The organism is Microbacterium sp. bgisy207, from assembly GCF_965345035.1.
GTDB lineage: Bacteria > Actinomycetota > Actinomycetes > Actinomycetales > Microbacteriaceae > Microbacterium.
Genome location: NZ_CBDRMG010000012.1, coordinates 1 through 56455, shown reverse-complemented (window position 1 = coordinate 56455; position 56455 = coordinate 1). Strand labels below are relative to the sequence as shown.

53 protein-coding genes, 1 pseudogene and 1 riboswitch (1 of these 55 cut by a window edge) are annotated in these 56455 nt (G+C 67.8%); of the genes and pseudogenes, 30 read left to right on the top strand and 24 right to left on the bottom strand.

What is annotated here, in order from left to right; all coding sequences use genetic code 11:
- Together ACSGC5_RS12060 and ACSGC5_RS12055 are read left to right on the top strand one after the other, a co-directional pair.
- Positions 1-159 carry the end of a 4-oxalomesaconate tautomerase gene (locus ACSGC5_RS12060; RefSeq protein WP_434970862.1) on the top strand. 903 nt of this gene lie to the left of the window's left edge, so 159 of the gene's 1062 nt are visible here — the last part of the coding sequence; the start codon falls outside the window, past its left edge; its stop codon occupies positions 157-159.
- 48 nt (positions 160-207) lie between these two features.
- Positions 208-1224: a VOC family protein gene (locus ACSGC5_RS12055; RefSeq protein ID WP_434970861.1), complete on the top strand. Its 1017-nt coding sequence runs from the start codon at positions 208-210 to the stop codon at positions 1222-1224.
- Positions 1225-1245: 21 nt separating this feature from the next.
- Here the strand turns inward: ACSGC5_RS12055 and ACSGC5_RS12050 are convergent, their stop codons facing one another.
- Positions 1246-2361: a 5-methyltetrahydropteroyltriglutamate--homocysteine S-methyltransferase gene (locus ACSGC5_RS12050; protein ID WP_434970860.1), complete on the bottom strand. Its 1116-nt coding sequence runs from the start codon at positions 2359-2361 to the stop codon at positions 1246-1248.
- A gap of 105 nt (positions 2362-2466) precedes the next feature.
- On the opposite strand from ACSGC5_RS12050, the gene ACSGC5_RS12045 reads away from it, so the two are divergent.
- Genes ACSGC5_RS12045 through ACSGC5_RS12035 form a run of 3 tightly spaced genes read left to right on the top strand, consistent with a single transcriptional unit; the run spans position 2467 to position 5092 of the window.
- The gene (locus ACSGC5_RS12045; RefSeq protein ID WP_434970859.1) at positions 2467-3408 is read left to right on the top strand and encodes an ABC transporter ATP-binding protein; all 942 of its coding nucleotides are present in this window, start codon (positions 2467-2469) and stop codon (positions 3406-3408) included.
- Complete coding sequence (locus ACSGC5_RS12040; RefSeq protein ID WP_434970858.1) at positions 3405-4271, top strand: ABC transporter permease; 867 nt, start codon at positions 3405-3407, stop codon at positions 4269-4271. Before ACSGC5_RS12045 ends, ACSGC5_RS12040 begins: the two co-directional genes overlap by 4 nt.
- Positions 4268-5092 carry an ABC transporter permease gene (locus tag ACSGC5_RS12035; RefSeq protein WP_434970857.1) on the top strand — a complete coding sequence of 275 codons (825 nt, stop codon included), beginning with the start codon at positions 4268-4270 and terminating at the stop codon, positions 5090-5092. The genes ACSGC5_RS12040 and ACSGC5_RS12035 overlap by 4 nt, the downstream gene beginning before the upstream one ends.
- A 30-nt stretch (positions 5093-5122) precedes the next feature.
- Here the strand turns inward: ACSGC5_RS12035 and ACSGC5_RS12030 are convergent, their stop codons facing one another.
- The 7 genes from ACSGC5_RS12030 to ACSGC5_RS12000 form a co-directional block, all read right to left on the bottom strand.
- Positions 5123-6565 carry an MFS transporter gene (locus ACSGC5_RS12030; protein ID WP_434970856.1) on the bottom strand — a complete coding sequence of 481 codons (1443 nt, stop codon included), beginning with the start codon at positions 6563-6565 and terminating at the stop codon, positions 5123-5125.
- 52 nt (positions 6566-6617) lie between these two features.
- On the bottom strand, positions 6618-6977 hold the full coding sequence (locus tag ACSGC5_RS12025) for a Fe-S protein (protein ID WP_434970855.1): 360 nt from the start codon (positions 6975-6977) through the stop codon (positions 6618-6620).
- A 42-nt stretch (positions 6978-7019) separates the two neighbouring features.
- The gene (gene ribH / locus ACSGC5_RS12020; RefSeq protein ID WP_434970854.1) at positions 7020-7493 is read right to left on the bottom strand and encodes a 6,7-dimethyl-8-ribityllumazine synthase; all 474 of its coding nucleotides are present in this window, start codon (positions 7491-7493) and stop codon (positions 7020-7022) included.
- Positions 7490-8773: a GTP cyclohydrolase II gene (gene ribA / locus ACSGC5_RS12015; protein WP_434970853.1), complete on the bottom strand. Its 1284-nt coding sequence runs from the start codon at positions 8771-8773 to the stop codon at positions 7490-7492. Before ribA ends, ribH begins: the two co-directional genes overlap by 4 nt.
- Positions 8770-9414: a riboflavin synthase gene (locus tag ACSGC5_RS12010; RefSeq protein ID WP_434970852.1), complete on the bottom strand. Its 645-nt coding sequence runs from the start codon at positions 9412-9414 to the stop codon at positions 8770-8772. Before ACSGC5_RS12010 ends, ribA begins: the two co-directional genes overlap by 4 nt.
- A 13-nt stretch (positions 9415-9427) precedes the next feature.
- Complete coding sequence (gene ribD, locus ACSGC5_RS12005; protein ID WP_434970851.1) at positions 9428-10507, bottom strand: bifunctional diaminohydroxyphosphoribosylaminopyrimidine deaminase/5-amino-6-(5-phosphoribosylamino)uracil reductase RibD; 1080 nt, start codon at positions 10505-10507, stop codon at positions 9428-9430.
- An 86-nt stretch (positions 10508-10593) separates the two neighbouring features.
- Positions 10594-10753, bottom strand: a riboswitch (FMN riboswitch).
- Between the two features lie 53 nt (positions 10754-10806).
- Entirely contained in the window at positions 10807-11775 is a 969-nt protein-coding gene (locus tag ACSGC5_RS12000; protein ID WP_434970850.1) for a sugar-binding transcriptional regulator, read from the bottom strand.
- A gap of 102 nt (positions 11776-11877) precedes the next feature.
- Between ACSGC5_RS12000 and ACSGC5_RS11995 the strand changes: the two genes are divergently transcribed.
- Together ACSGC5_RS11995 and glpK are read left to right on the top strand one after the other, a co-directional pair.
- Positions 11878-13611, top strand: coding sequence for a glycerol-3-phosphate dehydrogenase/oxidase (locus tag ACSGC5_RS11995; RefSeq protein WP_434970849.1), 1734 nt, complete (start codon positions 11878-11880; stop codon positions 13609-13611).
- 49 nt (positions 13612-13660) lie between these two features.
- Positions 13661-15199, top strand: coding sequence for a glycerol kinase GlpK (gene glpK, locus ACSGC5_RS11990; protein ID WP_434970848.1), 1539 nt, complete (start codon positions 13661-13663; stop codon positions 15197-15199).
- Between the two features lie 394 nt (positions 15200-15593).
- On the opposite strand, the gene ACSGC5_RS11985 is transcribed toward glpK, so the two are convergent.
- Together ACSGC5_RS11985 and ACSGC5_RS11980 are read right to left on the bottom strand one after the other, a co-directional pair.
- Positions 15594-16469, bottom strand: coding sequence for an Fpg/Nei family DNA glycosylase (locus tag ACSGC5_RS11985; protein WP_434970847.1), 876 nt, complete (start codon positions 16467-16469; stop codon positions 15594-15596).
- 12 nt (positions 16470-16481) lie between these two features.
- Positions 16482-17069: a GNAT family N-acetyltransferase gene (locus ACSGC5_RS11980; protein ID WP_434970846.1), complete on the bottom strand. Its 588-nt coding sequence runs from the start codon at positions 17067-17069 to the stop codon at positions 16482-16484.
- Between the two features lie 125 nt (positions 17070-17194).
- On the opposite strand from ACSGC5_RS11980, the gene ACSGC5_RS11975 reads away from it, so the two are divergent.
- Positions 17195-17971, top strand: coding sequence for an SDR family oxidoreductase (locus tag ACSGC5_RS11975; RefSeq protein ID WP_434970845.1), 777 nt, complete (start codon positions 17195-17197; stop codon positions 17969-17971).
- 37 nt (positions 17972-18008) lie between these two features.
- On the opposite strand, the gene trpS is transcribed toward ACSGC5_RS11975, so the two are convergent.
- Both trpS and ACSGC5_RS11965 read right to left on the bottom strand, forming a co-directional pair.
- The gene (gene trpS, locus ACSGC5_RS11970) at positions 18009-19013 is read right to left on the bottom strand and encodes a tryptophan--tRNA ligase (RefSeq protein WP_434970844.1); all 1005 of its coding nucleotides are present in this window, start codon (positions 19011-19013) and stop codon (positions 18009-18011) included.
- Positions 19014-19056: 43 nt separating this feature from the next.
- Entirely contained in the window at positions 19057-19905 is an 849-nt protein-coding gene (locus ACSGC5_RS11965; RefSeq protein ID WP_434970843.1) for an exodeoxyribonuclease III, read from the bottom strand.
- A gap of 87 nt (positions 19906-19992) precedes the next feature.
- On the opposite strand from ACSGC5_RS11965, the gene ACSGC5_RS11960 reads away from it, so the two are divergent.
- Positions 19993-20649: a DUF1345 domain-containing protein gene (locus ACSGC5_RS11960; RefSeq protein ID WP_434970842.1), complete on the top strand. Its 657-nt coding sequence runs from the start codon at positions 19993-19995 to the stop codon at positions 20647-20649.
- A gap of 15 nt (positions 20650-20664) precedes the next feature.
- Here ACSGC5_RS11960 and ACSGC5_RS11955 read toward each other — a convergent pair whose 3' ends face one another.
- The 6 genes from ACSGC5_RS11955 to sdhC form a co-directional block, all read right to left on the bottom strand.
- Positions 20665-21894, bottom strand: coding sequence for a YihY/virulence factor BrkB family protein (locus ACSGC5_RS11955; RefSeq protein ID WP_434970841.1), 1230 nt, complete (start codon positions 21892-21894; stop codon positions 20665-20667).
- Between the two features lie 9 nt (positions 21895-21903).
- A complete protein-coding gene (locus ACSGC5_RS11950; RefSeq protein ID WP_434970840.1) occupies positions 21904-23118 on the bottom strand; it encodes an MFS transporter in 1215 nt (404 codons plus the stop codon).
- Between the two features lie 179 nt (positions 23119-23297).
- On the bottom strand, positions 23298-24092 hold the full coding sequence (locus ACSGC5_RS11945; RefSeq protein ID WP_434970839.1) for a succinate dehydrogenase iron-sulfur subunit: 795 nt from the start codon (positions 24090-24092) through the stop codon (positions 23298-23300).
- 2 nt (positions 24093-24094) lie between these two features.
- A complete protein-coding gene (sdhA, locus tag ACSGC5_RS11940; protein ID WP_434970838.1) occupies positions 24095-25900 on the bottom strand; it encodes a succinate dehydrogenase flavoprotein subunit in 1806 nt (601 codons plus the stop codon).
- Between the two features lie 47 nt (positions 25901-25947).
- Positions 25948-26406, bottom strand: coding sequence for a succinate dehydrogenase hydrophobic membrane anchor subunit (locus tag ACSGC5_RS11935; RefSeq protein ID WP_434970837.1), 459 nt, complete (start codon positions 26404-26406; stop codon positions 25948-25950).
- Positions 26406-26840 carry a succinate dehydrogenase, cytochrome b556 subunit gene (gene sdhC, locus ACSGC5_RS11930; protein ID WP_434970835.1) on the bottom strand — a complete coding sequence of 145 codons (435 nt, stop codon included), beginning with the start codon at positions 26838-26840 and terminating at the stop codon, positions 26406-26408. The genes ACSGC5_RS11935 and sdhC overlap by 1 nt, the downstream gene beginning before the upstream one ends.
- 232 nt (positions 26841-27072) lie before the next feature.
- Here sdhC and ACSGC5_RS11925 point away from each other — a divergent pair, with 232 nt between their 5' ends.
- From ACSGC5_RS11925 to ACSGC5_RS11880, 10 genes are all read left to right on the top strand, one after another.
- On the top strand, positions 27073-28188 hold the full coding sequence (locus ACSGC5_RS11925; protein ID WP_434970834.1) for a mannose-1-phosphate guanylyltransferase: 1116 nt from the start codon (positions 27073-27075) through the stop codon (positions 28186-28188).
- A gap of 159 nt (positions 28189-28347) precedes the next feature.
- Positions 28348-29457 carry a BMP family lipoprotein gene (locus ACSGC5_RS11920; protein WP_434970899.1) on the top strand — a complete coding sequence of 370 codons (1110 nt, stop codon included), beginning with the start codon at positions 28348-28350 and terminating at the stop codon, positions 29455-29457.
- A 125-nt stretch (positions 29458-29582) separates the two neighbouring features.
- A complete protein-coding gene (locus ACSGC5_RS11915) occupies positions 29583-31103 on the top strand; it encodes an ABC transporter ATP-binding protein (protein ID WP_434970833.1) in 1521 nt (506 codons plus the stop codon).
- Positions 31100-32395 (top strand): ABC transporter permease, encoded by a 1296-nt coding sequence (locus ACSGC5_RS11910; protein ID WP_434970832.1) that lies wholly within the window; start codon positions 31100-31102, stop codon positions 32393-32395. The genes ACSGC5_RS11915 and ACSGC5_RS11910 overlap by 4 nt, the downstream gene beginning before the upstream one ends.
- Complete coding sequence (locus ACSGC5_RS11905) at positions 32392-33693, top strand: ABC transporter permease (protein ID WP_434970831.1); 1302 nt, start codon at positions 32392-32394, stop codon at positions 33691-33693. Before ACSGC5_RS11910 ends, ACSGC5_RS11905 begins: the two co-directional genes overlap by 4 nt.
- A gap of 65 nt (positions 33694-33758) precedes the next feature.
- Complete coding sequence (locus tag ACSGC5_RS11900) at positions 33759-34160, top strand: cytidine deaminase (RefSeq protein ID WP_434970830.1); 402 nt, start codon at positions 33759-33761, stop codon at positions 34158-34160.
- Positions 34157-35455 (top strand): thymidine phosphorylase, encoded by a 1299-nt coding sequence (locus ACSGC5_RS11895; protein ID WP_434970829.1) that lies wholly within the window; start codon positions 34157-34159, stop codon positions 35453-35455. The genes ACSGC5_RS11900 and ACSGC5_RS11895 overlap by 4 nt, the downstream gene beginning before the upstream one ends.
- A gap of 44 nt (positions 35456-35499) precedes the next feature.
- Positions 35500-36615, top strand: coding sequence for an adenosine deaminase (locus tag ACSGC5_RS11890; protein WP_434970828.1), 1116 nt, complete (start codon positions 35500-35502; stop codon positions 36613-36615).
- 92 nt (positions 36616-36707) lie between these two features.
- Positions 36708-37244: a PadR family transcriptional regulator gene (locus ACSGC5_RS11885; RefSeq protein WP_434970827.1), complete on the top strand. Its 537-nt coding sequence runs from the start codon at positions 36708-36710 to the stop codon at positions 37242-37244.
- Positions 37244-38044 carry an alpha/beta fold hydrolase gene (locus ACSGC5_RS11880; protein WP_434970826.1) on the top strand — a complete coding sequence of 267 codons (801 nt, stop codon included), beginning with the start codon at positions 37244-37246 and terminating at the stop codon, positions 38042-38044. Before ACSGC5_RS11885 ends, ACSGC5_RS11880 begins: the two co-directional genes overlap by 1 nt.
- Before the next feature lie 39 nt (positions 38045-38083).
- On the opposite strand, the gene ACSGC5_RS11875 is transcribed toward ACSGC5_RS11880, so the two are convergent.
- Entirely contained in the window at positions 38084-38206 is a 123-nt protein-coding gene (locus tag ACSGC5_RS11875) for a hypothetical protein (protein ID WP_434970825.1), read from the bottom strand.
- A 169-nt stretch (positions 38207-38375) separates the two neighbouring features.
- Positions 38376-40283 carry a BglG family transcription antiterminator gene (locus ACSGC5_RS11870; RefSeq protein ID WP_434970898.1) on the bottom strand — a complete coding sequence of 636 codons (1908 nt, stop codon included), beginning with the start codon at positions 40281-40283 and terminating at the stop codon, positions 38376-38378.
- 242 nt (positions 40284-40525) lie between these two features.
- Here ACSGC5_RS11870 and ACSGC5_RS11865 point away from each other — a divergent pair, with 242 nt between their 5' ends.
- The 6 genes from ACSGC5_RS11865 to ACSGC5_RS11840 all read left to right on the top strand — a co-directional run bounded on the left by ACSGC5_RS11865 (position 40526) and on the right by ACSGC5_RS11840 (position 46184).
- The gene (locus ACSGC5_RS11865; RefSeq protein WP_434970824.1) at positions 40526-40843 is read left to right on the top strand and encodes a PTS sugar transporter subunit IIB; all 318 of its coding nucleotides are present in this window, start codon (positions 40526-40528) and stop codon (positions 40841-40843) included.
- 20 nt (positions 40844-40863) lie between these two features.
- The gene (locus ACSGC5_RS11860; protein WP_229382444.1) at positions 40864-41139 is read left to right on the top strand and encodes an HPr family phosphocarrier protein; all 276 of its coding nucleotides are present in this window, start codon (positions 40864-40866) and stop codon (positions 41137-41139) included.
- Positions 41140-41141: 2 nt separating this feature from the next.
- Positions 41142-42830, top strand: coding sequence for a phosphoenolpyruvate--protein phosphotransferase (gene ptsP, locus ACSGC5_RS11855; RefSeq protein WP_434970823.1), 1689 nt, complete (start codon positions 41142-41144; stop codon positions 42828-42830).
- Positions 42827-44506, top strand: a complete 1680-nt coding sequence (locus ACSGC5_RS11850; RefSeq protein ID WP_434970822.1) for a PTS mannitol transporter subunit IICB — start codon at positions 42827-42829, stop codon at positions 44504-44506. The genes ptsP and ACSGC5_RS11850 overlap by 4 nt, the downstream gene beginning before the upstream one ends.
- Before the next feature lie 77 nt (positions 44507-44583).
- Complete coding sequence (locus ACSGC5_RS11845) at positions 44584-45021, top strand: PTS sugar transporter subunit IIA (RefSeq protein ID WP_434970821.1); 438 nt, start codon at positions 44584-44586, stop codon at positions 45019-45021.
- Positions 45022-45035: 14 nt separating this feature from the next.
- Complete coding sequence (locus ACSGC5_RS11840; protein WP_434970820.1) at positions 45036-46184, top strand: mannitol-1-phosphate 5-dehydrogenase; 1149 nt, start codon at positions 45036-45038, stop codon at positions 46182-46184.
- A 106-nt stretch (positions 46185-46290) separates the two neighbouring features.
- On the opposite strand, the gene ACSGC5_RS11835 is transcribed toward ACSGC5_RS11840, so the two are convergent.
- Both ACSGC5_RS11835 and ACSGC5_RS11830 read right to left on the bottom strand, forming a co-directional pair.
- A complete protein-coding gene (locus tag ACSGC5_RS11835) occupies positions 46291-47955 on the bottom strand; it encodes a phospho-sugar mutase (protein WP_434970819.1) in 1665 nt (554 codons plus the stop codon).
- On the bottom strand, positions 47955-48788 hold the full coding sequence (locus ACSGC5_RS11830; protein ID WP_434970818.1) for a purine-nucleoside phosphorylase: 834 nt from the start codon (positions 48786-48788) through the stop codon (positions 47955-47957). Before ACSGC5_RS11830 ends, ACSGC5_RS11835 begins: the two co-directional genes overlap by 1 nt.
- Before the next feature lie 62 nt (positions 48789-48850).
- On the opposite strand from ACSGC5_RS11830, the gene ACSGC5_RS11825 reads away from it, so the two are divergent.
- Positions 48851-50299: an NAD(P)H-quinone dehydrogenase gene (locus ACSGC5_RS11825; RefSeq protein WP_434970817.1), complete on the top strand. Its 1449-nt coding sequence runs from the start codon at positions 48851-48853 to the stop codon at positions 50297-50299.
- A 98-nt stretch (positions 50300-50397) separates the two neighbouring features.
- Here the strand turns inward: ACSGC5_RS11825 and ACSGC5_RS11820 are convergent, their stop codons facing one another.
- Positions 50398-52164: an acetyl/propionyl/methylcrotonyl-CoA carboxylase subunit alpha gene (locus tag ACSGC5_RS11820; protein WP_434970816.1), complete on the bottom strand. Its 1767-nt coding sequence runs from the start codon at positions 52162-52164 to the stop codon at positions 50398-50400.
- Positions 52165-52242: 78 nt separating this feature from the next.
- The gene (locus ACSGC5_RS11815) at positions 52243-52911 is read right to left on the bottom strand and encodes a Maf family protein (RefSeq protein ID WP_434970815.1); all 669 of its coding nucleotides are present in this window, start codon (positions 52909-52911) and stop codon (positions 52243-52245) included.
- Positions 52912-52946: 35 nt separating this feature from the next.
- Here ACSGC5_RS11815 and ACSGC5_RS11810 point away from each other — a divergent pair, with 35 nt between their 5' ends.
- From ACSGC5_RS11810 to ACSGC5_RS11795, 4 genes and pseudogenes are all read left to right on the top strand, one after another.
- On the top strand, positions 52947-54239 hold the full coding sequence (locus ACSGC5_RS11810; protein WP_434970814.1) for a class I SAM-dependent RNA methyltransferase: 1293 nt from the start codon (positions 52947-52949) through the stop codon (positions 54237-54239).
- Between the two features lie 9 nt (positions 54240-54248).
- The gene (locus tag ACSGC5_RS11805; protein ID WP_434970813.1) at positions 54249-54923 is read left to right on the top strand and encodes a response regulator; all 675 of its coding nucleotides are present in this window, start codon (positions 54249-54251) and stop codon (positions 54921-54923) included.
- Positions 54920-56179 (top strand): sensor histidine kinase, encoded by a 1260-nt coding sequence (locus tag ACSGC5_RS11800; protein WP_434970812.1) that lies wholly within the window; start codon positions 54920-54922, stop codon positions 56177-56179. The genes ACSGC5_RS11805 and ACSGC5_RS11800 overlap by 4 nt, the downstream gene beginning before the upstream one ends.
- Positions 56176-56455 (top strand): annotated as a pseudogene (locus ACSGC5_RS11795) (hypothetical protein); the annotation flags it as partial. The gene ACSGC5_RS11800 and the pseudogene ACSGC5_RS11795, both read left to right, overlap by 4 nt.

The window sequence follows — 56455 nt, the reverse complement described above, 5'->3', positions numbered from 1 at the left end:
GATGCCGACCCCTGCCTCATCGAGCACCCCGGCGGGATCTTCCCCGCGAGGGTGAGCGTCGAGCATCGCGCAGACGGACAGTGGTATGGCACATCCATGTCCGCGCGTACCGCCCGCAAGATCTTCGACGGGTTCGTCTTTCCCAGACCCCGTCGGTGAAGGCACGACCCATCCGCCAGCACCATCCACCGTCAGAGAGGACGCACCATGGCCATCACGGAGAACTTCGACCTCGCCCACCTCGGAGCGGTCGAGTTGTTCACGCCGAAATTCGACGAGAGTCTGCACTTCTTCCGTGACATCTGCGCGATGCGCGAGGTCGCCCGGATCGGGGACTCTGCGTATCTGCGCTGCTGGGACGAGTATCAGCTCTACACGCTCAAGCTCACGGCGTCCGACACCAACGGCGTCGGACGGAGCCTCTACCGCACCACGAGTGAAGAGGCGCTGCAGCGGCGGGTTGCCGCGATCGAGAAGGCGGGGCTCGGGCACGGGTGGCGAGAACCCGAGGTCGGCGTCGGGCGCTCCTACGAGTTCGAGGACCCGGATGGGCACCTCATGGCGTTGTACTTCGACACGGAGCACTATGTGCCCGACGACCAGGACCGCCCCGCTCTGAAGAACCAGGCGTCGGCCTACCCCGGTCGCGGCATCAACGCGCGCCGGATGGATCACATCAACTACCTCGCGAGCGACGTGAACGCTGCCGGTGAGTTCTGGCGCGACGTCATGATGTCACGGGAGTCCGAGCGGGTGAAGCTGGACGCAGGAGGCTACGGGGCCTGGTGGTTCCGGTTCCACCAGAAGTCGTATGACGTCGTGTACTCGGCGGACTGGACGGGCCAGCGGGGGAGGTTCCACCACTTCGCGATCGCCCCGGACTCGCGCGAGGACATCCTGAAGGCTGCCGACATCTGCCTCGAGAACGGCATCTACATCGAGTACGGGCCGTACAAGCACGCGATCAACCAGACCTTCTTCCTGTACGTCTGGGAGCCCGGCGGGAACCGGATCGAGTTTGCGACGGCGCAGGGGCGCCTGATCCTCGACCCCGACTGGCCGGTCGTGGAGTGGAGCGAGGCCGAGCGCAAGAAGGGCCAGGCGTGGGGGATGAAGACGATCCCCACCTTCCACACGCACGGCACCCCCTACGTCGAGGACCAGGAGGAGATCGACCGCGCGGCTCTCGAGGGTCGTCCCTACGTCAAGCCAGGGCAGCGCTGACCGGTCGGCACTGCTGACCGGTCAGCCCCAGACGGTTGCGGCGGTGTCGACGACGAGGCGGATCTTGGCCCACTGCTCGTCTTCGGTGAGGAGGTTTCCTTCCTCGGTCGACGCGAAGCCGCACTGCGGGCTGAGAGCGAGCTGGTCCAGCGGTGCGAACTGGGCGGCCTCACGGATGCGTGCGCGCAGCAGATCGGCATCCTCGAGCTCTCCCGACTTGGTGGTCACAAGACCGAGCACGACACGCTTGTGCCCCTGAGGAAGGAAGCGCAGCGGTTCGAACCCACCCGCGCGATCGCTGTCGTACTCGAGGAAGTAGCCGTCGTAGTTCGTGTCGGCAAGCAGGTGCTTCGCGACGGGCTCGTAGCCGCCTGACGAGATCCACGTCGACCGGAAGTTCCCGCGACAGACGTGGGTCGTGATCGTCATGTCGGCGGGCTTTGCGTCGAGAATCGCATTCAGCATCGCCGAATACCGCTCGCCGATCCCCTCGGTACGGATGCCGCGCGCCGCCGCCTTCTCGAGCTCTTCCGTCGAGCACAGATACGCCCAGGCGGTGTCGTCGAACTGCAGATAGCGGCATCCGGCGTCGTAGAAGGCCTGCACCGCGTCACGGTAGGCCTGCACGAGGTCGGGAACGATCGCGTCGCGGTCGGCGTAGGTCGCCGCGTCGATGTTGGCGGGTTCGAGGCGGAAATCGAACACCGTCGGGGCGGGGATGGTGAACTTGGGTGTCGCGCCGGTGGCGGCGGTCGCCTCGGCCAGCGCGCGGAAGTGAGCCAAGAACGGGTGCGTGTCCGCGAAACCGATGCGCCCGGTCACCTGGAGGCCGCGGGGCCGGGTCTGCACACCCTGGAACTGGATGCCGTGGTCGAGTTCCACGACCTCGACGCCCTCGAGCATGCCGAAGAAGTCGAAGTGCCACCACGATCGACGGAATTCGCCGTCGGTCGCGAGCTTCAGCCCGTTCTGTGCTTCCTTGCGCACGAGGTCGGCGATCTGGGCGTCCTCGACCGCGCGAAGCGCGGTGTCATCGATCTCTCCGGCCGCCCGCGCGGCGCGCGCCTCGGCCAACGCGGCGGGTCGAAGGAAGCTGCCGACGATGTCGGCGCGGTACGGAAGCTGTGTATCGGTCACACCGGGATGCTACTCCCGAGGCCCGTCTGGCGCTGATCGGGGGGCCTCGGGCCGGCAGGCGGGACCGTGTCATCGGTTGTCGGCGATCGCTCGTACAGTAGGACGGTGCCAGAGCCTGTGATCTCCGCGAACAACCTCGTCAAGGCCTACAAGATCGCGGGCAAGGATGACTTCCTGGCCGTGAACGGGCTGTCGTTCGAGGTTGCCCCCGGCGAGTCCTTCGGGCTGTTGGGACCCAACGGTGCCGGGAAGTCCACGACGATGAAAATGATCGGTGCGGTCTCGACCCGCACGAGCGGCGACCTGACCATCCTCGGCCTGGATCCCGACCAGTATGGCCCCGAGATCCGTTCGCGACTGGGTGTCGTGCCGCAGCAGGACAACCTCGATGGGGAACTCAACGCCCGCGAGAACCTCTTCATCTATGGCCGTTACTTCGGACTGCCCGGCAAGGTGTGTTCCCAGAAGGCTGACGAGCTGCTGGCGTTCGCAGCGCTCGAAGACAAGGCCAAGAGCAAGGTCGACCAGCTCTCCGGGGGCATGAAGCGCCGGCTCACCATCGCCCGCGGCCTGATCAACGATCCCCGCATCCTGCTTCTGGACGAGCCGACGACAGGCTTGGACCCGCAAGCCCGACACGTGCTGTGGGATCGGCTCTTCCGCCTCAAGGAGCGGGGAACGACGCTCGTGCTCACGACCCATTACATGGACGAGGCCGAGCAGCTATGCGACAGGCTCATCGTGGTCGACAAGGGCCAGATCATGGCCGAGGGGACTCCGGCATCCCTCATCAGAGAGCACTCCAGTCGTGAGGTGCTCGAGGTGCGTTTCGGGTCGGATCGCAATGAGCAGGTGGCGCCGCAGCTCGAGGGGATCGGCGACCGTGTCGAGGTGCTTCCCGACCGCATCCTCGTCTACGCGCACGATGGCGAGCAGGCTCTCGAACGGGTAACGGCCGCGGGCCTGCAGCCGCTGACCTCGCTCGTGCGTCGGTCGAGCCTCGAGGATGTCTTCCTGCGCCTGACCGGAAGGTCGCTGATCGAATGAGCACGCCCCTTCCGGATGCGCGCACTCAGCCCTCGCTCGACGAGCTGCGCGCCGAAGCGCTCGCGTGGGGGCGTAAGCCTCGTCGACGGGGCTCGTGGTACGTCGCCGAGCACATGGTGCGCGCGATGCGCGCCTACGGGTGGACCATTGTCGTCGGGGCGCTGGGGCAACCCATCCTGTATCTGCTCGGACTGGTGCTCGGACTTGCCGTGCTCCTCGACGGGACGATCGAGGTGCACGGCGAGCAGGTCCGTTACCTCGTGTTCGTCGCCCCGGCGCTACTCATGACCGCGGCGATCGGAGTGGCCACCGAAGAGTTCACCTATCCGGTGATGTCGGGGTTCAAGTGGCGCCGCTACTTCTACGGGTTCAATGCGTCCGCGCTGTCGAGCCCGCAGATCGCGAACGGGGTGATCCTCGGCGCCTCGGCCCGGATGCTGATCGCCGTCGTCGCCTACTACGTCTTCATCGTCCTGTTCGGTGCGGTCCCCGACCCTGCTACCGGCTGGGTAGCGATGTTCGTCGGTCTCCTTGCAGGCCTCGCGTTCGGCGTGCCTCTGATGGCGTATGCGGCGTCGATCCAGGACGACAAGGGGCAGTTCGCACTCGTGCAGCGCTTCCTGTTCGTGCCGATGTTCCTGTTCTCGGGTACCTTCTACCCGCTCGAGAGTCTTCCCATCTGGCTGCAGTGGATCGGCTGGATCTCGCCCCTCTGGCACGCGTCCGAGCTCGGCCGGATGGCAACGTACGGATCACCGGGTGGTCCCGGCGCTGCCGCGATCCACCTCGCGTATCTGGTGGTCCTCACCGTCGTCGGCTACGCGTTTGCGCGCCGCACCTTCACGCGGAGGCTCGCAAAATGACCGCGCTGGTATCGGAGACCGAACCTCGCCGCAGCGGGAGCGTCCGTGCGCTGTGGTCGGGTAACCCCTGGGCCGTCGTGCAGCGGGGGCTCATCGCGGCGCGGTCATCGAGCTGGGTCGTCGTGCTCTCGGGCTTCTTCGAGCCCGTCTTTTACCTCGCCTCGCTCGGCATCGGCCTGGGAAGCCTCATCGAGGATGTCGAGACGTCCTCGGGGCTGGTGGTCTCCTACGCGGCCTTCATCGCGCCCGCACTGTTGGCCGTGTCGGCGATGAACGGCGCCATCTACGACTCCACGTGGAACGTTTTCTTCAAGCTCAATTACGGCAAGCTCTACGAGGGGCAGCTGTCGACATCCCTCGGGCCTCTGGATGTCGCCCTCGGCGAGATTCTCTACGCCCTGCTGCGCGGACTCGTGTACGCCACCGGGTTCATGATCATCATGCAGATCGCGGGCTTGAACCTCGCGCCCACGGCGATCCTCGCGCTTCCCGCGGTCGTGCTGATCGCCTTCGGATTCGCGAGCCTCGGGATGGCGGTCACGAGCTACATGAAGACCTTCCAGCACATGGACTGGATCAACATGGTGCTGCTGCCGATGTTCCTCTTCTCGGCGACCTTCTATCCGATCACCGTGTACCCGGAAGCGGTGCAGGCGATCGTCATGGCGCTGCCCCTCTGGCACGGGGTGGAGCTCATTCGCGGCCTCACCACCGGGGCGCTGTCGATCGCGATGCTCGGTCACGTCCTCTACTACGTGGTCATGATCGCCGTCGGCCTCGTCTTCACGACCACGCGACTGCGTAAGCTCTTCTTGGACTGAGGCGACAGCGCCCCGAGGTCGAGGCTCGCATTAGAGCGAGACGGTCTCGCCCGCCCCGATCTCGTCGTAGTCCACGTCCTTTGTCTCGGGGGACAAGAGCAGGGCGATGAAGGTGAGCGCGGCCATCACCGAGAGATAGACGCCCACGAGCCAGGGACTCCCGTCGGCGGCTGCCCACAGCGCGACGGCGACCAGGGGAGCAAGTGCCGCGCCCAGGATCGACGAGACGTTGTACGAGATGGCAGAGCCGGTATAGCGGACCTCCGTGGGGAACAGTTCGGGCAGCACCGCACCCATCGGGCCGAATGTCGATCCCATGAGCACGAACCCGAACACGAGGAACGCCTGCACGAGCGCGCCCGTGAACTTCGGATCGGCCTGGGGGAGCAGGAACACGGTGAACGTGAAGCCGAACACGATGATCGCCGCCGTCACCCACAGCAGCAGGCGCCGCCTGCCGATCGCGTCGGCTACGGGTCCCGACAGCAGCGTGAAGATCCCGAAGAAGACGACGCCGATGATCTGCATCAACACGAAGTCGGTGTACCCGAAACCGAGGCCCGGAACATAGGTGGCCGGGTCGAAGGGAGTCCCGGCTGCCTCCGCGGCGGCCTGCGCGGCATCCGTTGTCGCCTTCGTGCCGTACGAGAGCGTGAAGCTCGTCATCAGATAGAACAGCACGTAGGTGGCCAGCATGATGAAGGTGCCGAGGATCAGCTGCCACCAGTAGCGACGCAGCGCGAGCCCGAGCGGGAACTTTCGGAGCGTCCCCTTCTTCTCGGCCCGCGTGAACGAGTCGGACTCGACCAGGCGCAGACGCACCCACAGGCCGACGATCACCATGACCGCCGAGAACAGGAACGGGATGCGCCATCCCCAGGCCAGGAACGCGTCCGAGGCCTGAGCGGTGCCATCCGGGTGGGGGAGAGCAAAGTTGATCGCCAGGAAGATGCCGTTGGCGATGATGAAGCCGATCGGAGCTCCCAGCTGCGGGAACGTGCCGTACCACGCGCGTTTGCCCGCCGGCGCGTTCTCGGTGGCCACGAGCGCGGCCCCTGACCACTCACCGCCGAGCGCGAACCCCTGCGCGAGGCGCAGCACGAGCAGGAACACCGCAGCCCACACGCCGATCTCGTTCACGGTGGGGAGCAAGCCGATCACGAAGGTCGCGATCCCCATCGTGAGCAGCGACGTGACCAGGGTCGCCTTGCGGCCGAACCGGTCGCCGAAGTGACCGAAGACGACGGCGCCCAGTGGCCGGGCGACCATCGCGGCGCCGAAGACCGCGAAGGATGCCAACAGCGACGTCGTCTCGTTCCCCGTCGGGAAGAACAGGGCGGGGAAGACGAGTACCGCCGCCGTTGCATAGACGTAAAAGTCGTAGAACTCGATCGTCGTGCCGACAAGGCTTGCCGTGATGACACGGCTTCGCGGATTGGCGGGCGCGGGAAGAGCAGCGGGTGCGGAGGTCATGCGGGCCTGTCGACGCGGCGGACGAGAGCGGCGCCTGTGCCTCCGGCGCCGCCTAGCGCCAGAGTGTGGCGATGGCCGCGTTCGCGAAGGTCAGAATGCCGACCGCCCAGAATACACCGGCAGGTGCCGAGCCGTTCCGCTTGGTGCGGGCGGACCCGATGCCCAAGAGGGCCCCGATGATGAGCAGGATGACGAGCTTCGTGCCGATCTTCGCATAGTTGAACTCGACCCCTTCGGGCACCCCCCACGGCGCTGCCAACGCGAGGCCTGCGACCGCTGCGATCAGCAGTCCCCAGTTCATGACCGCCGTCACAGCCCCGGTACGGCGCACCGCCTCGACAACCCACGCGCCGAACAGGATCGCGAAGCCCGAGAGGTGGACGAGAAGGACGACGTGACGAAGAATCTCCATGTCGTCAGCGTACCTTATGGGTGGCTGAAGGTGGAGGGTCGATCAGGCTCGAAGGCTGCGAAGGGCGAGAGCTGTCCGCAGGGCGGCATCCGCGGCCTCGAACCCCTTGTCCTCCGACGACCCGGGAAGGCCGGCGCGGTCCAGGCCCTGCGCTTCGTCGTCAAGGGTGAGCACACCGAACCCGACGGGCTTTCCCGTGTCCAACGCCACGCGGGTCAGGCCGTCGGTGGCCGCCGACGAGACGAACTCGAAGTGCGGAGTCCCGCCGCGGATGATCACCCCGAGGGCGACGACGGCGTCCGCGCCGGCCTCGAGTGCCGCCTTCGCCACGACCGGGAGCTCGAACGAGCCCGGCACGCTCACGACACGGTACTGCGCACCGGCGGCCTCGATCGCGCGACGGGCGCCGTCGAGCAGTCCGTTGGCGATCGTCTCGTGCCACTGTCCTGCGACGACGACGACGTTCAGCTCCGAGCCGTCGATCCTCTCCCGCTCGGGTGAGCCCTTGCCGCTCATGCGTCGGTCCTCTCCGTTGCTACGCCTACTCCGAGGGCCCGATCCAGGTCGTCGAGCGCGATGGTGTGGCCCATGCGCTCGGCCTTGGTGGCAAGGTACTGGTGGTTGTTGGGGCCGACCCCCACCAGCAGCGGCACCTGTTCGACGATGTCGAGCCCGAGCTCTCGCAACTGCGCGACTTTGTCGCCGTTGTTGGTCAGGAGCCGCATCCGTTCGATGCCCAGGTCTCCCAGGATGCCGGCTGCAGCAGCATAGTCCCGGGCATCGGCGGGCAGCCCGAGAGCGAGGTTGGCATCGACGGTGTCGAGCCCGCGCTCCTGGAGGCTGTAGGCGCGGAGCTTGTTGATCAGGCCGATTCCGCGTCCCTCGTGTCCGCGCATGTAGATGACCACGCCGCCGTGCTGCGCGATCGCGTCGAGCGCGGCGTCCAACTGCGGGCCGCATTCGCACTTCAGCGAACCGAACGCCTCTCCGGTGAGACACTCCGAATGCACCCGCACCAGCGGCGCGTCCTCGGTCAGGTCGCCGGCGACGACCGCGATGTGGTCGGTGCCCGTGATCCGATCCTTGTACGCCAGGAAGCGGAACACCCCGTGGGCCGTCGGCACGGACGCTTCTGCACGAAGACTCACTCGGCGATGGTGCACGTCGCGCGGGGCAGCGTCTCGAGGCTCGTGCTCGTCCAGGTGTGCGATGAGCTGTTCGATCGTGATGACCGGCACGCCATCGCGCGCACCGAGCTCCAACAGCCCCGGCATCCGCATCATCGAGCCGTCTTCGGCGACGACCTCTGCGATCGCTCCGACCGGCTGCAGACCCGCCAGCCGCATGAGCTCGACCGCTGCCTCGGTGTGTCCCGCTCGCTCCCGTACGCCGCCCTCGACGGCGCGCAGCGGGAGCACGTGACCGGGGCGGATGACGCTCGTAGGAGTGGAAGCGGGGTCGGCGAGGACATTCAGTGTGTGTGCACGGTCGCTCGCGCTGATGCCGGTCGAGTCGCGGTCCGCGGCGTCCACCGTCACGGTGTAGGCGGTGCCGCGCGCATCCTCGTTGACAGCGACCATCGGCGGAAGGTCGAGACGGTCGGCCCACTCGGCGGGCATCGGCGCGCACAGCAGTCCGCTTGACCAGCGGATCGTCCACGCCACGGCCTCGGGGGTCGCGAGCTGTGCTGACAGCACGACGTCGCCCTCGTTCTCGCGGTTCTCGTCGTCGGCGACGATGATCGGTCGTCCGGCGCGCAGCGCGTCGAGCGCTTCGGTGATGGGGGCAAGGCTCACTGCGAGCCTCCTTCGGTCGGGGCGGCCGCAGCCGCCGGGGGGAACGCCAGCAGGCGCTGAACGTGACGGGCGAGGATGTCGGTTTCGAGGTTGACGGGCGCGCCCGGCTCGAGAGCGTCGAAAGTGGTCGCCTCGAGGGTTTCGGGGATGAGCGAGACCTCGAACCAGGGCTCGGTGGCGGCGGGTTCGCTCACGGCGCTGACGGTCAAGGACACGCCGTCCATCGCGATCGATCCCTTGTCGACGACCAGCGGCGCCAGGTGCCGGGGGATCGCGACGCGGATGACCCGCCACTGGTCGCCGGGTCGAACCTCGACGACGGTCCCCGTGCCGTCGATGTGCCCCTGCACGATATGTCCGCCCAGGCGCCCGCCGGCGGCGGTAGCGCGTTCGAGGTTGACGAGGCGATCGACCGAGACATCCGCGAGGGTCGACATGTCGAGGGTTTGGCGCATGACGTCGGCCGTGAATCCGTCGCCGTCGCGGGCGACGACCGTCAGACACACCCCGCTGACGGCGATGGAATCGCCGTGTGCGGCATCCGACACGGACCGCGGCGCGTGAATCGTCAACCGGATGCCGTCGCCCGACGGCTCGACGGCGGTAACACGGCCGATCTCTTCAACGAGTCCTGTGAACATGGGGGGCTCCTGACTACACGGGCGACGCGTCAGCGTTGTCGGCGGTGAGGTGGGGGTCGCCGGTGGCGACGGAAGGGGATTGGGTGTGCTCGGCGGATGCGCGGGGGCGCGCGACAAGCAACACGTCATCACCGAGCCGCTCGAGCGCGGTCAGTTCGAGCCGGTGAGCCTCGGCGAGGGTCGTGACGCCGATGTCGGTCACGGCCGGCCGGTCGCCGTCCGGGCCGGAGCCGATCAGAACCGGCGCCACATACGCCAGCACCTCGTCGACCAGTCCGGCGCGCAGGAAGGATGCCGCAACCGTCGGCCCGCCCTCCACGAACACGCGCTGGATGCCGAGATCCCGCAGCTCGTTCAACACCACCGTGAGGTCGGTTCCCTGCCGCTGGATGAGGGTCCTGGGGTGCCGGCGCACCTGCGCGGCATCCGGAACCGGGCGCCGGCCGAGGACGACCGGCAGAGGCTGCTGCGACAGCGGCTGCCCCGCGGGGCCCCGAGCGGTCAGCGCCGGGTCATCGGCCAGCACTGTGCCGATGCCGACCACGATGGCATCGGCATCCGATCGCCGCCGGTGCACGTCCGCGCGTGCCTCAGGGCCGGTGATCCACATGCTCGTCCCGTCGGCGGCAGCGGCACGACCATCGATGCTCTGCGCCCACTTCACCGTGACGTGGGGTCTGCCCAGCCGCTGCACGGTCAGCCAGGTCTCGAGCAGTTCGGTGCCTTCGTCCCGCATCAGGCCGGCTTCGACCGTGACACCGGCTGCGGCGAGACGTTCGGCGCCGCCGCCCGAGACGGCGCCGGGGTCATCGACCGCGTAGATCACCCGCGCGACGCCGGCATCGATGAGAGCCTGTGCGCACGGGCCGGTACGGCCGGTGTGGTTGCAGGGTTCGAGGGTGACAACGGCTGTGGCGCCGCGGAGCTGGTCGGAAGACAACTGCGAGATCGCGTCGACCTCGGCGTGGGCTGTTCCGACGCCGCGGTGCCAGCCCTCGGCGAGAACCTCGCCGCCGGGGGACAGGATGACGGCCCCGACCTGGGGGTTCACCCCCCGCGGACCGCGCAGGGCGGCGCTCAGCGCGCGTTTCATCGCGGCTGTCTCGCTTGCGCTGTGACTCACTGCCCACTCCGGTCGGGTACGCCGGGGCAGGGAAGGCGGCGACGCCGCGGCGTCACCTGTGCTGCCTCCCATCCGGACTGACGACGCTTTCGCATCGCATCACCGTCGGTTCCGGAATTTCACCGGATCAACCGCTGCGGCGTTCTCTCGAACACGGATGCAGCGGGTCGCGGACTGTCACCGCCGGTTCGGATTCTCACCGACCCCGGAGCACGTTCATTGCTCTCGAGTGTAGTCAACGCGGTGCGTGCGCGTTCATTCCCGTTCCGTTACGCCGCCTCGCGCCCGTCGACCATGGCGCGAGCGGTGCGTTCGTCGATGACCAGATCCGTGATCAGGCCCGCGGCCAGCGCGCCGCGCAGGCTCGGGATCTTGGCCTCACCGGTCACGATGCAGCAGCGCCGCGGTACTGCGCGAAGCAGATCGAAGGACGGGCCCGATCCGCGGTCATTCAACGCGATCCCCTCGGTCGAGCCGTTCGCCCGATAGAACACCGTTGCGACGTCGCCGACCACACGCTCCGCCTTCAGTTGCTCGAGGTCGGCGGGTTCGAGGTAGTCGCCGGCGTGGACGCGGCTGGGAACCTCGGCCCGGAATGCTCCCACGCTGAACAGCACGAGACCCATGCGACTCTGGATGTCGAGGATGCGTCGCGTGCTGCGCTCTCGCCAGAGCGCGCGTCGCGTCTCGGGGTCGTCGAAGAACGCGGGGACAGGGAACTGCTCGGCATCCCCGCCGTACGCGGTGCTGAATCTGCTGAGCAGTTCGCTCGCATACGTGATGCCGGACGTCTTGACGTTCCCCGAGCCGTTCAGCTGTACAAACGTCGTGCCGTGCACGCGCTTAGGAGTCAGGCGGCGCGCTACCGCCGCAAGCGTCGATCCCCAGGCGATGCCGACGACCAGATCCGAGACGATCAGCTCGTCGAGCAGCTGTGCTGCCCCCTGCGCGACGCGGTCGAGACGCTCGAGATCGCTCACCGACTCGGGCACGGGAATGACCTGTGCGTGCACCCCGAACTGGCGCCGCAGCTGCGTCTCGACGAGTCCGGGGGCATCAAGGGGTGAACGCACGCGCACCTCGACGATGCCCTCGGCGCGGGCGAACGACAGCAGCCGCGACACCGTCGAGCGGGACGTTCCCAGTTCGGCGGCGATGGCGTCCATGGTGCGCAGCTGGACGTAGTAGAGATGGGCGGCAGTCAGTGCCCGTCGCAGGTGGGTCGAGTCGTCGGTCACGCAGACAGTGTGCACGTATGTGCATTGGGTCTGCAACTTCGATCAACCGTGGGACGATGGGGAACACGCGGGAAGTCCCCGAGCGAGGAAGGACACGAATCGATGAGCGCCGTCGAACGAGACACCGTCGAACGAGGCACCGTCACCCAGTTGAGCGATCGGCCGCAGGCCGACGTTCTCATCGTCGGCGGTGGGGTCAACGGGCTCGCGACATTTCGAGACCTCGCGCTCCAAGGCGTGGATGTCGCGCTCGTCGAACGCGGTGACTTCGTCAGCGGTGCATCCGCAGCGTCCTCGCACATGATCCACGGTGGCGTTCGGTACCTCGAAAACGGGGAGTTCCGTCTCGTCCACGAGGCGGTCACCGAGCGCAATGACCTGCTGGCCACCGCTCCCCATTACGTGCGACCGCTGCAGACCACGATCCCGATCTTCTCCACGTTCTCTGGGGTGTTTTCGGCGCCCCTGCGCTTCCTGCGTCACGGCGCGGGAAAGCACGTCGAGCGCGGCGCCGCGCTGATCAAGATCGGTCTCACGATCTACGACTCGTTCTCGCGCGGTGGTGGCCGCGTTCCCCGCCACACCTTCCGCGGACGCACCGCATCACTGCGCGCTCTTCCCGCGATGAACGAGACCGTCAAGTACACAGCGACCTACTGGGACGCATCGGTGCAAGATCCTGAGCGCCTCGCGCTCGATCTGCTGCGTGACGGACGCGCCGCCGGGGCAGACCGTGCCCGTGCCGCGAACTACGTCGAAGTCGTGGGGGCAGCGGATGGCGCGATCACTCTTCGCGACACCGAGACAGGCACCGAGTTCGGCTTCCGCGCGGCGGTCGTGATCAACGCATCCGGGCCGTGGACCGACCTCACCAACCGCGCACTCGGCGCCCCGACCAGCTTCATGGGCGGAACCAAGGGTTCGCACATCGTCCTCGACAACCCCGAGCTGCTGGCCGCGACGGCTGGGCGCGAGATCTTCTTCGAACACCGCGACGGTCGCATCGTCCTCATCTACCCGCTCAAGGGACGCGTCCTCGTCGGCACCACCGACCTTGAGCACGACATGGCGGAGCCCGCAGTGTGCACCGAGCCCGAGGTCGACTACTTCATCGACCTCATCGGGCACGTCTTCCCCGACATCACGGTCGACCGCTCGCAGATCGTCTACCGCTTCTCGGGCGTACGTCCGCTGCCCGGTCACGGCGACCTCGCTCCCGGCTTCGTCTCCCGCGACTACCGCCTCGAGACAGAGCGCCTCCCCGGGTCGGCGGACACGATGGTGATCAGCCTCGTCGGCGGCAAATGGACGACTTTCCGTGCCTCCGCCGCCCACCTCACCGATGACGCCCTCGCGTTGCTCGCTCGACCCCGAGTCGTCACGACCCATGGCCGCGCGATCGGTGGCGGAGCCGGGTACCCGATCACCGAGCGGGCACGGCATCAGTGGGTGGCCGAGAATCGTCGCGGGCTCTCCAAGGATGCCGCTGCCGCTCTCCTGGAACGGTACGGAACGACCGCTCGCGAGATCATCGCGTTCGTCGACGAGGATGCCGAGGACCGGCCGCTCAGCGCCCTCCCCTCCTACAGCACGGGCGAGCTGCGCTACCTGGCGGGCGCAGAGGATGTCGTACACCTCGCTGACCTGCTCCTGCGCCGCACGAGCATCGCGTTCCGTGGCGAGGCGACGCCCGAGGTCGTCGCCGAGATCGCCGAGGCCGTCGCCCCCGTGCTCGGGTGGGACAAGCAGGACATCGCGGCGGAGGTCGCTGCGGGCCTTGCCGCTGTCCACGCCGCCGATCCGACGTGGCTACCGGTGCCTGCACCGGTAGCCTGAGCGGCGCGACATCCATCGTCTGGAGGCGTTCATCACTTCGGGAGGCATCGTGGCCGAACACGTCCTGGCCATTGACCAAGGCACCACCTCGACGCGGGCGATCGTTTTCGATCGTGCCGGCACCGTGGTTGCAACGGCCCAGCGGGAGCACGAGCAGATCTTTCCGCGGGCAGGGTGGGTCGAACACGACCCGATGGAGATCTGGACCAACACCGAGTGGGTGATCTCCGCCGTCCTCGGCAAGGCTCACCTGCAGGCATCCGGTATCGCCGCTGCAGGTGTCACGAACCAGCGCGAGACCGCGATCGTGTGGGACCGCCGCACCGGCCAACCCATCTTCAACGCGATCGTGTGGCAGGACACGCGTACGCAGCCGCGTCTGGATGCCCTTACCCGTGACGGCGCCGGAGACCGCGTCACCGAGGTGACGGGTCTGCCGCTTGCCACCTACTTCTCGGCATCCAAGGTCGCGTGGATCCTCGATCACGTGCCGGGGGCGCGGGCGGATGCCGAAGCCGGCCATCTGCTGTTCGGCACGCCCGATTCGTGGGTGGTCTGGAACCTCACCGGCGGCACCAGCGGCGGGGCGCACGTGACCGATGTCACCAACGCGAGCCGCACGCTGCTCATGGACCTGCAGACGCTGGACTGGTCGGACGAGATGCTCGCGCTGTGGAACATCCCGCGCTCGATGATGCCCGAGATCCGATCGTCGTCGGATGTCGTGGGAGAGCTCGCACTTCCGGGCACCGCCCGCGAACTACCGATCGCCGGCATCCTCGGCGACCAGCAGGCCGCCACCTTCGGGCAGGCTGCCTTCGGCGTGGGGGACTCCAAGAACACGTACGGCACCGGCAACTTCTTGCTGGTGGGAACCGGGACTGAGATCGTCCGGTCTCGTCACGGACTCATCACCACCGTCGCGTATCGGCTCGGCGATGCGCCGGCTCACTACGCGCTCGAGGGGTCGATCGCCGTCACCGGATCGCTCGTGCAGTGGCTGCGTGACAACCTCGGCATCATCGATCGCGCGCAGGACGTCGAGACCCTCGCGATGACCGTCGAGAACGCGGGTGGCGCCTACTTCGTGCCCGCCTTCTCAGGCCTGTTCGCCCCATACTGGCGGCCCGACGCGCGCGGCGCGATCGTGGGCCTTACCCGGTACGTCACACGCGCGCACATCGCTCGTGCCGCTCTCGAATCGACGGCGTTTCAGACCCGTGACGTGATCGAGGCGGTCGTCGGGGACGCCGGCCGCGACCTCTCGGAACTCCGCGTCGACGGGGGGATGACCAAGAACGACCTGCTCATGCAGTTCCAGGCTGACATCCTCGGCATCCCGGTCGTGCGCCCGCGCGTCGTCGAAACGACGGCTCTTGGCGCAGCCTACGCTGCGGGTCTCGCGGTCGGTGTCTGGTCGGGGCTGGACGAGTTGCGCGAGCACTGGCAGGTCGATCGCCGGTTCGAACCGGCGATGTCGGACGAGGAACGCGCTCGCCGGTATCGGCTGTGGAAGAAGGCCGTCACGAAGTCCCTTGACTGGGTGGACGACGACGCTCGGACGCTCATGGATACGCTCGGCGACTAGCTCGTTCGCGCGGGGCCGCCGCGTGGGGCCGCTACGCGAACTGCCCAGCGCGGGGACATGCCCTCGCCGGCTGCGCCGGCTCCCGCCAGACCCGGTGCCAGCCCCGCGCTGGGCAGTTCGCTTCGCTCCTGCGTAGCATGTCGCCAAGACCGCTGCGCCGCGTGCGGCCGCTGCGCCTGTGCTGCGTGGGCCGCTACGCGAACTGCCCAGGGCGGGGACATGCCCTCGCCGGCTGCGCCGGCTCCCGCCAGACCCGGTGCCAGCCCCGCGCTGGGCAGTTCGCTTCGCTCCTGCGTAGGCCAGGGGGCGGACTGGTATGCCGGGCGCCGGCTCCCGCCAGCCCCGGTCCGGGCAGTTCGCGTAGCCCCTGCGTAGGGCGCGTCTTGCGCCCGCGCTACTTCAGCAGGCGGGAGAGGCGGCGATCGGCGAGGAGCTTGCCGCCGGTCTGGCACGTCGGGCAGTACTCGAGGGAGTTGTCGGCGAAGAAGACGCTGCGCACCTCGTCGCCGCACACCGGGCATGACTCGCCGCGACGTCCGTGTACGCGCATCCCGCGGCGCTTGGCATCCTTGAGGTCTGCTGGCGGCTTGCCGGATGCCTCCGCGATCGCCTCGGCGAGGGTGTGCTGCATCGCGGTGAAAAGGGTGTCGATATCGGCGTCGGTCAGGTTCGCTGCCAGAGCATAGGGCGACATCCGTGCCGCGTGCAGGATCTCGTCGGAGTAGGCATTGCCGATGCCGGCGATGATCGACTGATCGCGCAGGACGCCCTTGATCTGGGTGCGGCGGCCCCTCAGGAGCGCGGCGAGAGCGTCACGGTCGAATCCCGGGTCCAGGGGATCGGGGCCGAGCCGTTCGATGCCGGGCACTTCTGTGGGGTGTCGCACGGCGTAGACGGCCAGCGACTTCTTCGTGCCCGCTTCGGTGAGGTCGAATCCGGAGCCATCCGAGAAGCCGACGCGCAGCGCGATCGGGGTCTTTCCGGGTCGGATGATCGTGCTTGGCAGCCGGTCGTACCAGCGGAGCCATCCCGCCTTCGCGAGGTGGAAGACGAGGTGCAGTGGGGGTGAGGTATCCGTCTGCGTCTCGATGTCGACGAACTTGCCGTGGCGTGAGACCGACATCACGGTCGTATCGACCAGCGAATCCAGCGGTGGATCATACGTCTTGAGTGCTGCGATGTTCGCGACCGTGGCGCGGGTGATGGTGAGTCCGGGCAAGCGGCCAGCAAGGTAGTCGACCAGTCCCTGCACTTCCGGCATCTCGGGCATGGCGACATCCTGTCACGGGGTGACCAGTGGCGGCAGGCCCCCATCGAGGACTGGCCAGGCAACAGGGCTGCGATCGTCGCCGGGGAGGAGCCCTGCGATCCACGCATCGTCCCGGTGCGATGGACCCGCCAGCGCCTGCCGCAGCATGCCTTCGTAGCGGAACCCTAGGGCGCGGGCGACCCGCGCGGAACCGGTGTTCCCCACGACAGCACGCCACTCGATGCGTGACAGTGACATCCCGGCACGCTCGAACCCGAAGTCGACGACGACGGCGCCTGCTTCGGTCAGCAGATGTCGCCGACGCGCCCAGGGCGACATCCAGAACCCCAGCTCTGCCGCCTCCGGGTCCCGGCGGTACAGCCCGATCATCCCCGCGAGGCGCCCCTCATGACGGATGCCCCACGTCGCCTCGCGGCCCTCGGCCCAGTGCCGCTCGACGCGCGGAATGAACTGTTCGGCGTGCTCGCGAAGATAGGGAGAGGGGACGGTGGTGTAACGCTGGATCGCCGGATCCTGGCACGCCTCGAAGATCTCATCCACGTCGGCGTCGGTCGGTGGCGAGAGCTCGCAGCGCTCGGTGCGCAGCACGACGACATCCATCGCCCCACCCTAAGCGGCTTCTCGGGACCTTCGCCTCTCGCGGCTCGGGCTCAGCACACGTAGCGTCAGAGCCATAGCGTTACGGAGCGCTCCGCGCCCCGGCGTGAGGGAGAAAGGACTCCGAGATGCGTACGTACGTTGTGACGGGTGCCGCCTCTGGTATCGGCAAGGCGACAGCGGATCTGCTCGTCGAGCGCGGGGACAGGGTGATCGGCGTGGACCTGCACGACAGCGATGTCGAGGTCGACCTGACGACAACCGAAGGCAGGGAACGGCTGGTCGTCGAGGTGGATCGTCTGTCCGGCGGCAGAATCGATGGCATCCTCGCGATCGCTGGGCTTGCCATACCCGCGCCCGCGACTGTTGGAGTCAACTACTTCGGGATGGTCGCAACGCTCGAGGGTCTGCGTCCTTTGCTGCGGGAGTCCGATGCGCCCCGAGCCGTCGGAGTCTCCTCGATGGCAAGTCTGCAGCCGTCGGACACGCGGCTTGTCGATCTGGAGCTCGCGGGGGACGAACCCGCGGCGCTCGCTCGCGCAGCTGAGCTTGCCGCCGACGCCCAGACAGGCAACCTCATCTACAGCTCGACGAAGGTCGGCTTCGCGCGATGGATTCGTCGCCACGCCGCGCTGCCGGAATGGGCCGGCGCAGGCATCCCGCTGAACGCTGTTGCTCCTGGCGTCATCCTCACGCCGATGGTCGCTCCGCTCATGGAGACCGACGAGGGTCGCTCCATGATCGAGCAGGCGGTTCCCATGCCGCTCAACGGCTTCGCAGAACCGATTGTCGTTGCCCGGCTTCTCGCGTGGCTGGCAGGGCCAGAGAACTCGCACCTGTGCGGCCAGGTGGTCTTCGTCGACGGAGGAAGCGACGTCGTGATCCGCGGCGAGAGTGTGTGGTGAGGGGTGACGGTCTGGTGATCGCTGCGCTGCGGGCTGCTCAGGCGCGGCGCAGCAGCCCGATCCGGTCGTAGACGTCGCCGAGGGTCGAGCGTGCGACGGACTCAGCGCGCGCGGCGTTCGAGGCCAGGACGCGGTCGAGTTCGGCCGGGTCATCGAGCAGCTCGAGCGCTCGGGCCCGGACCGGCTCGAACTCACTCACGACGACGTCGGCGAGACCCTTCTTGAAGTCGCCGTAGCCGCGGCCCGCGTACTCGTCTTCGATCGAGGGGATCTGCCGACCGGTGAGGGCAGCATAGATCACGAGCAGGTTCGAGACGCCGGGCTTGTTCTCGCGGTCGTATCGCACCGAGCCCTCGCTGTCGGTGACGGCGCGCATGACCTTCTTGGCGCTCTTGGCGGGCTCATCCAGAAGCCACAGCACGCCGGCATCCGACTCCGCCGACTTCGACATCTTCGCTGTCGGGTTCTGCAGATCGTAGATCCGGGCGGTGTCTTGCTGGATGACGGGCATCGGAACGCGGAAGGTCGTGCCGTACCGACCGTTGAAGCGCTCAGCGAGGTCGCGCGTGAGCTCGACGTGCTGCTTCTGGTCGTCACCGACGGGCACGATGTCGGTCTGGTACAGCAGGATGTCGGCCGCCATGAGCACCGGGTAGGTGAACAGGCCCACGGATGTGGCATCCTGCCCGTACCGCTGCGACTTGTCTTTGAACTGGGTCATCCGACCCGCCTCGCCGAAGCCGGTGAGGGTCGACAGGACCCACGCGAGTTCGGCGTGCGCGGACACGTGCGACTGCACGTACAGCGTCGACTTGGACGGCTCGATGCCCGCCGCGATGTACTGGGCCGCGGTGCGCCGGGTCTTCTCGCGCAGTTCGGCCGGATCGTTCGGCTGTGTCAAGGCATGCAGGTCGACGACGGAGAAGAACGCGTCATACGACAGCTGCAGTTCCCGCCACTGCATGAGCGCCCCGATGTAGTTTCCGACCTGGAGGGAGTCGGCGGACGGCTGCATTCCGGAGTACAGGCGGGGCTTGGTCACCCGTCAATCCTAGGGCGCCTCGTGGTGAGCGCCGCCGGCCCGGTCAGCGACCGATCGTGTAGTCGACCACGACCGGCGCATGATCGCTCCAGCGCGTGTCCCACGACGGTGCTCTATCGATCCGGTATGCCGTTACCCTCTCGGCCAGCGGAGCGGTGGCGAGGTGGTAGTCGATGCGCCATCCGGTGTCGTTGTCGAAGGCTTGTCCGCGGTTGGACCACCAGGAGTACGGTCCGTCGACCTCGCCGGCGAAGCGTCGTCCGACATCCACCCACCCGAGCCCGATACCGGTGGTTCCGTCGATGCACTCGATCTCGGCGCCCTCGGGGGCGAGGATGCGGTCGAAGTATGCGCGCTCGCGGGGGAGGAACCCGGCTTTCTTCAGGTTGCCCTTCCAGTTGCGGATGTCGAGCTGGCGGTGACCGACATTCATATCGCCCATCACCACGGCGAGCGGGGAGTGCGCGGCCAGCTGGGGGAGGCGTGCCTGCATCGCGTCCAGGAACGCGTACTTGGCGTCCTGCTTCGGGGTACCGTCCTCGCCGGAGTGGACATAGGCGCTCACCACCGTCAGGGTCTCGCCGTCGATATCGAAGTCTGCCTCGATCCACCTCCCCGACTGGTCGAGAGGCTCGGGGCCCAGCACGGTGCGGACTGCCCCCGCATCCTTCCGGCTTGCCACTGCGACACCCGATCGGCCCTTCTGGAGCGACTCGTGGTGCACGATCCGCCACCCGGGCAGCGCCGCGGTCAGCTGTTCCTCGTTTGCGCGGACCTCCTGCAGGGCCATGATGTCGACGTCTGCCTCCTCGATCCACTCGAGCATTCCCTTTCGGGTCGCGGCGCGGATGCCGTTGACGTTGACGGAGGCGATGCGGATGGTTCGTGGCACGCGCTTCAGCCTAGGCGTCGTCACCGACACGCTGCCCCGCGCTACGCTCTGAGCACCCGCAGACCGGCATCCGATTGTGAGGCGACAGTGCCACGACCGCCGCTCAGCCGCGCCTGGCGTGCTGCCGTCTTCGTGACCGGCTGGATCATCCAACTCGCCGTTGCCGCGACCGGTGTCGTCGTGATCGGTGACGATTCGATCGAAGCACTCCTGGTCTGGTGTCTCGCCGGCTCGGCGTATGCGCTGGGGGCGATGGTCGTGCTCGGCATCCTGGCGCGACGAAACGCACCGGCACCCAGCACCGTGGCGATCGAAAGGAACTGGTGGGTGAGCGTCGTGGTCGCGGCCGTCACGATTCTCCCGAGTTTCATAGGCGTCGTGGCGGCATTCACGGTCGTTGTCTACGACGACGGATCCGACTACGGGATCGTCTTCCGCCTTATCGGAGTCTGGGCGATGGTGCTCTCGTGGGGTCTGCTGCACTGGGGGTTCGCACAGTGGTACATGTACCGCTATCGCACGGCCGAAGAACCACCGCTGCGATTCCCGAAGACTCCAGAACCGTCGATCGTCGACTTCACCTATCTCGCCTTCACGATCGGCACGACGTTCGCCGTGTCGGATGTCGAGACCCACTCGTCACGCATCCGGTGGCTGATGACGCTGCACTCGGTCATTTCGTTCTTCTTCAACGGTGCGATCATCGTGTTCGCGCTGAGCCGGTTGACCACGTTCGGGTCCTGACCGGCGCGGGGCGGCCTAGATCACGCCGTCGAGCGAGCTGGGGCTGCGCAACGCGGGCGGCGCTGATGCCTCCACTTCGTGCAGCTCCTCTTCGGCACGGCGCACGTTGCGGGCCGCTGCCCATCGCGCATGCCATGGCGCGGCGTCTTGCGCTTCCTGGGCGGTGCGCAGCCGCACCTGGGCGGCGAGCAGCAGCGCCGCGTGTTCCTCGGCCAGCTGCTCTGCCTCGGTCTTCTCGAGCAGCGGGATGTTCTCGTCGCGGGCTGAGATGGCGATCCAGGACGCACCGACGAGCATGATGATGCCGATGAGCCGAAACCACAGCAGCAGGCCGACGAAGATCGCGAAGGTCGCGAGCAGGGCGTTCGTCGGCGTGTAACTGAGCAGCCATCCGGCGCCGAGCTGGAGCACCGTGACAGCGGCTCCGGCTAGCAGGGCTCCGGGCCAGATGGTGCGCCAGCGCAGGTTCGTTCCGGTGAGGAACCGGTAGAGCGCCGCCAGCGCTGCGGCGTTGATGGCGAAGGAGATGAGAAGGGTCGCGGTGCGCACGCCGATCGAGAACCAGACCGAATCGGTGTCGAGCCCGAGGAATGAGAAGACGATGTCCAGCGCCCATGTGCCTGCGGCGCCGAGGGCGCCACCAACCAGCAGCAGGATGCCGAACAGTGCCGCCGCCAGAAGGTCGCCGCTCTTGAGCAGCAGGTAGGGGCGCCGGTCAGGGGGCAGTACGAAGATCTCGCGGACAGCGCGCCGCGAGAACGTCACCCAGCCGATCGCGGTCCAGATCAAGGTGACGAGAGCTATCGCACCCGTGATCCCGAACAGACTCGCCGAGTTGGTGGCGATCTCCGCCACGGCATCCGGGGTGATCGGCCCGTCCTTGTCGATCAGTCCCGGGATGTATCGGTTGATGAGCTCGATGAGGTTCTGGATGGCCTCTTCGCTGCCGCCGAGCCAGAGCCCTGCGAGGGCGAAGGCGACGTATACGGCGGCGAAGATCGCGAACAGTGCCTGATAGCTCACTCCCGCGGCGAGGAGAAAACCATTGGCGATCAGGAAGTGACGCCAGACCCGAACCGGAAACCATGCCAGCGTCCGTTTGGTGACCCGCGTCGCAAACGAGATCGGCTCTTCGAATCGTGTGAGCAGACGCTCCTGAGTCTCTTCCCACCGCGCACGCAGGGTCTCTTCCTGCTGCTGTGCCGCGCGAGCGGTCTCGCGGCGATTGCGGTCGGGCGAACTCACGTTCTCAGGCTATCGAGCATCAGACGCGGCATCCGTCTCGACCGTGCTGCGCGAATCCGTGCGGAACCAGCCGACCACCGACAGGGATGCTGCGAGTACCGCCGCGGGGATGAGGAACGCGAGTGCAAGCCCCGGACCGTCGGCGAGCAGGCCGACGATGACGGCGCCGAGGATCGCCCCCGCGTAGTTGAAGATGTTGACCCGTGCAATCACCTGATCGGAGTGGGCGGGGGCGAGCTCGCCCGCCGCGCCGAAGGTCACGGGGATGAGGATGCCGGTCGCCGCCCCCGCCAGTGCGAAGCCGGCGATTGCGGCGATCTCGAACGGCAGAATCGCGACTGCCACAACGCCGACCACCGACACGACGATGGCGCCTGCGACGAGGCGCCTCCTGCTCATGACTCCGAGGAGCCGGTCGGTCGCGAGGCGGGTGATGAGGACGCACACCTGGTAGGCGGCATACCCGAGAGGGGCGAGCCCAGGGAGAGCGCCGAGGTCATCTTGCAGATAGACCGTGCTCCAGGTGCTCACTGCCGAATCGACGACGAACACGGCCAGAATGACGAAACCGAATGCCCAGATGCCCGCCCGGGGGAGCCGAGCGCGCTCCGCCGCGGGAAGCGCCCTATCGATCGGCACTTCGCGAGCGAACAGACGGATGCCGACCACAGCGACGACGAGGATCGCAACGCCAGCCGTCCCGATCGCCACGCCCGCAGCGAAGGGCGAGGCCGCGATGGCAGACACGAGGAGGGCTCCCGCGATCGCGGCAGCGGTGTAGGCCGAGAAGAAGCCGCCGAGGAGGGGTCTGCCGTGTGCGCGCTGCACGATGACGCCCTGCATCGCGGTTGCGGCATCCACGCAGCCGAGGCCGATGCCGTAGACCGCGAAGAGCGAGGCGAAGAGGGGGAACGGGGTCGGGAGCGCGATCGCGGGGAGGGCGGCTGCCTGAAGGAGGAGGCCCACAACGAGTGCGGTGCGGCTTCCGAATCGCACAGCGAGGGCGTTGGCGAGCACGGAACCACCGGCGGCAGCGATCGCAACACCCAGAACGATCAGCGTGACGACAGTGTCATCGACTCCCTGGCGCTCCTTGAGCGCGGGGAGGGAGGTGACGACCACGGCGTATCCGAGTCCCTGAGCCGCGTACGCGGCGAACACGGCGACGCGCGTGGATGTCGATCGCGCAGCGCCGACGGTGAGTGGCGCCTCTGGCGTGCTCATTCGGCCAGAGTAGCGAGCAGAGCCCTGGTGGCCGAGAAGAATCTCAGATGCTCAACGCGGCTCGACGCCCTGCGTGGGCATCAAAGCTTGCCGCGCCGCTGGTGCGGCCCGGCTCAAGGCTTGCCGCGCCGCTGGTGCGGCTCGGATCAGGCTCTCCCGCGCCGCTGGTGCGGCTCGGATCAGGCTCTGCCGCGAAGCACCGCCTGCTTGACCTCAGCGATCGCCTTCGTGACCTCGATCCCGCGCGGGCATGCCTCGGTGCAGTTGAAGGTCGTGCGGCAGCGCCACACGCCCTCCTTGTCGTTGAGGATGTTCAGGCGGACGCCGGCGGCGTCATCGCGCGAGTCGAAGATGAAACGGTGCGCGTTGACGATCGCCGCAGGACCGAAGTACTGGCCGTCGGTCCAGAACACCGGGCACGACGAGGTGCACGCTGCGCACAGGATGCACTTGGTGGTGTCGTCGAAGATCTCGCGGTTCGCGATCGACTGGATGCGTTCCTTGCCCGGCTCGGGGGCGGAGTTTGAGATCAGGAAGGGCTGCACGTCGCGGTAGGAGGCGAAGAACGGCTCCATGTCGACGATGAGGTCCTTCTCCAGGGGCAGACCCTTGATCGCCTCGACATAGATCGGCTTGGAGATGTCGAGGTCCTTGATGAGCGTCTTGCACGCGAGGCGATTGCGGCCGTTGATCCGCATGGCGTCGGAGCCGCAGATGCCGTGGGCGCACGAGCGCCGGAAGCTCAGCGATCCGTCGACCTCCCACTTGATCTTGTGCAAAGCGTCCAGCACGCGGTCGGTCGAATAGAGCTCGACGTCGTAGTCGACCCAGCGAGGCTCCGCGTCGACCTCAGGGTCGAACCGGCGGATGATGAACGTCACCAGGAACGACTGAATGCCGGTGGGCTCGGGGGACTGCTCGATGTCGCCCTGCGCGTCGGTGGCGGCATCCGTGGAGACAAGCGTCGCGCTCATCGTCAGTACTTCCTCTCCATCGGCTGGTAGCGGGTGATCACGACGGGCTTCCAGTCGAGCCGGATGTGGTCATCCGCGACCGACGAGTGCGGGTCGCCCGTCAGGTAGGCCATCGTGTGCTGCATGTAGTTCTCGTCGTCGCGCTGCGGGTAGTCATCGCGCATGTGACCTCCGCGGCTTTCCAGACGGTTGCGGGCGGCCACGACGACGACCTCGGCAATGTCGAGGAGGAATCCGAGTTCGACGGCCTCGAGCAGGTCGGTGTTGAAGCGCTTGCCCTTGTCATCGACGTGGATGTTGCGGTACCGCGCACGCAGTTCCTCGATGACGCCGAGGACGTGCTTCAGGGACTCCTCGGTGCGGAACACCTGGGCGCCCTTGTCCATCTCGTCCTGCAGCTTCTTGCGCAGCACGGCGATGCGTTCCTGACCGGGGTTGTTCCGCAGGCCCTCGATCATCTCGCGCACGCCCGCAGCGGGGTCCTCGGGAAGGTCGACGAACTCGGCGGTCTTGACGTATTCGACCGCGTAGCGGCCCGCGCGCTTCCCGAAGACGTTGATGTCCAGGAGCGAGTTGGTGCCGAGGCGGTTGGATCCGTGCACCGACACACAGGCGCACTCGCCGGCGGCGTACAGACCCGGGACGACGGTCTCGTTGTCGGCGAGCACTTCGGCCTTGATGTTGGTGGGGATGCCACCCATCGCATAGTGCGCCGTCGGCATGACCGGGACAGGCTCGACAACGGGGTCGACACCCAGATAGGTCCGAGCGAACTCGGTGATGTCGGGGAGCTTGGTCTCGAGGACCTCCGCGCCCAGGTGCGTGCAGTCCAGGAGCACGTAGTCGCGGTGCGGTCCGGCGCCGCGACCCTCCGCGACCTCCTGCTGCATGCAGCGGCTCACGATGTCACGCGGAGCGAGGTCCTTGATCGTGGGGGCGTAGCGCTCCATGAAGCGTTCCCCGCTCGCGTTGCGCAGGATGGCGCCCTCGCCGCGGGCGCCCTCGGTCAGCAGGATGCCCAGGCCCGCGAGCCCGGTCGGGTGGAACTGGAAGAACTCCATGTCCTCCAGGGGGAGGCCCTTGCGCCAGACGATTCCGACACCGTCACCGGTGAGGGTATGGGCGTTGGAGGTCGTCTTGTAGATCTTCCCGAACCCGCCGGTGGCGAAGATCACCGCCTTGGACTGGAACACGTGCAGGTCGCCGGTGGCCAGCTCGTAGGCCACGACGCCGGCGATCTGGGTCTTGCCGTCGGCATCCTTCACCGTGATGAGGTCGAGCACGTAGAACTCGTTGAAGAAGTTGATGCCGAGCTTGACGCAGTTCTGGAACAGCGTCTGCAGGATCATGTGTCCCGTGCGGTCTGCCGCGTAGCAGGCACGACGCACGGGGCTCTTGCCGTGGTCGGCGGTGTGCCCGCCGAATCGGCGCTGGTCGATCTTCCCGTCGGGTGTGCGGTTGAAGGGCAGGCCCATGTTCTCGAGGTCGATGACCGCGTCGATGGCTTCCTTCGCGAGGATCTCCGCGGCATCCTGGTCGACGAGGTAGTCGCCGCCCTTGACGGTGTCGAAGGTGTGCCACTCCCACGAGTCCTCTTCGACGTTCGCAAGCGCGGCCGCCATGCCGCCCTGGGCTGCGCCGGTGTGCGAACGCGTCGGGTAGAGCTTCGTGATGACCGCGGTCTTCGCGCCGGGTCCTGCCTCGATGGCGGCGCGCATGCCAGCGCCTCCGGCGCCGACGATCACGATGTCGAACTGGTGGTAATGAACGCCGTCCTTGACGACGCTCTCGGCGCTCTGAGTAGTCACGGGTGCTGTGCTTTCGATGTCAGTGCTGTCGATGGTCTGCGCTGCGATTACGCGGCGCAGAGGCCGATGATCGTGTCCGAGGCGGTGGCCGGGTCGAAGCCGAGGCACGGGTCGAAGGTGAACACGACCAGCGTGCCCAACAGGATGAGGAGTCCCGCCGTCACCCAGATCGCCGCGACGAGCACCTTGCGGGCGGTGGCGTGGGTGACGTAGTCGTTCGTGATGGTCCGCATCCCATTGGCGCCGTGGATGAGGGCGAGCCACAGCATCAGCACGTCCCACCACTGCCAGAAGGGGTTGGTGAGCTTGCCGGCCACGAACGCGAAGTCGATCGCGTGGATGCCGTCACCGACCATCAGGTTCACGAACAGGTGCCCGAAGATGAGCACGACGAGCACCACGCCGGATGCCCGCATGTAGATCCAGCCCCACTTCTCAAGGTTCACGCCACGGCGACGCGGCGCGGTGTACGACGTGCGGGGTTCGGCGATCGAGGGTGCGCTCATCAGTGACCGCCTCCCATCGGGCTGAAGACATTGATGAGGTGGCGCGGTGTGAACCCGATCATCGTGACCGCCCACAGGCCGATCACGATCCACCAGAGCTGGCGCTGGTACCGGGCGCCCTTGGACCAGAAGTCCACGACGATGATCCGCAGGCCGTTGTAGGCGTGGTAGGCGATCGCGCCGACGAGCAGGACCTCGCCGATCCCCATGATCGGGTTCTTGTAGGTGCCGATCACCGCGTTGTACGCCTCGGGCGAGACGCGGATGAGGGCGGTGTCCAGGATATGGACCAGAAGGAAGAAGAAGATGGCGACGCCGGTGATGCGATGCAGAACCCACGACCACATGCCCTCGTGGCCGCGATACAGCGTTCCTCGAGGGGTCCTGGAGGTGGTTTCGGATACCGACGGTGTGACGCGTGCTGGTGCAGACACGGACGTCCTCCCTGGATCGAACACGAGCGGGGCGGTCGATGCCCCAACGGGAACCCGCAGGTTCCTCGGCGTCACTCGGGCGCGGATCCCATCCTATTGTGCCGCGCGGGCGCTCGGCTCTTAGGGGACCCTTATTTCGGCGGGGGTGCGGTCGGCGGTCCGGAGTGCGGACGCGCCGCGGGCGTCACCGCTCGGACACATGCCGGAAAGGCGCGCCGGGTAGCCTGGGGCCATGTCCGAGGTGATCCCCGACTTCTACGCCGTCATTCCGGCGGGCGGCATCGGCAGCAGGCTCTGGCCGCTCTCGCGTGCCGACGCCCCGAAGTTCCTGCACGACCTCACGGGGTCGGGGCATTCGCTGCTGCGCGACACCTGGGACCGGCTTGAGCCGCTCGCCGGAAGCGAGCGCATCGCGGTGGTCACGGGCCGGGCCCACCGCGCTGCCGTCGAAGCGCAACTGCCCGGGGTGCCTGACCGCAACGTCTTCCTGGAGTCCGAGCCCCGCGATTCGACGGCGGCTATCGGTCTGGCTGCGGCGGTGCTGGTGCGTCGTGAGCCGGACGTCATCGTCGGATCGTTCGCGGCTGATCACGTCATCCGCGTTCCCCACCTCTTCCAATGGGCCGTTCGTCAGGCCGTCGCCGTTGCCCGGCAGGGCTACATCTGCACGATCGGCATCCAGCCGTCGGAACCGTCGATCGGTTTCGGCTACATCAAGAAGGCCGACGAACTCATCGTGGACGGCGCACCTGAAGCTGCCACTGTCGAGCGCTTCGTCGAAAAGCCTGACCTCGAGACGGCGCGCTCCTACTTCGCCGACCGGTCGTATCTGTGGAACGCCGGCATGTTCATCTCGCGCGCGGACGTGCTGCTCGCCGAGATCGAGGCGAACAACCCGGAACTGCACGCCGGCCTGATGGAGCTGGCCGACGCATGGGACGATCGCGACCGGCGTGGACCGGTCGTCGATCGGGTCTGGCCCGGCCTGACGAAGATCGCGATCGATTACTCGGTCGCAGAGCCCGCGGCAGAGAAGGGCCGACTCGCCGTCATCCCGGGCCACTTCGACTGGGACGACGTCGGAGACTTCGCCAGTCTGGCCAAGCTGAACTCCCACGGACGCAAGAACGACCTCGCCATCCTCGGCGAGAACGCGCGGATCCTCTCGGATGCCTCCAGCGGCATCGTGGTGTCTCAGACCCCGAGAGTCATCGCCCTCATCGGGGTGCAGGACATTGTCGTCGTCGACACGCCCGATGCGCTGCTGGTCACCACGAGCGCGCACGCGCAGCGCGTCAAGGGCGTCGTCGACGCGCTCAAGCTCGGCGGACGCGGCGACGTGTTGTGAGGGGCTGATGGTAGGCCGACGCCGTGCGGATGACGCCTCTATTGCGGGTTTGTAACCATTGCCCCGCGGCGGCAGTTCCGGCATGCGGCGAGGCGCGCGCGTAGGTAGATTCTCCTGATGCACCCGCCGTCTGGGCGGGCCCTTCACCTGGAGGCACAGTTGACCATTTCCACCCGTAAGCGCGTGCTCGGCGGCCTCGTCGCCGCGAGCATGTTCGTCGCTCTCGCCGGCTGCGCGTCGGCCCCCACTGACACGGAGACCACGGCCGCTGCCGGCGGCGACGTCGTCGAAGGCTTCCTGCCCTGCATGGTCTCCGACGCCGGCGGATTCGACGACAAGTCGTTCAACCAGCTCGGCTACGAAGGCCTCGAGCGGGCCGCGAACGAGCTGGGCGTCGAGTTCCTGACCGTGCAGTCCGACTCCGAGTCCGACTACGCGCCGAACCTCACCAACCTGGTCGACCAGGGCTGCTCGATGATCATCACCGTCGGCTTCGCGCTCGCGTCGGCTGCCGGTGAGTCGGCCCTGGCCAACCCCGAGATCGAGTACGTGTCGATCGACGACGTCGTGGACAACGACTTCGATGGCGAGACCGACGCTCCCAACATCAAGCCGATCATCTTCGACACCGCACAGGCCGCGTTCCTCGCCGGCTATGCCGCGGCGTCGTACTCGACCGCGGGCAAGGTCGGCACCTTCGGTGGCATGAACTTCCCGACCGTGTCGATCTTCATGGACGGCTTCGCCCAGGGCGTCGAGTACTACAACGAGCAGAACGGCGCTGCGGTCGAGGTCATCGGCTGGGACCGCGAGGCTCAGGACGGTGTGTTCACCGGTGGCTTCGTTGCCAACCAGGACGCGATCAACGCCGCCCAGGGCATCGTCGACCAGGGTGTCGACGTGCTGCTGCCCGTCGGTGGCCCGATCTACCAGAGCGCCGCGTCCGTCATTCGTGACTCGGGCCGCGACATCGCCCTGATCGGTGTCGACGCCGATGTGTACGAGACCGACCCGACCGTGGCAGACCTGCTGCTGACCTCGATCCGCAAGCTGATCGACGTGGGTGTCGAGGAGGCTGTCCTTGGCGCCGGCATCGGCGAGTTCGACGCAACGCCGTTCGTCGGCACGCTCGAGAACGGTGGTGTGGGCCTGGCTCCGTTCCACGACTTCGAGAGCAAGGTCTCGCCCGACCTGCAGGCCGAGCTGGACGAGATCGCCGCGGGCATCATCGACGGCTCGATCCCGGTCGAGTCCTACCTCGCGGGCTGATACCCTCGCGCGGCGAGGAGGCTGGGTGTCCAGCCTCCCCGCCGCTGTCGTTACACCCCTCATCTCTCGCCCGTCGACCACGCAATTCGGTGCGTCGACCCGACCTGTCTCCTAGGATCGGCATCATGAAGCTCGAACTCCGCGGGATCACCAAGCGGTTCGGCAGCCTCGTCGCGAACGACCACATCGATCTCGTGGTAGAGCCGGGAGAGATCCACTGTCTCCTCGGTGAGAACGGCGCAGGCAAGTCAACGCTGATGAACGTCCTGTACGGCCTGTATCAGGCCGACGAGGGCACGATCCTCCTCGATGGCCATGTCCAGAACTTCCACGGGCCCGGCGACGCGATGCGCGCGGGTATCGGCATGGTGCATCAGCACTTCATGTTGATCCCGGTGTTCACTGTCGCGGAGAACGTCATGCTCGGACAAGAAGCCACCAAGGTCGGTGGCTTCCTCGACATCAATGCTGCACGCCAGCGCGTGCGGGAGATCTCGGAGCGATTCGGTTTCGACGTCGACCCCGACGCGATCGTCGAAGATCTTCCGGTCGGCGTGCAGCAGCGCGTCGAGATCATCAAGGCGCTTTCGCGAGATGCGAAGGTGCTCGTCTTCGACGAGCCGACTGCTGTCCTGACTCCGCAGGAGACCGATGAGCTCATGGCAATCATGCGCCAGCTCAAGGAGTCGGGCGCATCGATCGTGTTCATCACGCACAAGCTGCGCGAAGTCCGCGAGGTCGCCGATCGGATCACCGTCATTCGCCTCGGCAAAGTTGTGGGTCAGGCATCCCCCGACTCCTCCAACGCTGAGCTCGCGTCGATGATGGTGGGCCGTGCGGTGGAGCTCACCGTTCACAAGGACCCGCCGCAGCTGCGGGACTCGGCACTCGTGGTGTCGCACCTGTCGGTCCTCGACCCGACGGGTCATCCCATCGTGGACGATGTCAGCTTCGAGGTGCGGGGCGGAGAGATCCTCGCGATCGCCGGCGTCCAGGGCAACGGGCAGACTGAGCTCACGGAGGCCCTCGTCGGGCTGCAGGGCATCGTGCGCGGCTCGGCCACACTCAACGGCACGGAACTGATCGGCCGCAGCGTTCGCGGCATCCTGGATGCCGGCGTCGGCTTCGTTCCCGAGGACCGCAAAGAAGACGGCCTTGTCGGCGCGTTCACGATCGCCGAGAATCTCATGCTCGACCGAGCGCACGGGGCGCCCTTCGTCAAGGCGGGGACCGTTCAGCGAGCTGCGCTCGCCGCGTTCGCGCAGGAGAAGTTCGAGGAGTTCGATGTCCGAGCCCCGGGGATCGAGACGCCAGTCGGCACGCTCTCGGGAGGAAACCAGCAGAAGGTCGTGCTCGCCCGCGAACTCAGCCGCGAGCTCTCGCTCCTGGTGGCGGCCCAGCCCACCCGAGGGGTGGACGTCGGGTCCATCGAGTTCATCCACAAGCGGGTGGTGCAGACCCGCGACGCCGGCATCCCCGTCGTGGTTGTCTCCACCGAGCTCGACGAGGTGGCCGCACTCGCAGATCGGATCATGGTGATGTATCGCGGGCGCATCGTCGGCATCGTCCCGGGCGACACGCCGCGCGATGTCCTGGGCCTCATGATGGCCGGCGAGACTCCCAGTACGGAAGGAGCTGCCGCATGAGCGCGACGGCACCCGAGCCCACGCGCAGCTCGACCGCGAAGGTCGACGAGGTTCCGCCGCCGGGCAAGTGGCACGAGACCTTCCGCCAGATCACCCAGGGGAACGCGATCATCTCGGTGCTCGCGGTCTTCCTCGCGCTGCTCGTCGGCGGAATCATGATCGCCTTCACCGACGAGGACGTGCAGGCGGCGTCCGGGTACTTCTTCGCGCGACCGATGGACACCATCGTCGCGGTGTGGGATGCCGTCAGCGGCGCCTACATCGCCCTGTTCCAGGGGGCGATCTACAACTTCAACGCACCGAGCTTCGAGCGGGCGATCAAGCCGATCACCGAGACGCTGACGTTCGCGACGCCACTCATCGCCGCCGGCCTCGGCGTGGCGCTCGCCTTCCGCATCGGCATGTTCAACATCGGTGGTCGCGGCCAGATGCTCATGGCATCCGCCGCCGCCGGGTGGGTGGCTTTCTCACTTGACCTCCCGTGGGGCATCCACATGATCGTGGCGCTCATCGCGGGCCTGATTGCTGGCGCGCTGTGGGCAGGCATCGCGGGCTTCCTCAAGGCCCGGACCGGGGCCCACGAGGTCATCGTGACGATCATGCTCAACTACATCGCGTTCTACCTGATCTCGTGGATGCTGCGCACTCCGGGCCTGCTGCAGGCACCGGGATCGAGCAACCCGAAGACGCCGGCGATGAAGGACACCGCGGTCTTCCCCGACCTGCTCGGACCGTCGTACAACCTTCACTTCGGGTTCATTCTCGTGATCGGTGCGACGGTGCTGGTCTGGTGGATCCTGTCGCGATCGAGTCTCGGTTTCCAGTTCCGCGCGGTCGGAGAGAACCCCAATGCGGCACGGGTGGCGGGAATCAAGGTCACCAGCATGTACGTCTACGGGATGCTGATCTCGGGTGCGCTCGTCGGTCTTGCCGGTGTCAACCAGGTCCTTGGCACCGTGACCACCGGGTTCTCTGCCGACATCGACGCGGGCATCGGATTCGATGCGATCACTGTGGCGCTGCTGGGGAGGTCTACGCCGTGGGGAACCTTCGCCGCGGGAGTGCTGTTCGGCGCATTCAAGGCGGGTGGATACTCGATGCAGGCCGCCGAGCAGATTCCGGTCGAGATCGTCACGGTCGTCCAGGCTCTCATCGTGCTGTTCATCGCGGCGCCGCCCCTGGTGCGCACGATCTTCTTCCTCCCCTCGCCCGAGCGTGACCGCCGGAAGCGGGAGAAGGCGCGACAGAAGCAGCTGAAAGCAGAAGCCCGCGCCGAGGGAGGTGTCGCGTGAGCACGACGGCATCCCCGACAGGTGAGGGTACGGTCCCGATCGCGCCCCTCGCCACCACGCAGCCGGAGAAGCTGCGTAGCTGGAAGGCTCCGATCGCCCTCGCGATCTTCACCGCGTTGTTCGTCATCCTGCTGGTTGCCGCGCCGCGGGAGGGGGTGACGACCTTCCGGCTCTCGACGGCGACGGATGCCGTTCAGTTGCCTGAGCTGGTCGTTCCGGTCATGGCCACGGCGTGGGTGTGTGCCGCGCTCCTGGTGCTGCTGACCGCGGCATCCGCCTTCTTCGTCCGCGCCTACGCTCGCTCGCCGCTGTGGGTCGTCATCGTCTACATCTTCGCGATCGTGGTCGGGTTCCTCACCTGGGCCGCGGCGGGCGCCGCAATTCCCGTGACGGGTCTTCTCGCGGGGTCTCTCGGACTCGCGATCCCGCTCATCTACGGCGCCCTGGGCGGAGTGATCGGCGAGCGCGCCGGCATCGTGAACATCGCGATCGAGGGTCAGTTGCTCGCTGGCGCCTTCACCGCCGCCGTCGTGGCCTCCGCGACCCGTCAACCGATCCTGGGCCTACTCGCCGCGATGGTGGCCGGCATGCTGGTGGCGTTCGTGCTTGCGGCCTTCGCGATCAAGTACCTCGTCGAACAGGTCATCGTCGGTGTCGTGCTCAACGTCCTCGTGATCGGCCTGACGAGCTTCCTCTACTCGCAGGTGCTCCAGCCCAACGGCGCGACGCTCAACAGCCCGCCCCGTTTCGATCGGATGCCGATCCCGCTGCTGGCTGACATCCCGGTCGTCGGGCCGGTGCTGTTCAATCAGACGATCATCGTCTACCTGATGTACATCGCCGTCGCGGCGGTGTACGTGGGGATGTTCCACACCCGCTGGGGCCTGCGCCTGCGTGCCGTCGGTGAGCACCCGCAGGCCGCCGATACCGTCGGAATCAAGGTCAACGCGACCCGGTTCTGGAACGTGCTGCTCGCTGGTGCCATCGCCGGCCTCGGCGGCACCGTGTTCACCATCGGCAACGGGATCGCCTTCAACAAGGAGATGACCGCCGGAGCGGGCTTCATCGCCCTCGCCGCTGTCATCTTCGGACAGTGGGACCCGATCAAGGCGACGCTTGCCGCGCTGCTGTTCGGATTCGCGTCGAGCCTCCAGAACACCCTCAGCGTCATCGGGTCGCCGGTGCCCAGCGAGTTCATGCTCATGCTGCCCTACGTGGTGACGATCTTCGTCGTCGCCGGGGTGGTCGGGCGCTCTCGGGCGCCCGCCGCCGACGGCAAGCCCTACATCAAGGAATAGCGAGGTCACTCGTCGCCGCCGGTCCGTCGGCGGCGGCGAGGCCTGCCCGAGTTCGGAGGAGCATCATGACCGACATCGACTGGGAGGGACTGCGCGCTGAAGCCGTTTCGGCGATGCGTCGCGCCTATGCCCCGTACTCGAACTACTCCGTCGGTGCCGCAGCGCTCGTCGACGATGGCCGCACGGTCTCGGGGTGCAACGTCGAGAACGCGTCGTACGGCGTCGGCCTCTGCGCCGAGTGCGGGCTCGTTTCGAACCTGCACATGACCGGTGGCGGCAGGCTCACGGCCTTCGTCTGCGTCAACGGCCAGGAAGAGATCATCATGCCCTGCGGACGGTGCCGCCAGCTGCTGTACGAACACTCCGCGCCCGGGATGCTGCTGCACACCGTGTCAGGCATCCGTACGATCGACGAGGTGCTGCCTGACGCCTTCGGCCCGCGCGATCTCGAGGAGGCACGCGCATGACCGACACGCAGATCGAGCCGTACGACGCCGTGGACGTCATCCGTATCAAGCGTGACGGGGGCGCGGTCCCCGAGCCGGAACTGCGGTGGATGGTCGACGCCTACACGCGCGGCTACGTCGCGGATGCCCAGATGGCGGCCTTCGCGATGGCGACGCTGCTCAACGGGATGGAGCGCGACGAGATCCGGGTGATGACCGACGCGATGATCGCGTCGGGGGAGCGGATGAGTTTCGCGGGCCTTGGCAAGCCCACGGTCGACAAGCACTCCACCGGCGGGGTGGGCGACAAGATCACGCTGCCGTTGGCGCCGCTGGTGGCATCCTTCGGTGTCGCGGTGCCACAGCTGTCGGGGCGCGGCCTCGGGCACACCGGCGGAACGCTCGACAAGCTCGAGTCGATCCCCGGCTGGCGCGCGTCACTCACCAACGCGGAGCTCACCGCGCAGCTGCGGGATGTCGGTGCCGTGATCTGTGCCGCCGGGTCGGGCCTTGCCCCCGCCGACAAGAAGCTCTATGCGCTGCGCGATGTCACCGGGACCGTCGAGGCGATCCCGCTCATCGCCTCGAGCATCATGTCCAAGAAGATCGCCGAGGGCACCGACTCGCTGGTGCTGGACGTCAAGTTCGGGTCGGGAGCGTTCATGCGCGATGTCGACCGGGCGCGGGAGCTCGCTCGGACGATGGTTGCGCTCGGCGCCGACTCGGGAGTCGCCACGACCGCGCTGCTCACGAACATGGACACGCCGCTGGGCCTGGCCATCGGCAACGCGAACGAGGTCCGCGAGTCCGTCGAGGTGCTCGCCGGAGCAGGCCCGGCGGATGTCGTCGAGCTCACCGTCGCCCTCGCGCGCGAGATGCTCGCTCTGGCCGGGCAGCCCGATGCCGATGTCGAGGCGGCGCTGGCCGACGGCCGGGCGATGGACACTTGGCGTGCGATGATCCGCGCTCAGGGCGGCGACCCGGATGCCGACCTTCCCGTGGCTCGCGAGACCCACACCGTGACGGCGCCGCGGGCGGGTGTGGTGACCCGCATGGAGGCGCTGCCGTTCGGAGTGGCCGCCTGGCGGCTCGGGGCAGGGCGCGCCCGCGCCCAGGACCCCGTGATCCACGCTGCCGGCATCGATCTGCACGCCAAGCCCGGCGACCTCGTCGCCGCCGGCGCGCCGCTGTTCACGCTTTCGGCCCAGGACGCGGCCCGGTTCGCGCGCGCACTGGACGCGCTCGAGAACGCGTGGGAGATTGGTGACGCCGAGGTTCCGAGCGCGCCGCTGGTTCTCGAGCGCATCACAGCCTGAGCAGGTCTTCTCCCCATTCCCCCACGCCAGCGCAAGGAGCCCTCATGTCGATCGATCAGCACGGTGACGCCGTCCTCCAGGGGATGTCGATCCGCGCCCTCCCCAAGGTGTCGCTGCACGACCACCTCGACGGCGGAGTGCGGCCCGCGACGCTCCTGGAATTGGCTGACGAGATCGACCTCGAGGTGCCCGAAGAGACGGCGGAGGACCTCGCCGAGTGGATTGCCGAGCGCTCGGACTCGGGCTCGCTCGTCGAGTACCTGAAGACCTTCGACCTCACGACCGCCGTCATGCAGACTCGTGAGGGGCTCACACGAGTCGCGCGGGAGTTCGTCGAAGACCTCGCCGCTGACGGCGTGATCTACGGCGAGGTGCGGTGGGCACCCGAACAGCACCTGTCGCGAGGCCTGTCTCTCGAGGAGGTCGTGGAGGCGGTGCAGGACGGCATCGAAGAGGGTGAGGATGCCGCGGAGCAGGCCGGTCACGACATCCGTGTCGGCCAGCTGATCACCGCGATGCGCCACACCGACCGCTCACTCGAGATCGCACGCCTCGCCGTCGACTGGCGTGAGCGCGGCGTCGTCGGGTTCGACATCGCGGGCCCCGAGGAGGGCTTCCCTCCCTCTCGTCACCGTGCCGCTTTCGACTACCTGGCCGGCGAGTTCTTTCCCGTGACGGTTCATGCCGGGGAGGCTGCCGGGGTGGACTCGATCCGGTCGGCGCTCCTTGACGGTCGGGCCCTGCGCCTGGGGCACGGGGTGCGGATCGCGGAGGATCTGGATGTCGTCTCCCGAGCCGGTGACGAAGTCCTCGTCCAGTTCGGAGATCTTGCCCGCTGGGTACGAGACCGCGAGATTCCCCTTGAGCTGTCGCCCAGTTCGAACCTGCAGACCGGCGCCATCTCGACCTGGGGTGACGAACTCGGCGACCACCCCTTCGACCTGCTCTACCAGCTCGGGTTCTCGGTCACGGTCAACGTCGACAACCGCACCATGAGTCGGACGTCGCTCACGCGTGAGCTCGCCCTGCTCGCCGAGACGTTCGAGTACGACCTCGACGACCTGGAGGTGTTCCAGCTCAACGCGGCGGCCGGTGCCTTCCTGCCGGTCGAGGAGCGTGAGGAACTCATCGAGCTCATCGGCGAGGGCTTCGACCGCTGACGCTGACTCCTGCCGGACCCCGTGGGTCGGCGGGTCCGTCGCGCCCCGATCCATACTTGCGTCGTCATATATATGTGTGATCTTATATAGGCGTGTCGCTGGAGTTCACGATTCTGGGCCTGTTGGATCTCGCCCCCATGACGGGGTATGACCTCAAGAAGACCTTCGACGGCTCCGTCGCGCATTTCTGGGCAGCGGATCAGGCACAGATCTACCGCACCCTGACGAAGCTCGTCGGCTCCGGAGCCGTCGAGGTGGAGATCGAACCGCAGGCGGGGAAGCCGGACCGTCACGTGCATCGCATCACCCCGCACGGTCGCGCCCTCCTCTCACGGTGGCTGGTGTCACCGCTCGACGAGGAACGCACCCGTGATCCCTTCCTTGCGCGCATCTTCTTCTCCGGTCGGGAAGACCCCTCCGTCGCGCTCGGAATCCTCGCGCAGCGTCGCGAGCAGACCGCCGGAAGACTCTCGGCTCTGCGCTCCCTTTCCGCCCCCAGCGACACGCCCGACCAGCGGATGCGTGCGCTCACGCTGCAGTACGGCATCCGTGCCCTCGAAGCCGAGCTGTCATGGCTCGATGAGGCAGAGCGCGCGCTTCGGTCGGCGCCCTGGGCGAGAGGATCCTGATGCACATCGACGAGCGGCGGGCGCCCGGCGGTGCCTCGGACGAGCAACCGCTGGCATCCGTGCTGTTTCTGCACGGGGGGAACGTGGCGGGGTGGATGTGGGACGAGCAGGCCGATGCGCTGCCGGCGTACCACGCTCTCATTCCCGACCTGCCCGGCTTCGGCAACTCGAACGACGAACCCTGGGCGGGGATGCCGGCGGTCGCCGATGAGCTCGCCCGGAGAGTCCGAGAGCGGGCGGTCGGTGGTCGCGTGCACATCGTGGGGCTCTCACTCGGCGGCATCCTGGGTCTGACGTTCTGCGCGCGCCATCCCGACCTCGTACGTAGCGCCTTCCTATCCGGGGTGACGACCAGACCGATCCGGGGACTCGTGGCAGTGTCGGCCCGTGCGCAGGTGAGTCTGTGGGGATGGCGCGGCTACTGGCAGGGGCTCGCGCGGGCCTACGGCATGCCCGCCGATGCGCTCGACAGGTTCGTCGAGACGGGGCTCGGGATCGACAAGGCGTCGGCGCGACGGATGATGAACGAGGTGTATCGGGGGATGACGGCACAGACCCTGGAGTCGGTGAGAGATCTGCAAGCTCCGGTGCTCGCGGTCGCGGGGGAGCGCGAGCCCGCCGTCATCCGTGACAGTCTTGCCGACGTCGCCCGATACGCGCCCGCCGCGCAGACAGCCCTCGTACCGCGCATGCACCACGTGTGGAGCGCGGAGGATCCGGAGTTGTTCCACCGAACGCTGCGCCACTGGCTCGAGACGGCGACTGTCTCGCCCGAACTCATCCCGCACGTGCGCAGCTGAGCAGGCGCGCAGCGGCGCCGACCTGCGACCCTTGCCGGGCTAGCGTCGGTGGTCGGTCTGGAGGAACCTATCGATCTCGGATGTCAGGGCATCTGCCATCGCGACGTCGGAGATCGTCGGTGTTCCGTCGCCGGGCTGCACTCCGTAGTTCCCGACGCCCACGGATCGACTTTCGCGCCCGGCACGAAGACCAGACCGTCGCCGGACCCACCGTCAACGGGAGCGAGCACGATGGCGGCTGCGCTCCACCCCGCGATGCGCCTCGCGCGCCGGCGTCGGGGCCGCGGGCCGGAGTCCTCATCCACCCTCTGAGCGTACCGAGCGCCGTGCGTCAGCCGTCGATGACGGCTGCCAGTTCGTCAAGGAACCCGGCGAGGTCGGTGGATCGCCGCACGATGCGTTGAACGCTCTCGCGCTCCGAGAACACCTCGACGAACTGCTCGAAGACCGTCTGGAACGCGGCTCGATCGGACTCCGAGAACGCGACGAGCGCGACGACCTGGACACGCGAGTCGCCCCACGTGATCGAGCTCTCGGAGACGCCGACAGAGATCGCCGTGCGTGTCGCCGTCATCCCGATCGCGTGCGGAACCGCAAGCGCATCCGTGAACGCGGTCGATGACAGGTGCTCGCGGTGGATCGCGCGTTCGATGTAGTCCTGATCGATGACGCCCTCGTCGACCAGCGGGGCTCCCAGAAGGCGGATGGCGTCCTCCTCGCTTCCCGCCGCGGCAAGCTCCCGGCTGAATGCTCCGGCGACGAAGTAGCGAGCGAGATCGGCGCGGAGCCGAGCCAGGCGCCGACCACGTCGGATGCGGCTCGCCGTCGTCTGCACGCGGTCGACGTCGCTTTCGGTGAGGAACGGCTGCACCCGCACGATCCGGTCCGACGGGGCCGGCGGGTCGATGGTCGAGAGCACGAGGTCGGTGTGGATCGCCTCCCAGTCGGGATCCGCGCGCGTGTCGACGCCGACGACCTCGATGGCTCGGCCGAGCGAGCGGTCGACGCTGGAACGGAGCAGCTCGTGCAGTTCGTAGTAGCCGGGGCACACGATGGTTGCCGTCAGGAGCTGCTCGCTGCGGCGACTGCGTTCGAGCCGCCCGCCGACGTGCATCGCGATGTACGCGATCTCGTCGTCCAGGAGGGGAATCCCGAGCCGGTCGTGAAGCTGCCCCGCGATGAACACCGCGACCTCGAAGACCATGGGGTAGCTGGTCTTCAGAGAGCGGGTCAGCGGGTTGCGCGACCACGCTTGGGCTGCAGCTCGCTGCCTCAGGTTCTGCACGTGAAGCGACAGTCGCATCACGAAATCCTCGTGCGCGATGTCCACGAGGAACTCGGATGCCGCGTCCTGCACGATCTCGCGGACGATCTGCTCGAGCTCCGGGTCGAGGTTCTCGCGTGCCCGCTCGCTCGGCGCCGCCGCGCCCGGGGCCACGACGCGGGTCAGGACGAGGATCGCCAGGTGGTCGAGGTCACCATGTCCGAGCGTCACGCCCGTATGCTCCCTCACCAGCGCGTCGAGGACCTCGGCGACCGCGCGACGGTCTTCCGAGACCGGTGGGCCGCCGGCGGCTTCGAGCGTGCGTCCCTGGGAGGCGCGATCCGCAGTGATCGCGATGTGCATCAGCACGTCCGCGATGCCGAACTCGTTGACGTAGTAGCCCAGATCCCCCATGCGAGCCACCAGAGCAGGCTTGAAGGGGCCGAACACGTTGGCGCCCATGGAGGACCCGCCGAGGGACCGCCGCAGCGCGTCGAAATCGAAGGCCCCGGCTTCCATCTCGTCATGAGCGAGCGAGCTCAGCAGGCGCCGCTGGGCGACTTCGGCGCCGCGAAGCCGAGCGGTCGATGCCGACCGCTCCAGCGAGATGCCGGTGCCGCCCAGCAGACTGCGCACCCGCCCGAGATCGGCCTCCAATGTTGCAGGGCTGACGTGGAGTTCATCGGCAGTCTCGAACACGTCGATGCCGTCGGGGTCGTTCAGGAGGGCGCGGACGAGCGTGTGGAGCCGGTCGCGAGGTGTTCCGGCATCCGCCGCCGCCGAGGCCCGTAACGCCGCGGCGGCGTCCACACCGGCTCGATACCCGGAGGGTCCCGACTCGATCGCCGCCCCCGAAGGGACCCGTGCGTTGACGGCGGTGACGTACGAACGGATGCTGCGCGGAGTGACGCCGAGCGCGTCGGCGAGGGTCGCGGCAGTGACCCAGTCGCCCTCGCGGACGAGCAGGCTCAGCATCCGGTCTTGTCGTGGTCGTGTCACCGAACTCCTCGGGCGAGGTCGCGCCCGACGCGTCCTCGACGGTGTCAGTCAATCACGCCGAGCGCCGTGGCGGGGCGCGGTGTCCGCGCGGGGGCCGAGGGATGCCGTCCTCGCAGGCCACGCCCCGTGCCCCAAACACCCTTCCGCCCCCGCGGAAAAAGGACTGGTTGTTGCCTCTCAGCGTTCTCACAAGAATCGATCGCGAAGGAGGCGGGTCGATGAGGATCCTGGTGGTCTGCGGCGCGGGAGCGTCGAGCACGTTCGTCGCACAGCGGCTGCGAAACGCCGCCGCGCGCAGTGGTCTGCACGCGGAGGTCGCTGCGGGAACCGAGGACACCCTCGGGACCCTGGCCGAGCCCGTCGATGTCGTGCTCGTGGGCCCGCACCTGGAGTCCGCGTTCGCGCGAATCCAGGATGCGGTCGGCGCAACGGGCGCGATCACCGTCCTGCTTCCGAGGGATGCGTTCGAGGACCGCGACGGTTCGCGGATCCTCGAAATCGTCACCGCGGCACGCGCCTCATCCGTCACCGAATAGCCCGTTCCAGGGAGGGAACCATGTCTCAGATCACTCGCACGGTCCGCATCGGCTCGTCGCACGGCCTGCACGCTCGTCCGGCGAAACTGTTCGCGCAGGCCGCGAAGGACGCGGGCATTCCCATCACGATCGCGAAGGATGCCGGAGCCCCGGTCAACGCCGCGAGCATCCTCGGGGTCATCTCGCTGGGTGTGGAGCACGGCGACTACGTGACGCTGACGGCGGACGGTGACGGCGCCGAGGCGGCCCTGGACACCCTCAGCGAGCTGCTGACCACCGACCACGACGCGGCCTGACGATGGCACAGCTTCGAGGAGTCGGCATCGGCCTCGGCGTTGCGCACGGCCCCGTTGCCCGAATGGCGGAGCCGTTGCCTGCTCCGCAGGACGCTCCGAGCGCGCTGAGCGTCGAGGAGGAACGCACCCGGGTTCAGGAGGCGCTCTCCGCGGTCGCGCGCGAGCTTGAACAGCGCGGCGAGCAGGCCGGGGGAGCCGCGCGCGACGTCCTTGAGGCGCAGGCGATGATGGCGGAGGACCCGACACTCACCGACGAGGTAGAGGCGTCGCTCGGGCAGGGCAAGACCGCCGAACGTGCCGTACACGAGGCGTTCGCCTCGTTCCGCGCCCAGTTGGAGGCCGTCGGCGGCTACCTCGGCGAGCGCGCCGCCGACCTCGATGACGTCGCACAGCGCGTCATCGCTCGGCTCCAGGGCGTCCCCGCCCCGGGGGTGCCTGAGCCGGGACATCCGTTCGTTCTCGTCGCGAAGGACCTCGCCCCCGCCGACACCGCTCTCTTGGACCTCGATCAGGTCCTCGCTCTCGTCACGACCGAGGGTGGTCCGACCTCGCACACGGCGATCCTCGCGCGGGAGAAGGGCATCGTCGCGGTCGTGGGCGTCGCCGGAGCCGCGCAGCTCTCGGACGGGGAGACGGTCGTGGTGGATGCCGCAGCCGGCGCCGTGACCACCGAGCCGACGGATGACGAGCTCACGCGCGCCGAGCACCGGGCGAATGCCCGCGCCGCCGCCGCCGGCGCTCCGATCACCGACGGCGCGCTCGCCGATGGGACGCCGGTGCCGCTGCTGGCCAACCTCGGAAATCCGGCTGGCGCGGCCGAGGCTGTGGCCCTCGGCGCTGAGGGCGTCGGTCTGTTCCGCACCGAGTTCCTGTTCCTGTCTGCAAGCTCTGCGCCCACGGTCGAACAGCAGCGCGAGTCCTACGCCGAATTGCTCGCTGCGTTCGCCGGCAAGAAGGTCGTCGTCCGCGTGCTGGATGCGGGAGCCGACAAGCCCCTGCCGTTCCTCAACGACGCACACGAGGAGAACCCCGCCCTCGGGCTGCGAGGGTTACGGGCCTTGCGCGCGAGCGAAGACATCCTGCGTGAGCAGCTGACTGCTCTCGCCGAGGCCGACGCCCAGACGCGCAAGACGGGCTCGGCGGCCGACCTGTGGGTCATGGCGCCGATGGTCTCGACGGTCGAGGAGGCGGAGTACTTCACCGCCCTCGCCCGGGAATACGGCATCCGCACCGCCGGGGTCATGGTCGAGGTGCCGTCGTCGGCACTGATGGCCGAGAGCATCTTCGCCTACGCCGACTTCGCGTCGATCGGAACGAACGATCTGACTCAGTACACGCTCGCTGCCGATCGACTGCTCGGCTCGGTCGCAAGCTTCCAGGACCCGTGGCATCCCGCGGTGCTCCGGCTGATCCGGGAGGTCGGCGCTGCCGGAGCCCGGACCGGCAAACCCGTCGGGATTTGCGGCGAGGCAGCGGCCGATCCGTTGCTGGCTGTCGTGCTCGTCGGGCTGGGAGCGACATCCCTCTCGATGGCGCCCACGGCGCTCGCCGATGTGCGGGCGACGCTGCTCACCTACTCCCTCGACGACGCGAAGCGCGTCGCCGAGGCGGCACTGGCCGCAACGGATGCGGCAACCGCGCGGGAGGCGGCACTGGCTGCCTCCGCATCACAGAAGGAGAGAATGCAATGACAACGACGTCACCTGGAGTGGCGAAGGATCCGGGACGGGCACGCGTCGCCGTCCAGCGATTCGGGACCTTCCTCTCAGGCATGATCATGCCGAACATCGCGGCATTCATCGCCTGGGGTTTCATCACCATGCTCTTCATCCCGCTTGGCTGGCTGGGGTGGTGGGAACCCGTAGCGCCTCTGCTCGGCGGTTTCGGAAACGCCGACGTCATCGGATGGCAAGGCGCTATGACAGCGCTTGCGGAAGCGCCTGACGGAGCGACCTTCCCGCAGTACGTCGGTCTCGTCGGACCGATGATCACCTATCTGCTGCCTCTTCTGATTGCCAACACGGCAGGTCGGATGGTTTACGGCGAGCGCGGCGGTGTTGTCGCGACGATCGCCACGATGGGTGTCATCGTCGGGACGAACATCCCGATGTTCCTAGGTGCCATGATCATGGGTCCCATTGCAGCGCTGCTGACGAAGTGGATGGACCGGATCTGGGACGGCAAGATCAAGCCCGGGTTCGAGATGCTCGTGAACAACTTCTCGGCCGGCATCCTGGGGATGCTGCTGGCGATCGTGGGATTCTTCGTCTTTGGCCCGCTCATGATCGGGATCAGTGCCGTGCTCGGCGCTGCGGTGGGCTGGCTCGTCTCGGTGAACCTGCTGCCGCTCGTGTCGATCATCGTTGAGCCGGCGAAGGTGCTGTTCCTCAACAACGCGATCAACCACGGTGTGTTCACGCCTCTCGGTGTTGAGCAGGCAGCCGAGACCGGGAAGTCGATCCTGTTCCTTATCGAGGCGAATCCCGGGCCCGGGCTCGGTCTGCTGCTCGCCTTCACGTTCTTTGGCATCGGCGCGGCTAAGGCCTCGGCACCTGGCGCGATCATCATCCAGTTCTTCGGCGGTATCCACGAGATCTACTTCCCGTACGCTCTCGCAAAGCCGGCGACGATCCTGGCGCTGATCGCCGGTGGGGCAACCGGTGTGACGGTGAACATGCTCTTCAACGGCGGTCTTGCCTTTCCGGCAGCCCCCGGCAGCATCATTGCGGTGACCGCTGCGGCGTCCAGTCCGGCAGCCGGCGGCATCGGCAACCTCCTGGTTGTCTACCTGTCGGTGCTCCTTGCTGCGGCCGTGACGTTTGTCGTCGCAGCAGTCATCTTGCGCGCGACTCGCAAGCGGGACCTCGAGTCCGGACTTGGCGGCGACCTCAGCGCTGCGATCGCCCAGACCGAGGCCAACAAGGGCAAGGAATCGGCGGCGCTCGCTGGTCTGCGGGCGAGCGCCGGAAACGACGCCCGCGCCGAGCACGATGCCGATGAGGCATACAACGAGGCTGAGACGGCTCGTGCAACCGGCGGTGAGGCAAGCGGTGGACGGCTCGAGACCAAGCAGATCACCAACATCGTGTTCGCGTGCGACGCGGGGATGGGTTCCTCTGCCATGGGTGCGAGCGTGCTGCGCAACAAGATCACCAAGGCCGGCATCACGGATGTCACGGTCACCAACAAGGCGATCGCCAACCTGGACGACTCGGCTGACCTGGTCATCACGCAGAATCAGCTCACCGACCGGGCCCGGCAGAAGACGCCGGGAGCGGTGCACGTCTCGGTCGACAACTTCATGAACTCGCCGAGATACGACGAGGTCGTGGAGTTGGTTCGCGACCAGCACCAGGATGGTGCATAACCGATGAGTCGGTGCGGGGCGGCGCACACCGCCCCGCACCTCTCATCCAGCAACCTCCGGGGAGAAGGGCTTTGATCATGACCAGTGACGTTCTCACCAGCGACCGGGTGCGGATCCACGCCGGTTCGGCGACGCGCGACGAGGCGATCCGCGAAGCGGCCGACCTGCTGGTCGCCGCAGGAGCGGTGACCCCCGCGTATTTCGACGCGATGCTCGCCCGAGAGCAGACGGTCTCGACCTACATGGGTAACGAGCTCGCCATCCCGCACGGCACGAACGACGCGAAGGACGCGATTCTCGCGTCCGCGCTCTCGGTGGTCCGCTACGACGGCGGTATCGACTGGGACGGCGAGACGGTGACATTCGTCGTGGGCATCGCCGGTGTCGGCGACGAGCACCTCGAGATCCTCTCGCAGATCGCGATCCTGTTCTCGGACGAGGATGACGTCGCGAAGCTCAAGGCGGCCGCTACGTCCGACGAGCTGTTCTCGCTCGTGTCCGCCTCCGGCGTCTGAGGAAAGGAACCGTCATGAAGGCCGTCCACTTCGGCGCGGGAAACATCGGGCGCGGATTCGTCGGGCTCCTGCTTCATGAGGGCGGATACGATCTCGTCTTCTCCGACGTCGCCGCTGCGCTCGTCGATGCCATCAACGCGGCGTCCTCGTACACCGTCCATGAGGTCGGGGAGGGCGGCATCGACAAGACGGTGACGGGATTCCGCGCGATCAACTCCGCCACGGACCCGGACGCCCTTGTCGCCGAGATCGCGACGGCGGATGTCGTCACCACGGCGGTGGGGCCGACGGTGCTGCGGTTCGTGGCGCCGCACATCGCCGCGGGCCTCGCGTCTCGCGACGGCGCGCGCCCGGCGCTTCAGGTCATGGCATGCGAGAACGCCATCAACGCGACCGACCTCCTGCGCGATGAGGTCGCGGCCGCGGCGGGGGAGCGTTGGGTAGACCTCGACAAGCGCGCCGTGTTCGCGAACACCGCGGTCGATCGGATCGTGCCGGCCCAGCCTGACGGGTCGGGCGTCGATGTCACGGTCGAGCCCTTCTTCGAGTGGGCCATTGAACGGCCGCCCTTCGGGGATGACCCGCCGCAGATCCCGGGCGCGCACTTCGTCGATGACCTCGCCCCATACATCGAACGCAAACTGTTCACCGTCAACACGGGGCATGCCGCCGCCGCATACTTGGGTGCGCGTGCCGGACATGTGACGATCGCGCAGACCCTCGCCGATCCGGCGATTGCCGGGCAGGTGGTCGCGGCGCTCGAGGAGACCTCCGCCCTGCTCACCGCCAAGCACGAGCTGCCCGTTGAGGAACTGGCGTCCTACCGCGCGACGATCCTGCGGCGGTTCCAGAACCCGGCGCTGCCCGACACGGTCGGTCGCGTGGGACGCCAGCCCCTGCGTAAGCTCTCACGCCACGAGCGGTTCATCGGCCCCGCCGCCGAAGCTGCCGAGCGCGGCATGTCGGTCTCGGGCCTGCTCGCGGCCGTCGGCGCCGCGCTCGAGTTCGACGACCCCGACGATCCGCAGTCGCAGGAGCTCCAGCAGCTCCTTCGGGAGACGGATGCCGCCACGGCGGTGACACGGATCACGGGCCTTGGGCCCGAGCATCCGCTGTTCGTCGACGTTCTCGAGGTCGTGCACGCCCGCCAGCGCTCCCACTGACGGCGGACGAGCTTCGCAAGATCGCCCGTACTGCGCACTCCTGTGGCCGAAAACCTGGGGAGATGGCGCAGATCTGTGACGTGGGCGGCGCCCAGCTGGGGTGGCGTCAGCTGACGGCGGCGAGCAGGTCTCGTGCGCCGGTCGCGAGAGATTCCAGGCGTTCCTGCGCGGCGGCCGGTGTGTCAGCCCTGACGTCCAGGTAGACCTTCAGCTTCGGCTCAGTGCCGCTGGGACGGATGATGATCCGTGACCCGTCGTGGAGCCACAGACGCAGCACGTCGCCCGGAGGAAGGCCGTCGACCCCGTTGAGCAGGTCATCGGTGCGTGCCACTGTCACGCCGGCGATCTCGGTGGGTGGCGCCGCGCGCAGCGCCGCCATCATCCGTCCGATGAGTGACAGGTCGCTGACCCGCAACGAGATCTGGTCGCTGGCGAACGATCCGAAGGTGTTATCGAATTCGGCCAGCAGGTCTGCGACCGTTCGTCCCTTCGCGCGCGCGGCGGAGATCATCCCGAGCATCGCGACGGCGGCGGAGATGCCGTCCTTGTCACGCACGGTCTCGGGGTTGACGAGATAGCCGAGCGCTTCTTCGAAGCCGTACACGATGCCCGGCGCCCGTGAGATCCACTTGAAGCCGGTGAGGGTCGCCGCAAAGCCGAGCCCGTAGTGCTCGGCGACGGCGGCAAGGCCGGGAGACGAGACCAGCGAGCACGCCAGGGTGGCGCCGGATGCCGCATCCGCCGTCTGCGCGGCGCGCCACCCGAGCAGCAGGCCGATCTGGTTGCCGGTGAGCCTGCGCCACCCGCCGGGCGCTGCGGGATCGGGGATCGCGACAGCGAGGCGGTCGGCATCCGGGTCGTTCGCGAGAACGAACTCCGCTCCCGTCTGCCGTGCGGTCTCGGAGGCCAGGTCCATCGCGCCCGGCTCCTCGGGGTTCGGGAACGAGACCGTGGGGAACCGGCCATCCGGCTCGATCTGTGCCGCGACGGGAGTCGGTGCCGGGTACCCGGCGACATCGAGGATGCGCGACAGGGTCTCCCACCCCACGCCGTGCATCGCCGTGTAGACCCAGCGCATCCCTGCGGCACCGGGCCCGGCAGGCGCCACCGCCGCGGTTGCGCGGATGTAGGCATCCACGACCGATTCGGCCGCGATCTCATACTCGGTGCTGCGGGGCAGATCACGGATGTCGCCCGCAGCCACAGCGTCGATGTGCGCGGCGATCTCGGCATCCGCGGGTGACACGATCTGGGATCCGGCGTCAGCGCCACCGAGGTACACCTTGTACCCGTTGTCGTCGGGCGGGTTGTGCGATGCCGTGACCATCACGCCCGCCGCCGCGTCCAGGTGGCGCACGGCGAAGGCGAGCACGGGGGTCGGCAGCAGGCGAGGCAGCAGGATGGCTTCCAGCCCTGCTCCCGCGAAGATCTCCGCGGAGTCGCGAGCGAAGACGTCGGAGTTCCGGCGCCCGTCATATCCGATCACGACGCGAGGGACGGCATCCGTCGCTGCGTGCTCGCGCAGGTAGGCGGCAAGACCGGCGGCGGCCTGTGTCACGAGAACCCGGTTCATCCGGTTGGTTCCCGCGCCGAGCGCACCGCGAAGACCCGCAGTGCCGAACGCCAGCCGCGTGCCGAACCGGTCCTCGAGTTCTTCGAGGGCCGCGCCATCCTGGGCATCCGCGCGTGCGAGGAGGGCCTCGAGCTCTGCCCGGGTGGCCGGGTCAGGATCCTGCGCGAGCCAGCTCCGCGCCGCGTCGATCAGACCCATCACAGTTCGCCGATGACCCGTGCCAGCAGCGCCGAGATCACCGGCTCGGCCTGCTTGCCCGCCTCGATGACCTCCTGGTGACTGAGGGGGGTGGTCTGGATGCCGGCGGCCATGTTCGTCACGAGGGAGAACCCGAGGATCTCCATGCCCGCTTGGCGCGCAGCGATCGCCTCGAGCGCCGTCGACATGCCGACGAGGTGACCGCCGATCGTCTTAGCCATCCGGACCTCGGCGGGAGTCTCGTACTGCGGACCCCGGAACTGGCAGTACACCCCTTCGTCCAGCGTCGGATCCACCATCCGCGCGATGTCGCGAAGGCGTAGGGAGTACAGGTCGGTGAGGTCGACGAATGTCGCGCCCTCCAGGGGCGAGGCGCCGGTCAGATTGATGTGGTCGCTGATCAGAACCGGCTGTCCGGGCTTCCACGACGGCTTGATGCCGCCGGCGCCGTTGGTCAGGACCATGATGCGCGCGCCCGTCGCGGCGGCGGCGCGCACGCTGTGCACGACGCGGCGAGGTCCGTGCCCCTCATAGAAGTGGGTCCGGGCACCGATCACGAGCACATGACGACCCTTGGGGGTGCGGATGCTGCGCAACGACCCGACGTGACCTGCGAGTGCCGGCGCACTGAAGCCCGTGACCTCTGTCGCGGGAATCGTCGCGACAGTCTCGCCGATCAGGTCGGCGGCTTTGCCCCAGCCGCTGCCGAGGGTCAACGCAATGTCGTGGCGCTCCACTCCGGTGAGTCGGGCGATATCGGCCGCTGCGGTTCGAGCGATCTCGAACGGGTCGGCGTGAGGATCATCGAGCGGGTTGCCCAGAGTATCTGACATGTTCTTACTCTAGGAACCCCAGACTGGCAGGAACAACGGGGGCTTCCTGAAACAATGGAGCCATGTCCCTGAGCTTCGAGCGCACCCAGTCCGTCGCGATCATCGGCGGTGGTCCCGGAGGTTACGAGGCGGCGCTCGCGGCAGCGCAGTTGGGAGCCGATGTCACCCTCGTCGAGCGTGCGGGTGTCGGCGGCTCGGCTGTCATCACGGACGTGGTCCCTTCGAAGACTCTCATCGCGACCGCGGATGCCGCTGTCGCGATCGCGGGTGCAGGGGAACTGGGGGTTCAGCTGTTCGCGAAGGGCGGCGACGGGCGTCCGCTCAAGCCGGAGATCGCGATCAACCTCGCCCAGGTGAACAAGCGGCTGCTCGCGCTGGCGCGGCAGCAGTCCGAAGACATGCGGGCCTCGCTGCTGCAGGCGGGGGTGACGATCCTCGAGGGACACGGGCGCGTCGAGGACGACAATGCCGTCGTCGTCTCCACCGGTCCCGGCGGCACGGATTTCGACCGGATCGAGGCGGACACTCTCGTCATCTCGGTCGGCGCATCGCCGCGCGAGCTCCCCAGCGCCAAGCCCGACGGGGAACGCATCCTGACCTGGACGCAGCTCTACGACATGAAGACGCTGCCCGAACACCTCATCGTCGTCGGCTCGGGTGTGACAGGCGCCGAGTTCGCGTCGGCCTACATGAACCTTGGTTCGAAGGTCACCCTCATCTCCAGTCGCGACCAGGTGCTTCCCGGTGAAGACAAGGATGCCGCTGCCGTGATCGAGAGCGTCTTCCTGCGCGGGGGAATGACACTTCTTCCGAAGTCCCGGGCGAAGTCGGTGGTGCGCGAAGGCGACGGGGTGGTCGTGACGCTCTCGGACGGCACCCGCGTCGAGGGGAGCCACTGCCTGATGGCTGTCGGCTCGATCCCGAACACCGCGGGCATCGGTCTCGAACAGGCGGGCGTTCAGCTGACCCAGAGCGGCCACATCCGGGTGAATCGGGTTGCTCGCACGTCGGTGCCCAACATCTACGCCGCCGGTGACTGCACGAACTTCTTCCCGCTGGCATCGGTCGCGGCGATGCAGGGGCGCACGGCCGTCTTCCACGCTTTCGGAGATGTCGTCATCCCGCTCGAGAAGCGCCGCATCACCGCCAACATCTTCACGGCTCCCGAGATCGCCACCGTCGGATGGGGGGAGGAAGACATCGCCGCAGGCGTCATCGGCGGTGTCGTCCACAAGCTGCCCCTCTCGTCGAACCCGCGGGCCAAGATGATGGGGATATCCGACGGCTTCGTGAAGCTCATCGCTCGCGAGGGCAGTGGCACGGTCGTCGGAGGCGTCATCGTCGGACCCCGTGCCTCCGAGCTCATCTACCCCATCGCGATCGCCGTCGAGCGCCGGCTCACCGTCGATCAGGTCTCGCGGGTCTTCGCCGTGTACCCGTCGCTCGCGGGGTCGATCACGGATGCCGCCCGCGCGATGCACATCGTCGACCGCGACGAGCCCGAGGAATAGCCGGCGCTCCACCGCCAATCCGGGGATTCGGTCGCGTCGTTGCGCGGGCTGCGGGGCAGGAGGTGCGCGCGACGGCGCGACGGAACCCTCGGCCCAGCTCAGGAGATGGTGAGCAACGGATGCCCCGCCGACACGGTCGCGCCGGGCGTGGCGTTGATCGCGCCGATGACGCCGTCCTTGTGCGCCTGGATCGGCTGCTCCATCTTCATCGCTTCGAGTACGAGCACGAGGTCGCCCTTGACGACCTGCTGACCGTCCTCGACGGCGACCTTCACGACCGTCGCCTGCATCGGCGCGGTCACCGCATCACCTGACGAACCCGCGACCGCGGTGCTGGTGTGCGAGCGTCGCGACGGCGGCACCGCGGCGGGACGTCCGCGACCGGCGGGGGCCGCCACGACGCGGTCGGGCAAGCTCACCTCGAGACGCTTGCCGGCGACCTCGACGACCACCGTGTGGCGTGACTCCTGCGGGCGGGGGGCGCCGGCCTCGCCATCCCACGCGGGGATGTCGTTGTCGAAGGCGGTCTCGATCCAGCTCGTGTAGACCTCGAACTGGCCGTTCTCGGCCGTGAAGGCGGGATCGCGGACGACCTTGCGGTGGAAGGGGAGAACCGTGGGAAGCCCCGCGACCTCGAACTCGTCGAGGGCGCGGCGGGCGCGGTCGAGCGCCTCGGCACGGTCGCGGCCGGTCACGATGATCTTTGCGAGCAGCGAATCGAAGGCGCCGCTCACGGTGTCTCCGGCCGTCACCCCCGAGTCCAGACGGATGCCGGGACCACCGAAGGTCTTGAAGACGTGGATGTCTCCCGGCTGGGGCAGGAATCCCCGGCCCGGGTCCTCGCCGTTGATGCGGAACTCGATGGAGTGGCCGACCGTCTCGGGGTCGTCGTAGCCGAGCGGTTCGCCCTCGGCCAGGCGGAACTGCTCACGGACGAGGTCGATTCCGGTGACCTCTTCGGAGACGGGGTGTTCGACCTGAAGCCTCGTGTTCACCTCGAGGAACGAGATCGTTCCGTCTGCGCCGATGAGGAACTCGCACGTTCCCGCGCCCAGGTAGCCCACTTCGCGCAGGATCGCCTTGGATGACTCGACGAGGATGCGGTGCTGCTCGTCGCTGAGGAACGGCGCCGGCGCCTCCTCGACGAGCTTCTGGTGGCGACGTTGCAGTGAGCAGTCGCGCGTTGAGACGACGACGACGGTACCTTCGGCATCCGCGAGGCACTGCGTCTCGACGTGTCGCGGTCGATCGAGGTATTTCTCGACGAAGCACTCGCCGCGCCCGAACGCCGCGATCGCTTCGCGGGTCGCGGACTCGAAGAGCTCCGCGACGTCCTCGCGCGCGCGAGCGACCTTGAGTCCGCGCCCGCCACCGCCGTACGCAGCCTTGATCGCGATGGGCAGACCGTGCGTGTCGACGAAGTCGAGGACTTCCTCCGCACCCGAGACGGGGCCGGGAGTTCCCGGCGCGAGCGGAGCCCCGACCTTCTCGGCGACATGGCGTGCCGTCACCTTGTCGCCGAGGGCTTCGATCGCCTCCGGGGAGGGCCCGATCCAGGTGAGGCCTGCCGCGATGACGGCGCGTGCGAAGTCGGCGTTCTCCGCGAGGAACCCGTACCCGGGGTGCACAGCGTCTGCCCCGGATCGGCGGGCGATCGAGAGGATCTTCTCGATCGAGAGGTACGTGTCTGCGCTGGTCGAGCCGTCCAGAGCGTACGCCTCGTCGGCGAGGCGAGCGTGCAGTGCGTCGCGATCCTGGTCCGCATAGATCGCGACCGACCCCTTGCCCGCGTCGCGAGCTGCACGGATGACACGGACGGCGATCTCGCCGCGGTTCGCAACCAGGACCTTGGCGATGTGAGGCATGAATGTCAGCCTACCGACGCCCCAGGGTGCGAAATTGGATTGTTCCGACAAGAAACCCTTGTGAACGTGCAGCGACGTCTACGGCTGTTCCGGCCCCTCGGGCGCGCGGTTCCACAGGTCGGTCCACACGACGCCCAGCTGGTTCGCCAGCGTGCGGAGCGTGGACAGAGACATCCCGACCACCGTGGACGGGTCGCCGTCGACCCGGGAGATGAACGGGCCGCCGAGACTGTCGATCGTGAACGCTCCCGCCACCGCGAGGGGCTCGCCGGTTGCAACGTATGCCTGGATCTCGGCATCCGTGATGTCGTCGACGAAGGTCACGGATGCGTGAGCCACCGCGTGCGCCTCCACCGGCGCGTGCCCGGGAGCGACGCGGTAGACGCTGTGCCCCGAGTGCAGAACCCCCGTGCGCCCGCGCATCGCCTCCCACCGCGCGGTCGCCACCGCCGGTTCATGCGGCTTGCCCAGGATCCGACCATCGAGTTCGAACATCGAGTCGCCACCGACGACCAGCCCGTCGAACTCGACGTCCTCGAGCGCGAGCCGCGCCACGACATCCAGCGCCTTGCGGCGGGCCAGCAGCAGAACGTGCTCGTCGGGAGGGAGAGTTCGGCCCTCGGCGCTCTCGACCGCGTGGATGACGGCATCCTCGTCGACCTCGGGGGCCATTGTGAGCGGTTCGATCCCGGCCTGGCGCAGCAGCGCACGCCGTGCGGGGGAGGTGGATGCCAGCAGGACGCGCATCGTCCCACGCTAGCGGTCCATGAGATCCTCGATGCATGAGCGGCGAAGTGGGACAGATCGTCGACCTGGAGATCACGGATGTCGCGCACGGCGGAGTCTTCGTGGGCAGGATCGACGGTCGCGTGGTGTTCACCGCCGACGCAATCCCGGGTGAGCGTGTACGGGCACGGCTCACGGATGTGACGAAGTCCTCGTTCTGGCGGGCCGAGACCGTGGAGGTCCTCGAGGCCTCGCCCCACCGCCAGCGGCACATCTGGCCCGAGGCCGACATCGACCGCGACCCTGCGGACCGGCCCGGCGGAGCCGAGTTCGGCCACATCGCCCTGGCCCATCAGAGAGACCTGAAGCGTCACGTCCTCGCCACCGCACTGCAGCGCACGGGTCGCCTGGACGTGCCGGTCGAGTTCGAGGGGCCGCGCCCCGCATCCGTCGGCAATCATGTCGTGGCCGAGCAGCCCGACGGGACGCGATGGCGGACGAGGGTGTCGCTGCACGTCGACGACGACGGCCGGGTCGGAGCGTATGCCGCCCGCAGCCACCGCGTGATCCCGACGCAGCAGCTGCCGCTGGCGACCGCGGCGATCGAGCGGGCCGCAGCGGGGCTCGGCACCCCGGCGCCAGGCCGGATCGACCTCGTTCAGCCGGCCGACGGGCACGTGCGTGTGATCCCCCGTGGGGCGGAGGGAACCGGCCGCGGCGCCTCGGCGCGACGGAGCACGGACGTCGTTGTCGAGCAGGTCGGCGGCCGCCGGTTCCGCGTCGATGCCGGCGGCTTCTGGCAGGTTCACCGGCTGGCTGCCTCAACGCTCACGAGCGTCCTCACGGAGGAACTCGTCGACCGGGTGGATCCCGACGGTTGGCATCTTGACCTGTACGGCGGGGTCGGTTTGTTCGGTGCCCTCTTGGGTGATCTCGCCGGGACCACCGCGCGGATCACCTCGGTCGAGGCGAACGAGCGCGCGACCGAGCATGCCGGCGAGAACCTCGCAGAATGGGTCGGGGCCCGCGCCGAGACGGCGCGCGTGGACCGTTGGGTTCATGCGCTGCGAGAGAGGATCACGGATCGTGATCGCGAGCGTCTGTCTCGCGGAACTGTCGTGCTCGATCCGCCGCGAGCCGGCGCCGGCGCCGCGGTGGTCGATGACCTCGCCGCGCTGGCGCCGGCATCCATCGCGTACGTGGCGTGCGACCCGGTCGCGCTCGCCCGAGACCTCGCCCGGTTCGCCGGGCACGGATACCGCACCGATCGTGTGCGTGGGATCGACCTGTTCCCCCATTCCCACCACATGGAGGCTGTCGTCCTGCTCAGATCGGACACCGCTGGGTAGAGTGACCCCATGACGCGGGTGGCTCTGATCGATGACCATGAGTCCGTCCGCTTGGGGGTAGAGGCGGCGTGTGTGACAGACGGGGGCCCCGAGGTCGTTTTCTCGGGAAGCACTGTCACCGAGTATGTCCGCTGGCGGCGCGCGACGAATGCGCCGCCGGTCGACGTGGTCGTTCTCGATTTGACCCTGGGCGACGGCACGACGGTACGAGAGAACGTGGGACGGCTGATCGCCGACGGCTCCAGCATCCTGGTTCACTCGGTCGCGGATCGACCGGCGGCGGTGCGTGAGGCGCTCGTGGCCGGCGCGATCGGCGTGGTGAGCAAGGCCTCGCCCATCGACGACGTGATCTCGGCGATCCACGCTGTCGCGCACGGGGATCCCCTGCACAACGTCGAATGGGCAAGCGCCGTCGAGGGCGATCGTGCGTTCGCCGATGCGCAGCTGTCCGCCCGCGAGCGGGACGTGCTGCGGCTGTATGCGGCGGGTCTGCCGCTGAAGGCCGTGGCGGAGCGCCTGGGGATCGCGTACTCGACGGCGAAGGAGAACATCAGCCGGGTGCGCCTGAAGTACGTCGATGTCGGCAGGTCCGCGTCGACGAAGTTCGACCTCATGCGGCGGGCGATCGAGGACGGCCTCGTGTCGGCGGACGCGTTCACCGCCGGAGCATCGGACCCGCGATGAGCGCCGACACGGAACCCCGCGAGCGAGCCCTGGCCGCAGCGTGGGCGCAGATTCCGCTCGCCCACGATCCGACGGCCGGTCTCGGTTCGTTCACTCGACGTCGCATCGAACGGATGATCAGCATCGTCCTCGCGGTCGGGTCGCTTGCTCTCGGCGCTCAAGCCTTCGTCGCGGCGCTCGGTTCGGTGCAGGAGCCGCAGGCGTGGCACGTCGCCTTCATGGTCGGCAACTTCGGCTCGCTGGCGGCACTGCTGGTCACCTACATCGTGGGGCGCAGCATCGCCCCGGCGGCCATCACGTTCTGCGCCGTCTTCGTCGTCACTCTCATCGCGTGGCCGTTCGTCGTCGCGGGGCAGGACATCCCGCCGTCGGACCCGCCGTGGACGTGGTTCCTGGTGAGCGTCGTGACCGCATCGTCCATCATGTTCCTGCCGTTGCTGTGGCAGATGGCCTGGACCGGGTTCGTTCCCGTCCTGTTCGGCGTCACACGCCTGGCGCAGGCCGGGTTCTCGGTCGAGTTCTGGTGGCCGACTCTGCTCGATGTGTCCTTCGCCATCATCCTGGGCGGAGTGTTCGTCACCCTCGGGTGGATGTTCCGCTCGATCGCCGACAACGTCGATGAGTCGCGCCGCAGTGCTGTCGAGACGTACACTGCCGCGGCGGTGACAGAGGCGGCAGAGAACGAGCGAGTGGCTGTTGCAGCCCTGATGCACGACAGTGTTCTTGCGGCGCTGATCGCGTCCGAGCGCGCACAGACCCCGCGCGAGCAGGGTCTTGCGGTCGCGATGGCGCAGGAGGCACTCACCCGGCTTGCCAATGCGGAGAGCGATGCGGGGCTGGGCAGCGATGCCCCGAGACGATTCGCGGCGCTCGTCGAAGAGGTGGAGCGCGGGGCGCGGGGGCTCGGTGTCGACCTCGTCGTGGAGCGCTCCTATGGGCAGGACGCGCCCGAGGTCCCGGGTCGCGTGGCGAACGCCTTGATCCTCGCGGCGATGCAGGCGATCGCGAATTCGATCGAGCACGCCGGTGGAATCGGGCTCACGGTCACGGCGCGGCAGGAGCCTGACACACAGCGGGTGCACCTTGAAGTACAGGACCTCGGCGACGGGTTCGACCTGGACACGGTCCCCGACGACCGGCTCGGAATCCGTGGGTCGATCATCGCACGCGTTGCCGCCGTCGGGGGGACGGTCCACATCACATCGGACTCGAGCGGGACTCTCGTGCGGCTCACCTGGCAGGGGGCGTGCGCATGATCAGCGTCCGACGCCTCCTCATCGGCCTCGCCTTCGCATTCACGGCGTACCTCGCTGTCCGCGGTTTGTGGTGGACCGGACCGTTCACGGAGCCGCTCGTGCTCGTTGCGGCCGTCGGCCTCTACGTCGTGACGACAGGTGTCGCGTTGCTGTGGGGAAACCGCGACCCCGAGGACGACGACGTCGCTCCCGCGGCCCCCGGAATCGCGCCGCGCACCACCTCCGACCGGATGCCGCTGACGGCCGCGCTCATGGCGTTGGGGGGGGGGGGAGGGG

Coding starts and splice junctions, on each gene's coding strand:
- ACSGC5_RS11880 (WP_434970826.1), top strand. CDS start 37,244: ATGCACATCGACGAGCGGCGGGCGCCCGGCGGTGCCTCGGACGAGCAA.
- ACSGC5_RS11820 (WP_434970816.1), bottom strand. CDS start 52,164: ATGCCTCACATCGCCAAGGTCCTGGTTGCGAACCGCGGCGAGATCGCC.
- ACSGC5_RS11890 (WP_434970828.1), top strand. CDS start 35,500: ATGTCGATCGATCAGCACGGTGACGCCGTCCTCCAGGGGATGTCGATC.
- ribD (WP_434970851.1), bottom strand. CDS start 10,507: ATGAAACGCGCGCTGAGCGCCGCCCTGCGCGGTCCGCGGGGGGTGAAC.
- ACSGC5_RS11825 (WP_434970817.1), top strand. CDS start 48,851: ATGTCCCTGAGCTTCGAGCGCACCCAGTCCGTCGCGATCATCGGCGGT.
- ACSGC5_RS11985 (WP_434970847.1), bottom strand. CDS start 16,469: ATGCCCGAGATGCCGGAAGTGCAGGGACTGGTCGACTACCTTGCTGGC.
- ACSGC5_RS12055 (WP_434970861.1), top strand. CDS start 208: ATGGCCATCACGGAGAACTTCGACCTCGCCCACCTCGGAGCGGTCGAG.
- ACSGC5_RS11945 (WP_434970839.1), bottom strand. CDS start 24,092: ATGAGCGCGACGCTTGTCTCCACGGATGCCGCCACCGACGCGCAGGGC.
- ACSGC5_RS11975 (WP_434970845.1), top strand. CDS start 17,195: ATGCGTACGTACGTTGTGACGGGTGCCGCCTCTGGTATCGGCAAGGCG.
- ACSGC5_RS11980 (WP_434970846.1), bottom strand. CDS start 17,069: ATGGATGTCGTCGTGCTGCGCACCGAGCGCTGCGAGCTCTCGCCACCG.
- ACSGC5_RS11915 (WP_434970833.1), top strand. CDS start 29,583: ATGAAGCTCGAACTCCGCGGGATCACCAAGCGGTTCGGCAGCCTCGTC.
- ribH (WP_434970854.1), bottom strand. CDS start 7,493: ATGAGCGGCAAGGGCTCACCCGAGCGGGAGAGGATCGACGGCTCGGAG.
- ACSGC5_RS11870 (WP_434970898.1), bottom strand. CDS start 40,283: ATGCTGAGCCTGCTCGTCCGCGAGGGCGACTGGGTCACTGCCGCGACC.
- ACSGC5_RS12035 (WP_434970857.1), top strand. CDS start 4,268: ATGACCGCGCTGGTATCGGAGACCGAACCTCGCCGCAGCGGGAGCGTC.
- ACSGC5_RS12025 (WP_434970855.1), bottom strand. CDS start 6,977: ATGGAGATTCTTCGTCACGTCGTCCTTCTCGTCCACCTCTCGGGCTTC.
- ACSGC5_RS11830 (WP_434970818.1), bottom strand. CDS start 48,788: ATGTCAGATACTCTGGGCAACCCGCTCGATGATCCTCACGCCGACCCG.
- ACSGC5_RS11995 (WP_434970849.1), top strand. CDS start 11,878: ATGAGCGCCGTCGAACGAGACACCGTCGAACGAGGCACCGTCACCCAG.
- ACSGC5_RS11895 (WP_434970829.1), top strand. CDS start 34,157: ATGACCGACACGCAGATCGAGCCGTACGACGCCGTGGACGTCATCCGT.
- ACSGC5_RS11950 (WP_434970840.1), bottom strand. CDS start 23,118: ATGAGCACGCCAGAGGCGCCACTCACCGTCGGCGCTGCGCGATCGACA.
- ACSGC5_RS11835 (WP_434970819.1), bottom strand. CDS start 47,955: ATGGGTCTGATCGACGCGGCGCGGAGCTGGCTCGCGCAGGATCCTGAC.
- ACSGC5_RS11850 (WP_434970822.1), top strand. CDS start 42,827: ATGACAACGACGTCACCTGGAGTGGCGAAGGATCCGGGACGGGCACGC.
- ACSGC5_RS11925 (WP_434970834.1), top strand. CDS start 27,073: ATGTCCGAGGTGATCCCCGACTTCTACGCCGTCATTCCGGCGGGCGGC.
- ACSGC5_RS11910 (WP_434970832.1), top strand. CDS start 31,100: ATGAGCGCGACGGCACCCGAGCCCACGCGCAGCTCGACCGCGAAGGTC.
- ACSGC5_RS11935 (WP_434970837.1), bottom strand. CDS start 26,406: ATGAGCGCACCCTCGATCGCCGAACCCCGCACGTCGTACACCGCGCCG.
- ACSGC5_RS12030 (WP_434970856.1), bottom strand. CDS start 6,565: ATGACCTCCGCACCCGCTGCTCTTCCCGCGCCCGCCAATCCGCGAAGC.
- ACSGC5_RS12010 (WP_434970852.1), bottom strand. CDS start 9,414: ATGTTCACAGGACTCGTTGAAGAGATCGGCCGTGTTACCGCCGTCGAG.
- ACSGC5_RS11865 (WP_434970824.1), top strand. CDS start 40,526: ATGAGGATCCTGGTGGTCTGCGGCGCGGGAGCGTCGAGCACGTTCGTC.
- ACSGC5_RS11810 (WP_434970814.1), top strand. CDS start 52,947: ATGAGCGGCGAAGTGGGACAGATCGTCGACCTGGAGATCACGGATGTC.
- ACSGC5_RS11845 (WP_434970821.1), top strand. CDS start 44,584: ATGACCAGTGACGTTCTCACCAGCGACCGGGTGCGGATCCACGCCGGT.
- ACSGC5_RS11805 (WP_434970813.1), top strand. CDS start 54,249: ATGACGCGGGTGGCTCTGATCGATGACCATGAGTCCGTCCGCTTGGGG.
- ACSGC5_RS11815 (WP_434970815.1), bottom strand. CDS start 52,911: ATGCGCGTCCTGCTGGCATCCACCTCCCCCGCACGGCGTGCGCTGCTG.
- ACSGC5_RS11900 (WP_434970830.1), top strand. CDS start 33,759: ATGACCGACATCGACTGGGAGGGACTGCGCGCTGAAGCCGTTTCGGCG.
- ptsP (WP_434970823.1), top strand. CDS start 41,142: ATGGCACAGCTTCGAGGAGTCGGCATCGGCCTCGGCGTTGCGCACGGC.
- ACSGC5_RS11800 (WP_434970812.1), top strand. CDS start 54,920: ATGAGCGCCGACACGGAACCCCGCGAGCGAGCCCTGGCCGCAGCGTGG.
- ACSGC5_RS11840 (WP_434970820.1), top strand. CDS start 45,036: ATGAAGGCCGTCCACTTCGGCGCGGGAAACATCGGGCGCGGATTCGTC.
- ACSGC5_RS12040 (WP_434970858.1), top strand. CDS start 3,405: ATGAGCACGCCCCTTCCGGATGCGCGCACTCAGCCCTCGCTCGACGAG.
- ACSGC5_RS11860 (WP_229382444.1), top strand. CDS start 40,864: ATGTCTCAGATCACTCGCACGGTCCGCATCGGCTCGTCGCACGGCCTG.